The sequence below is a fragment of the Catenulispora yoronensis genome (assembly GCF_039531695.1).
GTDB lineage: Bacteria > Actinomycetota > Actinomycetes > Streptomycetales > Catenulisporaceae > Catenulispora > Catenulispora yoronensis.
The window spans coordinates 226,688-277,729 of record NZ_BAAAQN010000006.1 but is presented as its reverse complement, the minus strand read 5'-3'; the positions used below and the strand labels follow the sequence as shown (position 1 = coordinate 277,729).

Genomic DNA, 51,042 nt, shown 5'->3' with positions numbered 1-51,042 from the left:
CCGGCCGTCGCACCAGCCGCGTCCGCCGCAGGCTGCCGCGCCCCGCCCCGCGCCCGCGGCCGGTGCGAACGGTGCCGCCGGCCAGCCGCCGCGTCCCCGTCAGCAGCCGCCGCGCGACGACTTCGAACGGCGGATGGGGCTCAGCGAGCAGCAGGACCCGGGCCGCTCCAGCGACCGGAACCAGCTTCCGCCGCGCCGTCCGGCGCCGGCCCCGGCGCAGGCTCCGGCCACGCCGCAGCGCGGGACGATGGGGCGGCGCCCGGCGACCCGGCCGGGTCGGCCTTCGGAGCGCTGACCGAAGGGTGCGGAGCGCCCGGACCCAGGAGCATTCGCTCGGGCTCCGGGCCTCGGGCCCCGCGAACCTCTGCGGCACCTCAACGCCTCAACACCTCAACGCCTCAACACCGATCGTGCGCGAACTTCCGTGCGCCTTCGAGCCCCTCACTCCAAAGCGGCCACCGGCGCGTCCAGCACATTCAGGTCGATGTTGAGCCGCTTCCCGCCGTAGGTCTCGTTGTGCCCGCCGGTGTACTGCTTGATCCGGCGGTGCCCGGGCCAGTACCTGTCGCTCAGCGTCGGGTCGCCGAACAGCTGCGGCTTCTTGTCCCAGTGCGCGTACCAGGCCACGTCCGCGCGGTAGGCCGCGCCGCTGTCGTAGACCAGCGCCATGTCGGCGATCGCTCCGCCGGAGCTGCTGTAGATCCCGGAGACGAAGCCGCGGGCGTGCAGCTGGTCGGTCCACGCGCTCAGGAACGCCTGCACGTCCTGTACGCAGTTCTGGTCCGAGCGCGGGTAGTACTCCATGTCGAAGTAGATCGGGCTGCCCTGCGCGATGCCGAAGTAGTCGGCGCGGTTCGCCGCGTCGTTGGCCGCCTCGACGCCCTGGGTCCAGCGGCGGCTGCGCTGGATCAGCGCCGGGTGGCCGCCGCCGGGGTCCTTCCAGCACGGCGCCTGGCGGCCGACGTAGATCGGGAAGAACTTCCAGCCCTGGCCGTCCACCTTGCGGATCCAGTCCGGGGTCAGGTTGCCGTCCGGGCAGGCGCGGTCGATGCCGCCGATGTAGACGCCGGTGGCGTGGTACGGGGAGGATTTGGCCCAGGTCTGCATCACGTCCGCGGACGGCGCCGCGCAGGTGTCGAACCCGAGGCCGGAGTAGGTGGCGGCGGGCTCGACCTTCGGGCGGGCGGCGCGCGGCCGGGGGACCGGCTGCGGTACTTCGCCGTAGCGGGCGGCGTCGCGGTCGCGGTCGCCCCGGTCGCCGTCGCCGGGTCCGCCGTGCTGCGCGTCGCGGGTGCGGGTGACGGTGCCGTCCGAGGCGATCCGCACCGTCGCGGCGCGGCCCACCGCGACCGCCGGGCAGTCCTGGTCGGGGCCGGGATCGCCGAGGTACACGGCGTGCCGGTCATACCTCATACAGGTATGCGGTTCGGCTGCCAGATCGTGCACGGGCCAGTCGGCGGGGACGCGGACGGAGGCGCCGGCATAACGCACCGTCCGGAGCGCCGGCGGCGGCGCGACCGCGGCCGCGGTGACATCGGAGCAGCTCAGGGCCAGGACAGCCGCGCAGGCGGCGAGGGCAGTCAGGCTCATGACCTCCGGCCTACCCGCTGGTCGCGAGGGATCACGTAACGGAACCCCGGCGGCGCAATCGTCACATCAGTCGACGAGCGCCTGGCGGAATACCCCCAGGGGGTATAACGTTTGCGGTGGTGAGACACTGAGGAACGTCCCTGTACGGAGGCAGCGATGACGGACACCACCCTGGAGGCGCCGGTGCCGACCGGTCCCCTGACCGACGTCGAGTTGGCCATCGGCGGGATGACCTGCGCGTCCTGCGCCAACCGGATCGAGCGCAAGCTGAACAAGCTCGACGGCGTCACCGCGACCGTGAACTACGCGACCGAGAAGGCGAAGGTCTCCTTCCCCGCCGGCTACGCCCCGCAGGACCTGGTCGCCGTGGTCGAGCAGGCCGGCTACACCGCCGCGCTGCCCGAGCCGCCCGCGGCCGCCGCGGTCCCGGGCCCCGAGGGCGAGCCGGTCCGGACCGCCGCCGAGCTGACGGACGAGCTTCGCGCCACCGCCCTGCGGCAGCGCCTGACCGCCGCGGTCGTGCTGTCGGTCCCGGTGATCCTGATGGCGATGGTCCCGGCGCTCCAGTTCCGCAACTGGCAGTGGGCCTCGCTCACGCTGGCCGCGCCGGTGGTGACCTACGCGGCCTGGCCGTTCCACAAGGCGGCCTGGACGAACCTGAGGCACCGCGCCGCCACCATGGACACGCTGGTCTCGGTCGGTGTCTCGGCGGCCTTCCTGTGGTCGCTGTGGGCCCTGTTCTTCGGCGATGCCGGCATGACCGGGATGAAGCACGGCTTCGACTTCGCCATCGCGCGCACCGACGGCTCCGACTCCCTCTATCTGGAGGCCGCGTCCGGGGTGACGGCGTTCATCCTGGCCGGACGCTATTTCGAGCACAAGGCCAAGCGCCGCTCCGGCGCCGCGCTGCGGGCCCTGATGACGCTGGGCGCCAAGGACGTCGCCGTGCTGCGCGACGGCGCCGAGGTCCGGATCCCGATCGGCGGGCTGGCCGTCGGCGACCGGTTCGTGGTGCGCCCCGGCGAGAAGGTCGCCACCGACGGCGTGGTGGAGGAGGGCCGCTCGGCGGTCGACGCCTCGATGCTCACCGGCGAGTCGGTCCCGGTCGACGTCGCGCCCGGCGACCAGGTCACCGGCGCGACCGTGAACACCTCCGGCCGGCTGGTGGTCCGGGCCACCGGGGTCGGCGCCGACACCCAGCTGTCCCGGATGGCCCGGCTGGTGGAGGACGCGCAGAACGGCAAGGCCGCCGCGCAGCGGCTGGCCGACCGGATCTCCGCGGTCTTCGTGCCCACGGTGATCCTGCTGTCGCTGGCCACCCTGGCGTTCTGGCTGCTCAGCGGCGAGGGCGTGGCGACGGCGTTCGCGGCCGCGGTCAGTGTCCTGATCATCGCCTGCCCGTGCGCCCTGGGCCTGGCCACCCCGACCGCGCTGATGGTCGGCACCGGCCGCGGCGCGCAGCTCGGCGTGCTGATCAAGGGCCCGGAGGTGCTGGAGAACACCCGCAAGGTGGACACCGTCGTGCTGGACAAGACCGGCACCGTGACCACCGGAGCGATGGCGCTGGTCGGCGTCACCGTCGCCGAGGGCGAGTCCGAGGACGAGGCGCTGCGGCTGGCCGGCGCCCTGGAGCACGCCGGTGAGCACCCGATCGCCAAGGCGGTCGCGGCCGCCGCGCTGGCGCGGTTCGGCGCGCTGCCCGAGCCCGAGGGCTTCGAGAACGTCGAGGGCCTGGGCGTGCAGGGCGTGGTGGCCGGGCACGCGGTGGTGGTCGGCCGGGAGAAGCTGCTGGCCGAGTGGGCCCAGCACCTGTCCCCGGAGCTGGCGGCGGCCAAGGCCGGCGCCGAGGCGGCCGGCCGTACCGCGATCGCGGTCGGCTGGGACGGGCGGGCGCGGGCGGTGCTGGAGGTGGCCGACGCCGTGAAGCCGACCAGCGCCGAGGCGATCCGCGAGCTGCGGGCCCTGGGCCTGACCCCGGTCCTGCTCACCGGCGACAACGAGACCGTGGCCCGCGCCGTGGCCGCCGAGGTCGGCATCGACGAGGTGCTGGCCGAGGTGCTCCCGGTGGGCAAGGTCGAGGCGGTCCGACGGCTCCAGGAGCGGGGCCGGGTGGTGGCGATGGTCGGCGACGGCGTCAACGACGCGGCCGCGCTGGCCCAGGCGGACCTGGGCCTGGCCCTGGGCACCGGCACCGACGCCGCCATCGAGGCCGGCGACCTGACCCTGGTCGGCGGCGACCTGCGCACCGCGGCCACCGCGATCCGGCTGTCCCGTCGCACCCTGGGCACGATCAAGGGCAACCTGTTCTGGGCCTTCGGGTACAACGTGGCGGCCCTGCCGCTGGCCGCCGCCGGGCTGCTGAACCCGATGATCGCCGGGGCGGCGATGGCGTTCTCGTCGGTCTTCGTGGTGAGCAACAGCCTGCGGTTGCGGCGGTTCCGGTGAGGACGCGGCGCTGAGAACGCTGAAAACGGGAAGCCCCGCCGACCTTGAAGGAGTCGATCGGCGGGGCTTCCGGCTTGTGCGGTGATGCTGAGCTTTCGTGCTGGTCGTGCTGGTCGTGCTGGTCGTGCTGGCCGTGCTGGTCGTGCTGGCCGTGGCGGGCCGGAACGGGTCAGACCCGCGGGTTGGCCACCTGGTTCGCGCCGGCCGGGCCGGAGATGTCGCCGGCGATGTTCGTCGCGACGTTCGGCCCGAGCGCCGCGGTGCCGCCGAAGATGTACGCGTTGCCGATCGCCGACGACAGGCCCGACAGCCAGCCCTGGGCCTGGGTCGAGGGCAGCCCGGTGGTCGGGTTGACCAGCAGCAGCGGGCCGCTGATCCGGGACATGAAGGCGCCGCCGGACAGGGCGTCCGGGAAGGTGGCGCCGGTGGCCAGGCCGACGCTGTCGGGGGCGGTGAAGAAGGTCTTGGCCACCAGGTACGAGGTCTGGTAGCGGTCGCTGCCGGCCACCCCGGTGTGCGTGACGTGGGCCTGGGTGAGGGCGGTGTCGGCCTGCCCGCCCACTCCGAAGACCTTCGCGGCCGGCCGGCTCTTGACGTAGTCGGCGACCGGGGCCGGCAGCGTCTTGCCCTGGCTCAGCACCACGACGCCGAACCCGGGCGCGCCCCGGTCCTGGAACGAGTCGGCCGCGGCTCCGGCCGAGAGCGCGTCGGGGAAGTCCTCGCCGGTGGCGACCAGGACCTGCTGGATCGGCCCGTCGGCGCCGATCTCCTTGGCGATCGCGACCGACGTCGTGTAGCGGTCCGGCCCGGACAGGCGCTTCACCTGGTAGCCCATCGCCTTCACGGCGTTGAGCACGTTCGCCGAGACCGCCTGCTCGCCGCCGAGGATGTAGACGGTCGGCTTGTAGCCCGTGGTGGCGGCCGGCCCGAGGAGCCGGACGATCTCGGCCTTGACCTTGGGGTCCAGCGCGGCGCCGGAGGTGAGCAGCAGCGGCCCGCCCTTCTCCGCCGCCAGGGTGCTGCCGCCGAGCGCGTCGAACGGCAGGTCCTGGCGGGCCAGCACCACCGCGGCGGCCTGGCCGACCTTGCTGCCGGGGGCGGAGTGGTAGGGCGCGGTCGGCCACAGGGCCTGCGAGGCGGCCAGCGCGGTGCCGATCCGGTCGGCCCCGGACAGCCGGGTCACCGTGTCCTTGACCAGCGGCTGGTAGTTCGGGACGCCGGCGTGGTCGGCCTCCTGGCGCTGGTCGCCGCCGCCCTTGGCGATCGACTGCACCGAGGTGGCCGCGGCACCGTGGCCCGGACCCTGCTCGAAGGCGATCCGGGCGCCGTCGGCCGACCAGGTCGGATTGGTGTGGTCGGCGGCGTCGTGGGTGAGCTGGACCGGGGCGCCCAGGGCTCCGGGGGTCTGGTAGGTCCACGCCGCCGACCACAGCTGCTGGTCGCCGGCGGCGTCCGGGCGGACGAACACGATGGTCTTGCCGTCCGGCGAGAGGGTCGGGGTGAGACCGTTGTCGGTCACCAGGTGCGGTCCGTCGGTGCCGCCGCCGAAGCCGTCCTGGATCCAGACCTCGTCGTGGCCGTTGGCGGCGTTGTGGTGCTGCGTCACCAGCGACTTGCCGTTGGAGTCCGGAGCGGTCTCCGTGCCCAGCGGCCCGATGTTCGCGGACGTGATCGGGTTCGACTCCGCCACCTTGTCGCGGGGGTCGGTGTAGGCCGGGACGGAGACCAGCTTCGAGGCGCCGTTGGCGGTCTCGGAGAAGACGATGGCGGCCCCGCCGTCGAACCAGGTCGGGTGCGAGCGCGTGACACCGGGCTTGGCCGGGTCGACCACGATCGGCGCCCCGCCGCCGGCCAGCTGGGTGCGGACCGCGCCGTCGGCGTCGACGAAGGCGTACCGGCTGCCGTCCGGCGCCCAAGCACCCCGGTCCAGGGTCAGCGGCGAGTTCGCCGGTCCGGCCGGCGCGGCTTGCGCGCCGCCGGCCGAGCCCATCGCCGCGGCCACCGATCCGGCGAGGACGGCCGAGGCCGCGATGGACTTCTTGAGGTGCTTGTTCAGCATGACCTTGTTCTCCCGTACCCGGTGTCTCACTGCCCTGTCGCCCCTGGAGACGCCCGGCCCTCGGGCCCCGTTGCATCCGTTATCAAGCCGTTATCCGGAAGATTGAACATACTGTGGAATCCCCTGAATTCGGACATGCGGAGGCCCCGCTGACTCCCCCTCGGTGTCAGCGGGGCCTCCGAGCCCTGCTCAGGCTGCGTTCAGGCGCCGGTCAGGCCACTGATCAGGCTGTGGATCAGGCTGCGGATCAGGCCTTGGTGTTGCTCAGCGAGACCGCGCCGGCCGGGCCCGCGTACAGGCCGGGCAGGCCGACCGAGGCACTGGCCGGGACCGCCTTGAGGCCGCCGAAGATGTAGCCGGAGTTGATGCTCGGGGCCCAGCCCAGCAGCCAGTTCTGGGCGTCCTTCGAGGGCTGGCCGCTGCCGTCGACCAGCAGCAGCGGGCCGTCGTGCTGGCCCATGAAGGCGCCGCCGGACAGGGCGTCGGGCCAGGTCAGGCCGGTGGCGAAGCCGACGGTGCGGGGCGAGGTGCTGCCGTAGTCCCAGTCGCCGAAGAAGGTCTTCGCCACCAGGTAGGAGGTCTGGAACCGGTCGGCGCCGGCCAGCGGGGTGTGCTGGAAGCCGATGCTCTTGAGCGCGGTGTCCGCCTGGCCGCCGACGCCGTAGACCGGGATCGCACCCTGCGGGTTGTTGTGCGCCTTGACCTGCGCCAGGTAGGCCCCGGTGGACGCGGGCATGGTCTTGTCGTTGGTCAGGACCACGACGCCGACCACGGGGCCGCCGCCGTTGCCGCTCTCCGCGGCCGCGCCGGCCGACAGCGCGTCGGGGGCGTTGTTGCCGGTCGCGACCAGCACCCGGTCCGGCTGCACCCAGCCGGTGCCCGGTCCGCCGAACAGGCCGGTGACCTCCTTGGCGATGGCCACGGACGTCTCGTAGCGGTCGTTGCCGGAGATGCGCTTGACGGTGTAGCCCATGGCGTGGACCGCGTTGAACACCGCCGGGGACAGCGCCTTCTCGCCGCCGAGCACGTACACCGTCTTGGACAGGCTCGCCGCGCCGAGCACCCGGCTGATCTCCGCCTTGACGCCGGCGTCGAGGTGGTCGGTCGGGGTGAGCAGCAGCGGGCCCTCGGCCCGGACCGCCAGCGTGCTGCCGCCGAGGGCGTCGGCGAACTCGTCGGACCGGCTCAGCACGACGGCGGAGGCGGTGTTGGTGGTGCTGGAGTTCTTCCACTGCGCCTGGGAGGCGGCGATGGCGGTGGTGACCCGGTCGGCGCCGGACAGCCGGGTCACCGTGTCCTGGTTCTGCGGCTGGTACGCCGGGACGCCGGGCTGGGCCGACTCCTGGCGCTGGCCGGAGCCGTCCTTGGCGATCGACTGCACGTCGGTCGCGGCCCCGCCGTGCGGGCCGTTCTCGAAGGCGATCCGGCTGCCGTCGGGCGAGAAGGCCGGGTTCGTGTGGTCGTGCGCGTCGGTGGTGAGCTGCACCGGGGCGCCCGGGTGGTCGGGGTTCGCGCTGTCCCACGCGGCGGCCCACAGCTGCTGGTTCCCGCCGGCGTCGGCGCGGACGAACACGACGGTCTTGCCGTCGGGGGACAGCGTCGGCTCGGCGCCGTTGGCGGCGACCAGGTGCGGGCCGTCGCTGCCGCGGCCGAAGCCGTCCTGGATGTAGACGCTGGTGCCGTGCACGAACGTCAGCGAGCCCTTGTTGGCCTCGGGCGACTTCTCGCTGCCCTCGGTGAAGGGCTGGCCGGCCAGGAAGCTCAGCGGGTCGTGCTGGTCCACCGCGTCGTGCGGGTCGGTGTAGGCCGGGACCGAGTTCAGCGTGGTGCCGCTCGGGCCGGTCTCGGCGAAGACTATGCCGGTGCCGCCGGCCACCCAGGTCGGGTGCGAGCGCGTGACGCCGGCCTTGGCCGGGGCCACCACGGCGATGTTCCCGCCGCCGGCGTGCTCGGTGACCACCGCGCCGTCGGCGCGGACGTAGGCGATCCGGCTGCCGTCCGGCGCCCAGGAGCCCTGGTCGATCTTCCCGCCGTACTGGACGACGTGGCCGTTCTCCTGGACGCTCTGTGTGCCGTTCGTGATGGTCAGCGGCGAGTTCGCGGCGCCGGCCGGGGTGGCGTTCGCGCTCTGCACGAGGCCGGCGGCGGAGGCCACGGAGGTGGCGAGGATGGCAGAAGCCGCCAACGACTTCTTGAGGTGTGAACTGCGCATGTGCGACTCCTGGCACCTGGTGTTCAAAGCTCTGACACACGCAAGGACGCAGTCCGCCGGGCGCGGTTGATAGCCGTTATCGCTTTGTGACGTGAACAGTGGGATTCGTGGGTCCGGCGGGTCCGGAAAGCGGCTTTCGGCCCACCGCGGGTCCGGCGGCCGGCGTCGAAGTGGACGCTCCTGCCGGGGCCGGACGGCGACGCGGTACCGTCGCTGTGCGTCCTCACTGGTAATGCCGTGGCACGCAGCATGCTCGGGTAGCCTGGCCCCGCAGTCCCCGTCCACAACCGGAGAACCCATGCGCCTGTCCCTGGTCGTCCCGTGCTTCAACGAAGAAGCGGTGTTGCCGAGGCTCCACGAGGCTGTTCGGGCCGAGACCCGGGGGATAGCGGACGAGATCGAGCTGGTGTTCGTCGACGACGGCTCCACCGACGGCACCCTGGAGCTGCTGAAGAAGATCGCCGCCGAGGACCCCGAGGCCAAGTACGTCTCGTTCAGCCGCAACTTCGGCAAGGAGTCGGCGATGCTGGCCGGGATGAAGCGGGCCAGCGGCGACGCGGTGATCATCCTGGACTCCGACCTCCAGCACCCGCCGGAACTGCTGGGCCGGATGGTCGCGCTGCACAAGAACGGCTTCGACCAGGTCATCGCCCAGCGCGACCGCGAGGGCGACAAGAAGATCAAGACGCTGGTGGCGCGCACCTACTACAAGCTGGTCAACAAGCTGGTCGACGTCGAGCTGGTGGACGGCGTCGGGGACTTCCGGCTGCTGTCCCGGCGCGCGGTGGACGCGCTGCTGGCCATGCCGGAGTACAACCGCTTCTCCAAGGGCCTGTTCAGCTGGATCGGGTTCGACGCGGTCACCTTCACCTACCGCAACGCGGTCCGGGAGGCCGGCGAGACCAAGTGGTCGTTCCGGCGGCTGCTGAACTACGCGGTGGACTCGCTGCTGTCGTTCAACAACAAGCCCCTGCGGCTGGCCATCTATCTGGGCTTCCTTTTCTTCAGCATCTCGTTCGTCTACATGGCGGTGATCATCGTCGCCGCCATGGTGCACGGCAACCACACCCCCGGCTACGTCACCACCATCGCGGCCATCGTCGGCATCGGCGGCCTGCAGATCTTCACGGTCGGGGTGATCGGCGAGTACGTCGGGCGCATCTACTACGAGGCCAAGCAACGGCCGCACTACCTGGTCAAGGAGACCGAGGCCGGGCCGCTGCGGCACCAGAGCGACTTCCTGGCGGTCTCCGGGGACTACCAGCCGTTCCGGAACGAGGTCGTGCGGGACCAGAGCGCGGACCCGATCACCGGGACCGGCACCGACGGCGGGGTGCCCGGGGCGCGTGAGCTGAACGGAATCCAGTGACCAGAACCCTCCTCGTCGGGCTGCGCCGCAACCTCTACCTGGTGCTGGCCTTCCTCGTCCCGACGGCGACCTTCTCGGCGGTATTGGCGGGGCGCGGGATCTACCCGTTCGACCCGCACGGCGCGTACACGACGTTCATGAGCGACATGAACAACCAGTACGCGCAGTTCTACTCGTACTTCTCCCAGGCGCTCGACGGCCACGGCTCGCTGCTGTTCACCTGGCGCGCCGACGGCGGCATGAACTTCTGGCCGATCGTCTCCTATTACCTCACCAGCCCGTTCGGCCTGCTGACGGCCTTCGGCTCGGACCGCCGCCTGCCGATGATGATCGCCCTCATCACGGTGCTCAAGCTCGGTGCCGCCGGCCTGGGCATGGCGCTGTTCCTGCGCAAGTTCCGCGGGGACCGCGACGGCGCGGTGGACAAGGCGATGATCGTGGTGCTGTCCACCGCGTACGCCCTCGGCGCGTGGTCGGTGATCTACGCGTTCAACATCATGTGGCTGGACGCCCTCTACCTGCTGCCGTGGGTGCTGCTCGGGATCGAGCGCCTGCTGGCCACCGGGCGGATCGCCGCGCTGGGCCTGGCGATCGGCCTGAACCTGATCATCGACTTCTACACCGGCGCCATGATCCTGGTGTTCGCGTCCCTCTACGGTCTCGCGCGGTACTTCGGGGTCCGGGAGCTGTTCGAGCGCAAGGACTTCCTGCGCACCGTGGGCCGGTTCGCCCTGGCCGGGGTGCTCGGCGGGCTGCTGTCCGCGGTGTTCATCCTGCCCACCTACCTCGGCGGTCTGAAGCAGAAGACGCAGCTGCACTCCGAGTCGCTGGCCGGCCCGCCGACCCCGGTGCTGTCGATGCTGATCCGGTTCTTCGGCGGCACCTACGACGCAGCGTCCAAGTCGCCGAACGTCGGCGCCGCCACGCTGATCCTCGTGCTGGTGCCGTTGTTCTTCGTGGTCCCCGCCATCCGCCGCGCCGAGCGGATCGCGTTCGGCGCGGTGCTGGCGTTCCTCCTGATCGCGATGGAGGTCAAGCCGCTCTACGTGCTGATGCACGGCGGCCAGATGCCGAACGCCTTCCCCTACCGGTTCGCCTTCCTGATCGTCGCGCTGCTGACCGTCATGGCGTTCCGCGCGTGGGTCGCCGTCGACTCGGTGAAGCAGATCAAGTGGCTCGGCATCAGCGCCGCGTTCTGGTTCGTGGTGCTGTACTGGGGCCGGCAGTCCTATCCCCGGGTCGTCACCCCGGACGTCGTGCGCTTCGACACCGTGATCCTGGTGTTCGGTTCGCTGTTCCTGGCGTTCGCGCTGTACCTGCGGGTCCGCCCGGCCGGCGACCCGCTGCCCCAGCGGCTGGCCTGGATCCCGAAGCGGCTGGCCACGCCGCAGGTCGCCGCCGTGGCCGCGATCGCGGTGCTGGCCCTGGACGCCGTGGGCTCGGCCCAGCTGCTCGGGCAGCGGTACCTCGGCAAGCAGAAGGGCTCCGGCAACGGCACGGTGACCCGCACCAACTGGTACAGCGCGCCCTCCACGTCCTACGGCACCGCGCTGGCATCGCTCCAGCCCGCGTCGGACGAGTTCTACCGGGCCGAGGGCTTCGACCAGAACCTGCGGAGCACCAACGACAGCCTGCGCTACGGGAACTTCGCCTTCACCCACTTCTCCTCGCTGTCGTCCGGCAAGCTGCACCAGACCATGGAGGACCTGGGCTTCGCGCACCACGAGGCGAACGTCTGGTCCGCGCACACCGGCGCCACGCTGCTGACCGACGCGCTGCTGGGCTACCAGTACCTGGTCGGCACGACGCGCGAGTCCGCCGACGGGACCATCGACCGGCTCGGCACCACGCTGCAGAAGACGTACGACGACACCAAGCACGGCGCCAAGGACGCCGTGCCGGACGTGACGACCGTCTACAAGATCGACGACACCCTCCCGGTCGGGTTCCGCCTGACCGGTGACGACCTCGCCGACTTCGGCCGGCCGCTGCCGCAGAACGCGCCGTTCGCCGCGCAGGAGCAGCTGTTCGGGATGCCCGGTGCGTTCCAGTCGCTGTGCGGCGCGCCGACCGTCACCGGCGACGGCCTGACCGTCGCCACGGGTACCGACGGCACCGTGACGATCACGCTGCCGAAGACCGCGCGCGCGGGCAGCACCTCCGGCAAGATCGTGTGGAACTGCCAGTCCTCCGGGGCCCGCCAGGTCTACCTGTACGCGCCCGGGGCGTTCAACCTCGGCCAGACCTTCACGCGCCTGGACGGCCAGGACCGGCCCGCGCCGGTGCCCGGCGTCGATCCGGGCAAGGACAAGGCCAACATCCAGTACCCGCAGGGCTTCTCCACCGGGTTCCAGGACCTCGGCAGCGTGCAGGCGGGCGCGTTCACCGTCTCGATGTCCAGCTCGACGCTGACCCCCGGACACACCTACCGCGTGGGGCCCGACGTCGTGCGCGGACTGGACCCGGCCGCCGTCGGCAACCGGATCGCCCAGCTCCGGGCCGGCGGCGTCGGCGACGTCCACTGGACCGACACCGGGCTGGCCGCCACCACGACCGGCGACAGCGCGGCGACCGTCTTCTTCTCCGTGCCGAGCATTCCCGGCTGGACGGTGACCGTCGACGGCAAGACCGTGAAGACCACCGAGCTGCTCGGGGCGTTCACCGGGGTCCCGGTCCCGGCCGGGACCCACCGGATCTCGTTCTCGTTCGTCCCGCCCGGCCTGTACGCCGGCGTCGGCGGCAGCGGGATCGGGCTGCTCGCCCTCGGCGGGGTCTGGTGGTTCGAGCGGCGGCGGGCCGCCGCCGGCGGCAAGGGCGACGCCGAGTCCGGCACGGCCGGATCGGCGTCCGTGCCCGAGGACGTGCTGTCGTGATGCCTGTGAAGCAGTCGGTGACGACGCTGGTGAACCACACCTTCGTCCGCTACGCGTTCAGCGGCGCCACGGCGCTGGCCACCGAGGAAGTCGTGCTGTTTCTGACGCACGGTCTGGCGGGACTGCCGCTGTGGCTCGCCACGGCGCTGGCCTACCTCGCCGCGTTCGGGGTGAACTTCTCGATCAACCGCATGCTGACGTTCGCCGACCACGGCGCGCGCGAAGGCGCCGTGCACAAGCAGACGGTGCGGTTCGCGATCCTGGTGGCGGTGAACCTCGGCGTCACGCAGGTGCTGATGTACGCGCTGACCGGGGCCGGGGTCAACTACCTGCTGGCCAAGCCGTTGTCCACGGTGATCATCACGCTCTACAACTTCTGGCTCTACAAGAACTGGGTGTTCAAGCCGGAGGCCGCGGTGCCGACGGCGGAGGCCCGGCCCGCCCCGGAGGACGGGGACCGGCCCTCCGATCCGGTCGACGCCCCGGAGCGCGAGATCAAGGCTTGACGACCTGGTAGCCCAGGTGGACCACGCCGTTCCCGGGCCGGACCCAAGTCTGGCGCAGCTCGTACGGCGTGCCCTTGAGGTGGTCGAAGAACCGGATGCCCTCGCCGAGCATCGCGGCGACCAGATCGACGGTCAGCTCGTCGAGCAGGCCGGCGTTCAGGGCCTGCTGGGTCAGGTCGGCGCTGCCGACGGCGATGGTCTTGTCGCCGGCGAGTTCGCGGGCCTCGGCCAGCGCCCCCTCGATGCCGCCCTCGGTGACGAAGTGGACCGAGGAGCCCTCGCGCGGCCAGCCCTCGGGGATGCTGTGGGTCAGCACGACGACCGGCACGCCGAGCGGATGCGTGCCGTTCCAGCCGTCGGCGTCGTCGAAGGTGCGGCGGCCGTAGACGATGACGCCGAGCGAGGTCTTGGCGTCCTCCAGCGCCGCGGCCTCCTCGGCGCTGGTCTTCAGCTCCACGCGGTCCTCCACGGTCTCGACGGGGACCTCGCCGCGGGAGTACCAGCCGAACAGCGTGGCGACGCCGTCCGTGGGGTGGCTGACGAAGCCGTCGAGGGACATGGACATGTTGGCGGTGACGGTGGCCATGGGCGGAGTCCTTTGCTGATGGTGGGTGCGAGTGCCTCTCACAGATGCGTCGAGCAGGCCCCGTGGTTCTCGACGGGACCTGCTCGACATGTTTCAGGAGTTTCGCGCCGGCGGCTCAGCGGATGGTCGTCAGATCCCACTGTCCGGGGTAGCTGAACGCGTCGCCGAGGGCCGCGGCCGACGCCGCCGAGATCGCCGCCGTGCCGCCGACCAGCGTCGCCGTGGTGATCGGGTTGTTCTTGGTCCCGAGGTAGTAGCCGGTGGCCCCGGCCAGCACCTTCGGGTCGGTGAGCAGCAGCGGGACGCCGCGGTGGGCGGCCATCGCGCCGCCGGACAGGGCGTCGGGCCAGTTCATGCCCGAGGCCACGACCACCGAGGTCGGCAGGTAGGAGAAGCGCTGCGCCACCGCGACCGCCGTGGCGTACCGGTCGAAGCCGGACAGCGGCGTGAAGGCCGTCCCGTCCGGCCAGGCCGGGAACCCGGCGTGGACCGCGGCCACCGCCTTGCCGCCGACGCCGTAGGCCTTGGTCGCCGCCGGGTCCAGGCCGGAGAGGTAGGCGCGGCTGGCGGGCGGCAGCTTGGCGCCGTCGCTGAGGATGACCACGGCGCCGTTGTGGGAGACGTCGCCGGGCTGCGGGGCCGGGGCGCTGGGCGCCGCGGTCTGGGCGGCGATGCCGAGGGCGCCGGCGGCCGCGCCCGCCGCCAGGGCGTCGGGGAAGTCGGTGCCGGTGGCCACCAGGACGCTGGAGGGCGGTCCGTCCGGCGAGATGGCGCGGGCGATGTTCACCGCGGTCTCGAACCGGTCGGCGCCGGCCAGCCGCCGGGTGGTGAAGCCGGCCCGGGCCACCGCGGTCTCGACCGCCGGGGACAGGGCCTTGGTGCCGCCGAGCAGGTAGACCGTCGAGCCCGGGGGCAGGATGCGGCGCAGCTCGTTGAGGGACGACTGGTTCATCGCCGCGGGCGCGGTGAGCAGCAGCGGGCCGCCGGCCTGGGCGGCCAGCGCGGAGCCGCCGAGGGCGTCGGCGAAGGTGTCGTCGCGGCTGAGGACGGCGGCCTTGGCCTGGTCCCGGCCGGGGCTGGCGCAGCCGTGGCAGTCGAAGGTGCGGACGCTGGCCAGCACGGCGGTCAGGTCCCGGTCGTAGCCCGCCAAGCGCTCCACGGTGGCGCGGCTGGCCTGGCCGACGTCGAACCAGTCGGTGTCGATGTTCAGGGTGACGCCGCCGTAGCTCTCCTGGTGGCCGCCCTGGGTCTGGTGCACGCGCTGGTGGTTCGCCCACTGGGAGGGCTTCACGTTCTTGTCGTCGGTGGTGTTGACGTTGTTCCAGTTGGCGACGTCGATGACGTCCGGGGAGCCGGGGCCGTAGGCGGCCGACTGGTCCTTGATCCCGGAGTTGGAGCTGGAGTACCACCCGGAGCGGTAGCCGTCGCGGTGCAGTTCCTGGGTCCAGCCCTGGGAGTAGGACAGGACCAGCTGCGTGTACCGGGGGTCGTAGTTCTCCATGTCGTCGTAGATCACCGAGGCCGGCGGGAAGTTCAGGCCGCGGGCCAGGTTCGCGGCGTCGTCGGCCTCGGAGGCGCCGAGCTGGAAGGCGGTGTCCGGGGTCAGGGTGTCGAAGTCGCTTTGGTAGTTGCCCAGGCTGTCCTTGAACTGGGCCTGGCTGCCGACGTAGAGCGGGAGGAAGCGCCAGCCGTTGGCGGCCTGGCGGCCCACCCAGTCCCGGGTCAGGTTCGCGGTGTTCGAGGCCCGGCAGCCCGGCGCGTAGCGGTGGCCGCCGAGGTAGATGCCGACGCCGCGGTAGGGCGAGGAGAGCCAGGCGTCCATCGAGGCGTTGTCCGGCGCGGAGCAGGGGTCGAACCCGGGCCCGGTGTAGACCGTGCTGGGCACGGCCTGCGGCACCGGCGGGGAGGCCGTCGCGGACAGCAGCCAGGCGGCCAGGCCGGCCGTGGCCAGCGCGGTCGCCACGACCGCGGCCGCGACCCGCTTGGGCCATCGATGGAAGAGTGCTGACATGCCGGGCCCGCCCCTTGTCTCGTGCTGTGCGCCGGCGGCGCGGGCTCCGGTGCGGAGCCGGCGCCGCCGGTTGGTGCTGTTTTTAGAGATCTGTGCTGCTGTTTCAGGGATCTGTGCTGCTCGCGGCGATCCGCGAAGCGTCAGTCGACGTGCGGGTTCGACGCGTAGTCGACGCCGCCCGGGCCGGCCACCAAAGCGCCGGCCATCTTGTCCACCGCGGCGGGCACCGCCACCGTGCCGCCGAAGATCTCGACCCGGTTGTACTGGCCCGCGTCCTGGCCCAGCCACGCGGTCACGCCGGCCGGCAGGGTGGCGCCGGCCGGGTTCACCAGCAGCAGCGGTCCGTGCTCGGTGCCCATCTCGGCGCCGCCGGACAGCGCGTCGGCCCAGTTCAGGCCGGTGGCCAGGCCGGCGGCGTTGGCCGACCCGAAGAAGTAGCTCGCCACCTTGAACGACGTGTCGTACCGGTCCGCGCCGGACAGCGCGGCGAACGAGCCGGCCTGGTAGCCCGGCGGGATCCAGTGCGAGCTCAGGGCCAGTTCGGCCTGCTTGCCGACGCTGTCCAGCTCGATGAAGTTGCCCGGCTTGGAGCGGTCGGCGTTCAGGTTGGTGCGGGCGTTCAGCGGCGCCAGGTAGTCCGCGGTCGGCTGCGGCATCAGCTTGTCGTTGGTGAGCAGCACCACCGCGGTCTTGCCGCCGCGGGCGTTGATCGAGCCGGCCGCGGCGCCGGCCGACAGCGCGTCCGGGAAGTTCTGGCCGGTGGCCACCAGGATGTAGTCCGGCGCCTTGTCCGCGCCGCCGGTGACGGTCTGCGCGATCTTCACCGCCGTCGAGTACCGGTCCGCGCCCGCGACGCGCTGCACGACGTAGTGCAGCTTGGTCAGCGCGTCGGCGACCGCCGGGGACAGGGCCTTCTCACCGCCGAGCACGTACACGGTCTTGGTGCCGTCGCCGGGGCCCAGCACCCGCTGGATCTCGGCCTGGACCGTCGGGGCCAGGCCCGCGGTCGGGGTCAGCAGCAGCGGGCCGCCGACCTTGGCGGCCAGTGCCGAACCGCCGAGGGCGTCGGCGAACTGGTCGGAGCGGGAGAGCACGACGGCCTTGGCCGGGGCGCCGGCCGAACCGGCCTTGCCCGCGGTGGCCCAGTGCGACTGCGAGGTCTTGATCGCGGTGTCGCCGCGGTCGGCGCCGGCCAGCCGCACCACGTGCGAGCGGACCAGCGGCTGGAAGGCCGGCAGGCCCAGGACGCGGGTGCCGGGGACCACCTGGGTGTAGGCCGTCGAACCGGTGCCGGTGGCGCTGACCGACTGGGTGTCGTAGTCGTGGCCGCCGCCGTCCAGCCACTGGAAGACGATGCCCTTGCCGTCCGGGGTCCACACCGGGTGCTCGAAGGCGTTCGGCGCGGCCGAGGTCTGGCCGGTGATCTTCGTCGGGGTGGCCAGGGCGGCCCCGGGGTTCGCGGTGCCGACCGTGTAGATGTCGTTGACGTTGCCCGCGGAGTTGACGAACGCGACCTTCGAGCCGTCCGGCGAGATCGAGGGGTCCCAGCCGTTGGCCACCTTGTAGTGGGCCGAGCCGGCCTGGCCGAGGTTCCAGGCGTGCACCTCGGCGGGCTTGCCACTGGCGCTGATCTGGAACACCAGCAGGCCGCCGACCGCGTCCGGGTGCAGCACGTCGGCGCCGGCCAGCGACCAGAAGTCGTGGACGATCGGCGCGCTGTTGGCGTCCTTCTCCAGGCCGTTGCCGTAGGACCACTTCAGGACGGCGTTGCCGCCGGCGGCCTTCTCCGACCACACCACGCGGGCGCCGCCGTCGATCCAGGCCGGGTGGGTCCGCACGGTGCCGTTGGCCGCCGCCGGGGCGATCATCGTGGTCGCGCCGCCGGGTATCCCGGTGACCACGGCGCCGGAGGTGGCGTCGATCCACGCCGCGCGGGCGCCGGTCGGGGCCCACGCCAGGTCCCGGGCGCCGGCGGCGAAGCCGAGGTCGTACTTGGTGCCGGCAACGGTGCTCGTCGACGCCGGGGCCGAGGAGGAGCCGCCGGAGATGGTCAGGTGTGCGGTGCCGCCGGGGCTGGGCGCGGTGGCGTTCGCGGGGGAGATCATCCCGGCCGCGGCGGCCACCGAGGTGGCCAGCGTCGCGGTCAGCGCCAGCGGCCGGCGTGCGGAAGAGTCAGACATGAGTGTGTTCGCTCCTAGGCCTGTCGGTCGGCGCGGCGCCTGATCCGCACGGCGAAGCGACCCCCGTGCGGACATGCCGCGGCGCCAGACTAGGCCAACCGAACGAATGCGGGCTCTCATCTGGCGGGTATGCGTAGAGCGATTTCGTCATTACGCCCCGGACAGATTCTCCGATTTGCGGCCAATCACGGTTTCAGGTTTTGTGGGACGCATGACGCATCCTGGGACAGCCGTGGCGGAGCCGTTGACCGGACTGTCCGCGGACCAGGTCGCGCAGCGCGTCGCCGCCGGCGAGGTGAACGACGTCCCGACCCGGACCTCGCGGTCGATGGCCGAGATCGTCCGGTCCAACGTGCTCACCCCGTTCAACGCCATCATCGGCACGCTGTTCGTCATCATGCTGGTGGTCGGGCCGATCCAGGACTCGTTGTTCGGATTCGTCATCATCGCCAACTCGGCGATCGGCATTCTCCAGGAATGGCGCGCCAAGCAGACCCTGGACTCCCTGGCGGTGGTCGGCGAGGCCCGGCCGCGGGTGCTGCGCGACGGCGTCGAGCGGGAGGTCGCCTCGGCCGAGCTCGTGCTCGGCGACGTGATCCTGCTGGCCCCGGGCGAGCGGATCCTGGTGGACGGCCGGGTGGTGCGCGCCGAGGCCCTGGAGGTCGACGAGTCGCTGCTGACCGGCGAGTCCGACCCGGTGCTCAAGCACGGTCAGGACCCGGTGATGTCCGGTTCGTTCGTGGTGGCCGGCTCCGGGGCGTTCGAGGCCACCAAGGTCGGGCACCAGGCGTACGCGGCCAAGCTGGCCCAGGAGGCGCAGAAGTTCACGCTGGTGAACTCCGAGCTGCGCACCGGCATCAACAACATCCTGAAGTACATGATCTGGCTGATGATCCCGGCCGGGATCCTGCAGATCATCACCCAGCTGCACCGCTCCGGCGGGGTGCGGGCCGGGATCAGCCGGACCATCGCCGGCCTGGTGCCGATGGTCCCGGAGGGCCTGGTGCTGCTGACCTCGGTGGCCTTCGCGGTCGGCGTGATCCGGCTGGGGCAGCGCAACTGCCTGGTGCAGGAGCTGCCGGCGATCGAGGGCCTGGCGCGGGTGGACACCGTGTGCCTGGACAAGACCGGCACCCTGACCGAGGGCGGGATGGCCTTCGACGACGTCACCGACCTGCCCGGGGCGGACGGCGTCGACGTGCCGGCCGTGCTGGCCGCGCTCGGCGCCGCCGAGGACCGGCCGAACGCCACCATGCGGGCGGTGATCGAGCACTACCCGGACCCGGCCGCCGGCTGGCGCGCCGAGCAGGTCGCCGCGTTCTCCTCGGCCCGCAAGTGGTCCGGCGTCACGTTCGCCGACGGCAAGGGCACCTGGCTGTTCGGCGCGCCGGACGTCCTGGGCCGCGGCACCGAGGCGGCGGACCGGGCCGAGCAGCTGGGCTCGACCGGGCTGCGGGTGCTGATGCTGGCCCGGGCGCAGGGCCCGGTGGACGCCGTCGTCGAGGGCTCCGTCACCCCGGTCGCGCTGGTCACGCTGCGCCAGCGGGTGCGCTCCGACGCCCGCTCCACGCTGGACTACTTCGAGAAGCAGCGGGTCACCCTGAAGGTGATCTCCGGCGACAACGCGGTCTCGGTCGGCGCGGTCGCCGGCTCGCTGGACCTGCCCGGCGCCGCCGACCCGAAGGACGCCCGGACCCTGCCCGAGGGGGATCCGGAGACCTTCGCCGAGGACGTCGCCCGGCACTCGGTGTTCGGCCGGGTCACCCCGCAGCAGAAGCGCGAGATGGTCTCGGCGCTGCAATCGCGCGGCCACACCGTGGCGATGACCGGCGACGGCGTCAACGACGTGCTGGCGCTGAAGGACGCGGACATCGGCGTGGCCATGGGATCCGGCGCCGGGGCCACCAAGGCGGTGGCCCAGATCGTGCTCCTGGACGACCGCTTCGCCACCCTCCCGGAGGTGGTGGCCGAGGGCCGCCGGGTGATCGGCAACATCGAACGGGTCGCGAACCTCTTCCTGGTGAAGTCGGTGTACTCGTTCGTGCTGGTCATCCTGGTCGGCATCTTCCAGCTCGAATATCCCTTCCTGCCCCGCCACACGACGCTGATCGCGGCCCTGACCATCGGCATCCCGGCCTTCTTCCTGGCGCTGGCGCCGAACTACGAGCGGGCCAGGCCCGGCTTCGTGCGGCGGGTGCTGCGCTTCGCGATCCCGGCCGGCCTGGTGGCCGGCGTCGAGGTCTTCGTCGCCTACTGGGTGGCCCGCGCCGAGTCCGGCTCCCTGGAGCAGGCCCAGACGACGGCGATGGTCTCGCTGTTCGCGTGCAGCCTCTACATCGTGCAGCTGGTGGCCCGCCCGATCGTGTGGTGGAAGGTGGTCCTGATCGCCTCGATGGCGGGCTTGTTCGTGCTCTGCGTCGCCCTGCCGGCCGGCCGCAGCTTCTTCGACCTGCACTTCGGGTCCTGGTACCAGTGGGCGACCGGACTGGGCATCGCCGCCGCGTCCTGCGTCGTGCTGGAGCTGCTGTGGCGGTACCTGAGCGCGCACAGCGGCGCGCGGGCGACGCGGCCGGAGGACGCGGACGTGGACCCGGACGCGGACGACGACGGTCAGCCCCGGACGGCCGGCTCCGCCGGGCGCCAGCGGGTCCGGTAGGCGCTCGGCGTGACGCCGAGCCGCAGGACGAAGTGCCGGCGCAGCGAGTCCGAGCTGCCGAGCCCGCTGCGGTGCGCGATCCCGTCCATCGTCAGGTCGGTGGTCTCCAGCAGCTGCCGGGCCAGGTCGATGCGCTGGTCCAGCAGCCAGCGCAGCGGGCTGAGCCCGGTCTCGGCGTGGAAGCGCCGGGTCAGCGTGCGTTCGCTGACTTTGGCGTGCGCGGCCAGGTCCGCCAGGACGATCGGGGAGTCCAGGCGGGACCGCGCCCAGGCCCGCGTCGTGGCCAGCGTCCGGCGGGCCGGTCCGGGCGGCACCGTCGCGGTCGGCTGCGGCTGGTCGGCGGGCCGGGGCGGGGCGGCGAGGATGAGGTTGCCGGCGGCCGCGGCGGCCGCCGCGCCGAGATCGGTGCGGATCAGGTGCAGGCACAGCTCCAGGACCGCGGCGGCGCCGGCCGAGGTGAGGATCGGCTCGTCGACGACGTACAAGGCCTCGCGCTCGACCGTCACCCGCGGGTAGTCGCGGGCCAGCCGGTCGAGGTTGTGCCAGTGCGTGGTGGCGCGGCGGCCGTCGAGCAGCCCCGCCTGGGCCAGGACGAAGACCCCGGTGCAGGACCCGACGATGCGCCGGCCCGCCGCCAGCGCGGTGCGCAGGACGGAGGACAGCCGCTCGTCGGCTCTCGGCCGGGCGCCGCCGCCGACCACGAAGACGGTGTCGGCCTGTCCGACGAGGTCCAGGCCCTGGCGGATCACCAGCTCGGGGCCCATGACGGTCTCGACGAGCCCGGGGTCCGGGGTCGTCACGTCCAGGCGGTAGGAGCCGCGTCCGGCCGTGCCGGCCTCGGTGAGGACGGCTTGCGCCGTCGCCAGGTCGTGCGCCATGACCGGCGGCACCGCGACGAACACGATGTGGTGCGGGGACTCGGACATGGCTGGATCCTCCGGTTGGTTGGCCGCCGCGGGCCTGCCGGGGGTTCGGGCCCGGCGGCCACAGTGGAACCAGCGCTGCGCACGCGTTCCTGTGTTCCCGATCCCGGCTCCCGATCTCGGTTCCGGCCCCGATTCCCGGGCCGGCCCCATCGGGATCCCCTCGAATCCTGGAGGAGATCCATGTCCTTCCACGTCATTGTCGGCGCCGGTGCCACCGCGCTGGCCACTGCCCGGCTCCTCGCCGAGAGCGGCGAGCGCGTGCGCCTGATCAGCCGCCGCGGCACCGCCGCGGACCATGAGCTTGTCGAAGCGATCGCTCTGGACGCCACCGACACCGCCGCCCTGACCGAGGCCAGCCGGGGCGCGACGACCGTCTTCAACTGCGCGATGGCCGCCTATCACACCTGGCCGACCGACCTGCCGCCGCTGTTCCGCGCGATCCTGGCCGCTGCCGAGGACGGCGGTGTCGAGCGTTACGTGATGCTCGGCAACCTCTACGCCTACGGTCCGGTCGACGGCCCGGTGACCGAGGACCTGCCCCTGCTCGCGACCGGCCCGAAGGGCCGCACCAGGGCCCTGGTGTGGGAGGAGGCGCTGGCCGCCCACACGGCCGGCCGGATCCGGGCGGCGGAGGTGCGGTCCGGGCAGTTCCTGGGTGCGGGAGCGGTGTCCTCCTTCACCCTGACCGTCGCGCCCAACATCCTGGCCGGGCAGCTCGCCCTGACCCCCGCCGCGATCGACACGCCGACCGGCTACACGGCGATCGGCGACGCGGCCCGGGCCCTGATCGCCGTCGCCACGGCGTCGGACGACGACGCCTTCGGCCGCGCGTGGCACGCGCCGGCGACCAACGCCACGGTGCGCGAGGTGGCCGCGGTCCTGGCGAAGGTCGCGGACGTGCCGGACCCGAAGCTGGAGACGCTGACCGACCGCGACGTCGCGCTGCTGTCGCTGACCTCGCCGATCTGGGCCGAGTTCGAGGAGACCCACCACATGTCGCACCGGCCGTTCGCGGTGGATTCCAGCGCGATCCAGGCCCGGTTCGGGCTGGCGCCGACCGCGCTGGAGGAGGTGCTCAGGCCGTAGCTGGGCGCCGCGCGAGCGGCGAGCGGCGGCGCGGGCCGGCCGGGAGGTGTCCCGGCCGGCCCGGCGCCGACGGCCGGGCCCGCCGGGTCAGCTGCAACCGGCGGCCTTGAGCACGTTCGGGTCGCTGCCCGGGGTGAGCTGGGCCAGCTGGCACAGCGTGGAGTCGGCGACCTGCCAGTGCCCGGACGCCGAGTCGTAGACCGCGTCGCCGGTGGCGTGCGGCAGGGCCGGGGTGCCGTTGAGCAGGATGGCGAAGTCCACCTTGGCGTGCGTGGCGCTGTCGAACGTCACGGTGTTCACCTGGATCGACGACTTCTGCCCGCTGGCGGCCGCGGACAGCGCCGTCAGCAGGCCCTGGACCTTGGCGGCGTCCTGGACCATCGAGGCCTTGGTGGCGGGGTCGATGCTGTTGTCGAAGAACTTGTTGTAGGCGTCCTTCACGGCCTGGGTCGCCGCGGCGGTGTCGCTGGGCTGGCCGCCGGCCGGGGCCGAGCTGCTGGAGCTGGAGCTGGAAGCCGCGGTGTCGGAGGACGACGCCGAGGACGAGGACGACGAGGCGGCGCCGGTGCTGGAGCTGCCGGCGGCGCCGGTGGGGCTGCTGCCGCTCGCGGACGGCGTGGACTTGCTGGAGGAGCAGCCGGCGGCGAGCAACGCGGCGACCGCGAGGGTGGCGCCGGTTCGGACGAGAGATGTGCGTCGAGATATCACGGAGGGTCACGCTCCTGGAGAGTATTCCCGGCATCTTGGAATCTGACATACCATCATCTCCAGTAAGGGTCCACAGACACTGACGCCTCACTGATCGTGATCGGGAGGGGTTCCCCGCATGTCCCGGCGCGTTGACCTGGACCGGCGTACCCGTGCGAGCCTGGGCGCGGCCGTGATGACGGTCGGGGTGCTGTTGCTGGTTCTGGGCTGGTACCTGATCTCGGGCGAGGCGATCGCGGCGAAACAGCTCCCGTACTTGGCGTCCGCGTCGATTCCCGGCGGGGTGTTGGTGGTGTGCGGCTTCGTTCTCGCGTTGTCGGGGATCGGCACCGTCGATCCCGGGACGGCGCGACGGGTGGCGGAGCTGCACGCGCTGCTGACGGAGGCTGTGACAGAGCCGGTGACAGAACCGGTGGCAGAGTCCGTGGCAGAGCCGGTGACAGGGCCTGCGGACAAGGCCGAGGAGTAGGCCGCGCCATGTTCTACGCCGGTCTCGCGTTGAACGGGCTGGCGATCGGCTGTGTGGCGGCGTTGGCAGCCGTCGGGCTGCTGGCCACGTATCGCGTGACAGGGGTCTTCAACATCGCGTTCGGCGCCATCGCGGTGTTCTCCGCCTATGTGATGTGGCAGTGCGTGCGCGTGTGGCGGATGCCGGTCGGCGTGGCGGCGATCGTGGTGCTGGGCCTCGTCGCCCCGGGGATCGGCTTGCTGCTGGAGCGGTCGGTGTATCGGCCGTTGCGGCGCAGCGGTGCGTCGGGACTGCTGGTCGCGACGCTGGGCGTCCTGGTGCTCCAACTCGGGCTGGTGTTCCTGCTGTGGGGCGGACGGTCGTACGTAAACGCGCCATCGCTGCTGCCGGCCGGTGACGTGCTCCTGCCGGGCGGGTCGTTGCGGCTTCCGTACGCGACCATCGTCGAACTCGGTCTGGTGGCCGTGGTCGCCGCCGGCCTGACGGTGCTGTTGAAGGCGACGCGAATCGGACTGATGGTGCGGGCCGTGGTCGACGATCGGGATCTGGCCGCCGCCGCCTCGGTCCCGGCGGACGCGCTGGCGGCCGGGGGCTGGGCGTTCGGCGCGTTCCTGGCCGGACTGGCCGGGGTCCTCTGGGCGCCGATCTATCACCTGGACCCCTACAGCCTCACGCTCACGGTGCTGGAGACGATGGGCGTCGCGGTGCTGGCGCGGCTGACGTCGTTGCCGGTGGCGGTGGGGGCGGCGTTGGCGATCGGGATCGCGCAGACCGAACTGACGGCGGTCCATCCGGCGGTGCGGTGGCAGGGAGTGGTGGACGCGCTTCGGACCAACCTGTTCGTGGCGGTGCTGTTCGTGGCGCTGATGGTGGTGCCGCGGTTGGGGATTCGGGAGTCGGGCGCGGTGGGGGCCGGTCTTCATCGGGTGGGGGCGCGGCGGATATCGAGGTCTGACTGGGTGGCGCGGCTGCCGTTGGGCGCGGCGTCCTTGGTGCTGGGGCTGCCGTTCTTCTTCGATCCCGCCGATCTGCGGGCGGCACTGGCGGTGCCGGCCTTGGCCGTGGTGTTCGTGTCCCTGGTGGTCGCGACCGGATATGCCGGGCAGATCTCGCTGGGGCAGGCCGGATACGCCGGGCTCGGCGCCTTGTTCATGGCGAAGCTGGCCGGGGGCGGCGTTCCGTGGCTGGTCGCGGTGTTCCTCGGCCCGCTGCTCGTGGTGCCGGTGGGGTGGCTCACCGGCTATCCGGCGATTCACCGGCGCGGCTTGTACCTGGCGCTGACGACCTTCGCGACCGCCGCGGTGGTCGCGCGGTTCGTCTTCGCCCAGCCGGTGTTCGTCGGAGGCCTGGTGGTGGCCCGGCCGCCGGGATTCGTCGACGACCACTGGTTCTACGGGCTCGAAGTGGCGTGCTTGGTGCTGGCGCTGCTGGTGGTGCGCTCGCTGCACACCGGCCCGCTCGGGCGCGCCCTGGTGGCGTTGCGGGACTCGGAGGCGGCGGCCGTCTCGGCGGGCATCGACGTGCGGCGGATGAAGGTCTTCGTGTTCGCGTGCGCGGCCGGGCTCGCCGGGCTGGGCGGCGCGCTGACGGCATCGGCGGCGCAGGCCTTCAACCCGACGGACTTCGACCCGGTGCAGGGGCTGGTGTGGTTCGCCGCCGTGGCCGTCTGGGGAGTGGACTCGGCGGTCGGGGCCATGGTCGGCGCGGCGGCGCTGGTCGCGGTGGACGTGGGAACGGTGGTCGGGGTCTCGGGCCTGGCGATCGGGGTGGGCGCGGTGCTGCTCGGGCGGTTCCCGGGTGGGATCGCCGGTCTGGTGGGGCGGCTGGCGGACCGGGCCGGCGCGGCTTCGGTGCCTTCAGTGGCTTCGGGGTCTTCCCTGTCTCCGGTGTCTTCGAATCCTGATCCACCACGACGGCTGAGCCCGGCGGGCCGGGCGGTGGCGGCCCGTGTGCGGGAACGGCGGACGGGATGACCGAGCTGGAAATCAGGGGATTGCGACGTCGATTCGGCGGCGTCGCGGCGGTCGACGGCGTCGATCTGGACGTTCCCGCCGGCGCGGTGACCGCGTTGATCGGACCGAACGGGGCCGGAAAGACCACGCTGTTCCACTGCGTCACCGGGCTGGACGCCGCCGACGGCGGAACCGTGACGCTGGGCGGCCGGCGGCTGAGCGGCCTGCCGCCGCACGCCCGGGCCCGGGCCGGGATGGCCTGGACGTTTCAGCGGATCGAGCTGTTCGCCGGATTGACCGTCGCGGAGAACGTGCGAGTCGGCGCGGAGAACCGGCGGGGCCGGCCGCTGGCCGCCGGGCTGCTCGGCCTGCCCGACCGGCGGCGCGGGGAGGTGCGGGCCACGGTCTCGGCGGTACTGGACCGGCTCGGGCTGACGGCGCTCGCCGACGCTCCGGCCGGGACGCTCCCCACCGGGACGATGCGGCTGGTCGAGGTGGGGCGGGCGGTGGCGGCCGAGCCGAGTGCGCTGCTGCTGGACGAACCGGCGTCAGGGCTCGACGACGACCAGATCGCCCGGCTGGTGCGGGTGTTGCGCGGGTTGGCCGGCGACGGGATGGCGGTCCTGGTCGTGGAGCACGACCTGCGGTTCGTCGGCGCCGTCGCCGACTCGGTGCGAGTCATGGTCGGTGGCCGCATCGTGCTCTCGGGGCGGCCGGACGAAGTGTTGGCGGCGCCGCTTGTCCGCGAGATCTACGCCGGGGAGGAGTGACGCGGATGCTGACCGTCGAGGGCGTGCGTGTCCGCTATGGCCCGCTGGAGGCGTTGCACGGGGTGAGCCTCACCGTCGCGGCCGGTGACGTGGTCGCGGTGGTCGGGCGGAACGGGGCCGGGAAGTCGACGCTGGTGCGGGCTGTCGCCGGCTATCTGCGGCCGAGCGGTGGTCGGGTGTTGTGGGATGGCGTCGACGTCACGCGCGCGCCGATCGGACAGCGGGCCGCCGCCGGAGTGATGTTGATCCCTGATGAGGGCGGCGTGTTCCGGAGCCTGACGGTGCGGGAGAACCTGGAGGTCTTCGCCGGGGCCGGACGGAGCGATCTCGACGAGGCGCTGGACACCTTCCCGGATCTGCGTGCGTTGCTGAGACGGCGAGCGGTGCTGCTGTCCGGCGGGGAGCAGCAGATGCTGGCGTTGGCGCGGGCGCTGCTCGCCCCGTGGCGGCTGCTGATGGTCGACGAGCTGTCCCAGGGCCTGGCGCCGTATCTGGCTGCGCGGTTGTACGCGGTTCTGGCCGAACTGGCCGCCGCTCACCCCGATCGCGCCGTGGTGCTGGCGGAGCCGCACCCGCGTGCGGCGCTGCGGTTCGTGGGCCGCGTCCATGTCCTGCGACGCGGGGAACTGGCGGCGACGGCTTCCCCCTCCGACTTCGACGCGGCTACGTTATGACCATGGAGCTGTTCGATCCGTCCCGGGACCCCCGAGCGGACCTGGCCGCGGCGCGGGTCGCGGCCGTCACCGACGGCAAGGACATCCTGCTGGTGTTCGGGGCGCGGTGGTGCCCGGACTGCACGGCCTTCGAGGACTGGACGGCCGATCCGGCGGTGAGCGCGGTGCTGGCGGCGAAGTACCACTTGGTGACGGTCAGCGTCGGGACCGCGCGCGGGCAACGCGATCAGCACACCGATCTGGACGCGGAGTTCAACCATCCGATGGTCGGGGGGATCCCGGCGGTGTCGGTGCTGAACCCGCAGGGCAAGATCCGGTTCGACTCGGCCGACGGGGAGTTCTCGCGGGCCCGGAGGATGAAGCCGGAGGAGCTGCTGAGCTTCCTGGAAGCCGGTCGGTAAATCCGAGTATTGAGGGAATCGTCGCAGGCAGACGTTTTGGGAGCATCTTTTGGTTGCCGCAGAAATCGGAATTGACTCTTTCCGGTGAACTGCGGCATTTCCGCTTCGTGATCGCGGGCCGGTGCTGGTGCACTGGTCCGAAAGATCAAGGAAAGGCGGGAATCGGACATCATGGCGACGGCAACCCTCCGCATGAAGGCGGACCTCCCCGGGGACGAGCGCGACCTGGTCGCGAGCGGCGAGATCGGGTCCTGGCTCGGCTTCCGGCACAGCTCGCGCGTCGAGATCATCGGCGGTGACGTGTTCGTGTCGTGGGCCGCCGGGCTGACGGCCGGCCAGACCTTCTCCAAGATCCTCACGGCGCTGGTCAACAGCCGCGGCGACGGCTGTCCCCGGGACGTCCGCATGCTCGTCGACGGCGACGTGGACTTCGCGGTGGTGGAGGTCGAGCGCTGGGCCGAGTCGATGGCCCGGTTCACCTCCCCGTGGCTCGGCGAGCTGGTGGCGATCGAGGTCACCACGCCCGACGCCGGGACCGGGCGCGGCCCGGGGGCGCTGCGGCGCCGGGCCCACCCGACGCGGACCGAGCTGGCCCGGCTGGGGGTGCCCTGCTACGTCCTGGTGGACCGCGCGCCGGACGTGGCCGAGGCCTACGTGTTCGCGAAGCCGGACGTGGAGGCGGGCCGGTTCACGAGGTCCGACACCGTCGCGTTCGGAGAGGCGTTCCGGCTGCCGGAGCCGATCGGCGTGACGGTGTGCACGGCGGGCTGGCGCGCCTGGGACACGGCCGAGGAAGGCCTGGTCGAGGGCCTCATTCCCGGCCCTCGCCGCTAGGCGACCGATTTCCGGGGGGGTATCGGTGCGCCATCCCCCGTACGGCGCTATCCCCCGTACGGCGCTATCCCCCGTACAGCCGCTGCATCGCGTAGGCCGTCATCTGCTCGATGGCCTTCGCGTCGAACACGATGCGGTGCTCGCCCTCGATGTCCAGCACGATGCCGTAGCCGGTGGGGAGCAGGTCGAGGACCTCGCCGCCGGTCACGGTGAAGAACCGGGACTCCTCGCCGGAGTAGGCGCGCAGCTCCGCGAGCGAGCTGAACATGGGGATGACGGGTTCGGGGGTGTCGTGCAGGGCCAGGAAGCCCGGCTGTTCACCGCGGGGGCAGTAGATCTTGGCGCTGTTGAAGACGGTGTAGAAGTCTTCGGGGCCCATCACTCCGCCGGTGAACGCCCGGATCGCGTCGCTGAGCGGGGCGCTGGCCACCTGCGACGGCGGGGGGTCCTGGGGATAGCCGTACACGCGGAGAGAGCCTACCCGCCGGGCCCGGGGTGGTGCACGGGGCTCGCGTGATCCACCTCACCGACCTCATGGCGGAATCGAGCCGGACTCGGGCTTGCGGCTAGTTACCAGTGGGTAGCATCCTGGTGGGAGTCTTTATTACTGATGAGTACGACCGGAACGCAACCCTGAGCCGGTCCGGGACCACGGGAGCCACGGCGATGAGCCACTACAAGTCGAACCTCCGCGACATCGAGTTCAACCTCTTCGAGGTGCTGGGGCGGGGCGAGGTGTACGGGACCGGCGACTACGCCGACATGGACGTCGACACCGCCAAGTCCGTCCTGGCCGAGGTGGAGCGCCTCGCCGTGGACGAGCTGGCGCCGAGCCTGGTCGACTCCGACCGCAACCCGCCGATCTACCACCCCGAGACGTTCAGCGCGACGCTGCCCGAGAGCTTCAAGCGCTCGTACAAGCAGTTCATGGACGCCGAGTGGTGGCGGCTGGGCCTGCCGGTCGAGCTCGGGGGGACGCCGACGCCGCGCACGCTGCGCTGGGCGGTGGCCGAGCTGGTGCTCGGGGCCAACCCGGCGATCTGGATGTACACCTCCGGCGCCGACTTCGCGACGGTGATCTGGAACCTGGGCACCGAGGAGCAGCGCAAGGTCGCGGCCCGGATGGTCGAGGGCCAGTGGGGCTCCACCATGGTGCTCACCGAGCCGGACGCCGGCTCGGACGTCGGCGCCGGGCGGACCAAGGCGGTGCGGCAGGACGACGGCACCTGGCACATCGACGGCGTGAAGCGGTTCATCACCTCGGGCGAGCACGACCTGTCCGAGAACATCGTCCACCTGGTGCTGGCCCGGCCCGAGGGCGCCGGCCCCGGCACCAAGGGGCTGTCGCTGTTCATCGTGCCGAAGTTCGACTTCGACTGGGAGACCGGCGAGCTCGGCGAGCGCAACGGCGCCTTCGTCACCAACGTCGAGCACAAGATGGGCCTGAAGGCCTCCACCACGTGCGAGGTCACCTTCGGCCAGCACGGCGTGCCGGCCAAGGGCTGGCTCGTCGGCGAGGTGCACGACGGCATCGCGCAGATGTTCAACATCATCGAGTTCGCCCGGATGATGGTCGGCACCAAGGCCATCTCGACCCTGTCCACGGGCTACCTGAACGCGCTGGAGTACGCCAAGTCCCGGGTGCAGGGCGCGGACCTCACCACGCCGGGCAAGGACGCCCCGCGCGTCACCATCACCCACCACCCGGACGTGCGCCGCTCGCTGATGACGCAGAAGGCGTACGTCGAGGGCATGCGCGCCCTGGTGCTCTACACCGCGACGTTCCAGGACGACGTCGAGGTGGCCCGGGCCGCCGGCGAGGAGAACAAGCACGCCGAGCGGATGAACGACCTGCTGCTGCCGATCGTGAAGGGCTACGGCTCGGAGAAGTCGTACGAGCAGCTGGCGCAGGCGCTCCAGATCTTCGGCGGCTCCGGCTTCCTGCAGGAGTACCCGCTGGAGCAGTACATCCGGGACGCCAAGATCGACTCGCTGTACGAGGGCACGACGGCCATCCAGTCGCTGGACCTGTTCTTCCGCAAGATCGTGAAGGACGGCGGCGTGGCCATCAACGCGCTGAACGAGGAGATCGCCAAGTTCCTGGCCACCGGCCCCGGCGGCGAGCAGCTGGCCAACGAGCGCGCGCTGCTCACCGCGGCGCAGGGCGAGCTCGGCGCGATGCTGAAGGCGATGCTGGACAAGGCCGGCGAGTCGCTGTCCGACCCCCAGCAGCTGTACGTGGTGGCGCAGAACACCGTGCGCTTCCTGTTCGCGCTGGGCGACGTCATCGTGGCGTGGCTGCTGCTGCGCCAGGCGACCGTGGCGCAGGCCGCGCTGTCCGGCGGCGCCGCCGAGCGGGATGTGCCGTTCTACACCGGCAAGATCGCCGCCGCGCAGTTCTTCGCCCGCAACACGCTGCCGCTGCTGGCGGCGCAGCGGGCGATCGTCGAGGCGACCGACAACGCGCTGATGGACGTGCCGGAGGAGGCGTTCTAAGCCTCTTCGCAATTCACGCGACCGCCCCTACTCTTCGCCGACATGGCGAGAGTAGGGGCGGTTCTGCGAGTCGCGGTACGGACCGTCGGCGAACTGCTGGTCACGTTCTCGGTCGTGATGGCCTTGTTCATGGTGTATCAGCTCTATTACACGAACCTGGTCGGTCGGCAGCTGATGGACGACGAAGTCAGTGCGCTGCATAAACAGTGGAGTACGGGCGCGGCCGCGGCTCCGGCCGCCGTGCCCGTCGCGGTGGCGTCGTCGCCCGCGGATCCCGGGCCCGGGCCCGCGAGTGCGCCGTCCTCGGCGCCGGCCTCCGGGGCGACCGCTGCGGGGACCACTGTGGCGATCCTCCACATCCCGCGCCTGGGCACCGGCGCCGACACCTCGGGCACCCCGGTCCTGGAGGGGGTCGGCCTGGACGTGCTGAACAAGGCCGCGGGCCACTATCCCGGCACGGCGCTGCCCGGCCGACTCGGCAACTTCGCGGTCGCCGGCCATCGCAAGACCCACGGCGAGCCCTTCCGCCACCTCGACGAACTGCGGGCCGGGGACCTGGTCACCGTCGAGACCGCGACGGCCTGGTACACCTACCGGATCGACACCGGCCCGGTGATCGTGGCGCCGTCGGACGTCGATGTGGTGGACGCGGTGCCCGGCCGCCCCGGCGCCGCGCCGACCGGGAGTCTCATCACCCTGACGACGTGCGATCCGTGGTGGTCCTCCACCCGGCGGATGATCGTGACCGGGCATCTGCTCTCGTCACGGCCCCGCCCATGACTATTGACACTCCGTCAGATCCTGTCGTCAATGGCTAGGCCGTTCGAACGGCCAGTCGATGTCAGGAGGCATTCATGGATCACCCGGACCACTACTCGGACCCCCCGGACCACCCCTATCACCGAAGCAGACGTCTGCGACGGCGCGCGACCGCGCTCGGCGGCGTGGCCGCCGGCATCGCGGTGACGATCGCCGCGTCCGCCCCGGCGGCGAGCGCCGACCCGGTCGACGTCGGCTACGGCGGCTGCACGAGCAGCAACTCGGCACTGGCGACACCGCCGCCGGACTACACCACGCGAGTGACGCTGACCCCGCAGGGCAGCGGGTTCCAGGCCGGTAAGCCGATCACCATCACCTGGCACTACTCGGAGTCCACGGCGCCGCCGCCGCAGGGCATCCCGGCGAAGAACGTGGCCACGGCCAAGGGCACGATCCTGATCGGCGGCGCGGCCACGAGCACGGTCGTCACCGGGGCGTCGGCGGCGTTCCCGCCGGACGTCGTGCCGGTGGGCGGGAAGTTCCAGATCCCTGATATGACCGCCACCTTCACGCCGTCGACTGCCGGGACCTACATCCTCACGCCGGGGGACAACGAGCAAGACGCGAACCTCGGCTCGCTGACCCTGGTTATCAAGTGCAAGGCCAGCGGCGCCAAGACAGCCGCGACGATCACCGTGGCGGCGGGTGCGCCGGGAGCGGCGTCATCGAGTTCTGCGACGGCGGCCACGGCCGCCACGACCACCACGTCGACGCTGACGACGCTGCCGCACACCGGGTTCGACGGCCGGTGGATGGCGGGGGCGGCGGGGCTGGCGGCGGTGGTCGGGGCCGGGGGCCTGGCCGCCGCGCGGCGCCGGAGCGGGAGCCACGGCTGAGGCCGGACCCGGCTTTCGAACGTGCGTATTGACTTCCCAAGAACCCTGGCCATGAATAGCTGACACTCCATCAGATCAGGTGCACGACAACCCATCCCTGCGGGCCGCCGGCCCGTGGGTTTGTCACCCCCCGGCACGGAGAGGGCACCATTCCAGTGAGACACAGACCCACCTCGAGACACAGATCCACGTCCAGACGGGCCGCGGTGCTGTCCGGGACGCTCGCGGCGGCCGTCGCCACCGTGACCGCCCTGGCCCCCGCGGCCTCGGCCGGAACCACCACGGTGAACTACACCGGCTGCACCAGCAACAACCCGGCGCTGGCCGCGCCGCCGCCGGACTACAGCTCGCAGGTGACGCTGACCACCTCCGCGAGCACCGTGTCCGTCGGCTCGCCGGTCACCATCACCTGGCACTACTCGATCTCCACGGCGCCCGCGCCGACCGGGATCCCGATCGCCGACGCCGCCACCGCGAAGGCGAAGATCGTCGTCGGAGGGGCCGGCAGCGGCACCGTCGACACCGCCTCGTCGGCGGCGTTCCCGCCGGTCGCGGTGCCGGCCGGCGGCACCTTCCAGATCCCGGACTTCACCGCGACGTTCACGCCCACGAGCACCGGCACGTACACCTTCACGCCGGGCGACAACGAGCAGGACGTGGCGCAGTTCGGAGTCGTGATCCAGTGCACCGCGAGCGGGGCCGGGCCGGCGGCGAGCATCACCGCCACGAACGCCTCCGGCGCGGTGTCGGCCAAGCTGGTCCGCCCCGGGGCCACCGAGAACTTCACCGGGGCCGGCTGGATCGCCGGGGAGACCGTGACGCCGTCGTTCAAGGACAGCGCGGGCACCGTCACCACGGGCCCGGCCCTCACCGTCCCGGCAGACGGCGCCGTCTCCGGGTCGATCGGTATTCCGGCCGCCGCCGCCACCGGCGCCGGCCAGGTCGTCCTGACCGGGTCCACCAGCGGGGCGATCCCGGTCGCGGTCACCGTCCTCGGACAGCCCACCATCGCCGCCGCGCCGAACTCCGGCGGTCCCGGCACCCTGGTCGGCGTCTCCGGGCACGACTGGGACCCGAACGCCACCGTCGCGGTCAGCGGCGTGGACGCGGCCAACAACCCCGTCGGCGCTCCGGTGATGCTGAGCACCGACGCCAACGGCGTGCTGTCCGGCACGTACACCGTGCCGAGTGGCGCGATCGCGGCCATCGGTGGCGCGGAGATCGTGAACGGCGCGCCCAGCACCACGCTGCGCGCGGCCACCGCCTTCACGTTCGCCAACAACTCCTGCACCGCGGACGCGGCCGGCGCGGCGGTCTCGGCCAAGGGCACCTGCTCCATCCCGCAGGGGGCGAACATCGCCGTCACCGGCGGGCCGTTGCAGATGGCGGAGAACACCGGCGCGGTGACCTTCCCGGGCGTGACGCTCGACGGCACCGTGCACAACCAGCCCGGCGCGCTCCAGCAGATCGACGTCCAGGACTTCCGCGGCACCACCAACGGCTGGGTCCTGAACGCCACCATGTCGGACCTGGCACTGACCGGCGGGCCCTACGGGAACCAGGGTGCCGCGCCGATCCCGGCCGGGAACGTCAGCGCCGCCGGCCTGACCTGTGCCGGCAACCCGGCGGGGACGCAGCCGTACCCGTCGACGCCGACGGCCGGCTCCGGCGGGGCGCTGGACCCGAACACCGCGATCACGCTGTGCTCGCAGGCGGCCGGGGGCACCAACCCGCCGACCGTCACCGGCGGCGACTTCCTGGTCGGCGCCGCGCTCACCCTGAAGGTCCCGGCCTACGTGCTCCAGGGCACCTACACCGGCACCGTCACCATCTCCCTGCAATAGCCGGTCCGCCGCGCTGATTCGGGGAACCGCAGGCGGCTTCCGTGGGGCGAGGTCCATTCGCCCCACGGAAGCCACTGCCATCAGTACCACACCGACCACACCGCCGGAGCGTGGAGGAGATCATGGTGGGGAACAGCGTGGGCCGGCGCGGAACCCGTCGAGCCGCCGGTCTGCTCGCCGCGGCGCTGGCCGCCGGGGCGCTCGTCGCCGCCGGTGCCGGGCCGGGCTTCGCGCTCGGGCCGAGTCCTTCCCCCGCGCCGCCGGGCTCGTCGCCGAGTGCCGGCCAGAACGATCCCTCCCGGGCGGCGCACCCGAACGACTCGTGGTGGGTGCAGCCCGCGCCGAGCGCCGGCGCCGCCGGCGACTCCCGCCAGTACTTCATCCTGGAAGGCCGCCCCGGCACCACGCTCCAGGACGGCCTGGCCATCTCGAACTACACCGACCACCCGATCACGTACTACGTCTACGGCGCCGACGGCTACAACACCCCGAAGGACGGCCAGTTCGCCTTGCGGGACCACGGCTATCCGATGACCGGCGTCGGGACCTGGATCCGGCCGGCGTTCCCGACCGTGACCGTCCCGGCGCGCACGTCGACCGTGGTCCCGGTCACCGTCGTCATCCCCGCCGACGCGACCCCCGGCGACCACGTCGGCGGGGTCTCCGGCATGGACAGCGCCGTCGAGGCCGTGCAGCAACAAGGCAATGTGCGCGTGGGTATCAAGCGAGTGGTCGCGGCGCGGCTCTATTTGCATGTCGACGGCGCGACCATGGGCGGTCTGACCGTCACCGGACTCAAAGTCTCCGGATCGGCTTCGTTCCCCGCCTATGTGCGCGACAGTGACGGCATCGTTACTGCGACAGTCACCAATAGCGGCAATCTTCTCCAGACTCCGAAAGCGCATCTTCGCGCCACCGGAATGTTCGGCACTCTCATCGACAAGACTGTTCAACTGCCGCAGATACTCCCTGGACAGAGCATCGACTTCGCCCAAGTGTGGAAAAACCTGCCGCCATTCGAAATCGGCACGGTTCATCTGGACGTCACCGACGACACCGTGGCGCCGGCGGTCGCGTCCTCCGCGTCGGCGTCGCTGACGTTCGTCCCGTGGCTCACGATCCTGCTGGTGGCGCTGGTCGTGGCCCTCGCCGTCGCGGCATATGTGTTCTGGCGCCGCCGCGGCGACCCGCCGCCGGTCCGTCGCACCCGTCGCACCCGTCCCGGCCGTCCCTCGCCTGCCAACCGGAGCGGCTCCGGCGGACAGCGGCAGACCTCGAAGGCCGCGGCACCTTGATGCGAAGGCTGCTGGTGGCGGCCGCGACCGCGGCGGCGGTGCTGGGCTGCGCGGCGTTCACGGCGGGCCCGGCACCCGCGATGGCGGCGCTGACGCTCTCAAAGAGCACCGCGAAGGTGGGGGAGCGCCTGACCGTCACCGGCAGTGGTTTCCCTGCCGGGGCTCGCTTGCAGGTGGAAGTCTGCGGCATCGGCGGATCGTCGAACTCTTGCGCCATCGGCGCCGCGGTGCTCGCCACCACCGACGCCTTCGGCGGCTTCCACCAGAACCTGCTGGTGACCGAGCCGCCGACGCCGTGCCCCTGCACCGTGCACGCGGCGCCCTACGGCGGGGCGACCGCCGATCCCGTCGACACCGCGATCGCCATCCCTGGCCTGCGCTTCTTGCCCGAGGCCGCACAGCAGGCCGCAGGCAACCTGAAGCTGCTGGACGCCACCGCGGACGACGATTCGCCGTTCCTGACCCGGATCGGCGCCGACGGTTCGGCCCGCGTCACGCTGACCTTCGGCAACCTGGGCGGCGGCCCGGCCGGGGACCCCGGCGTCGCTCTCACCCTGGCCCGCGGCGGCGAGCAGGTCGGGCGTTATCCGGTCGCCTGGACCGGCGGCCCGCTGCCGGTCGGGCAGCGGCGCCGGCTGGTCTACGAGGTGCCCTTGCCGGGCGGCTGGTTCCGCGACTACGAGATCGGCGTGGAGCTGGGGACCGACGGCGGCGCCGTCAAATCGCTCACCGCCCGGACCCTGCCGGCCTCCGTGCGGCCGTGGGGCGAACTGGTCGCGCCGGCCGCCCTCGCGGTGGGGCTGTTGTGCCTGTTGGCGGGCCGGAGAAGGCACTACAGGGCCGTGGCGGCCCTTCCGGTACGGGAAGGCGCGGTGCCCGGCCGGCGCAGCGGTGCGGCCGTTCCAGGGCCGTTCTCGGCGGTGGAGGCGGCGACTCTCGGGATCGTGGTGGCGCCGGACCCCGGCGGTGCGACGGCTGAGGCCCCTGAGACGGGACCGGCGACGGCGCTTGCGACGCTTGAGACTTCTGAGACTGTTGGGAATGAGAGCCCTTAACGCAGCCGCTCCGCCAGGTCCCGCGCCACCGACGCGGCCCGCACGCCGTAGTCCGAGCCGTACAGCGCCGCGTGCACCAACAGCGGGTGCAGCTGGTGCAGCGGAACCCGCTCCTGCCAGCCGTCGGCCAGCGGGTGGACCTCGTCGTAGGCCGCGATGATCCGGTCCAGATACGGCGGCGGGAACAGCGCCAGCATCGCCAGATCGGTCTCCCGGTGCCCGCCGTGCGCCGCCGGGTCGATGAACCAGCCCTCGCCGCGCCCGTCCCACAGGATGTTGCCGCTCCAGGCGTCCCCGTGGATGCGCGAGGGGCGTTCCTCCTCGCCGGCCAGGAAATCGATACGGGTGCACACCTCTTCGATCACCTGTGCGCCGTCGGAATCCAGGTGGCCGCGATCGCGCGCCAGCTTCACATAGGGCATCACCCGGCGCTCGGCGTAGAACGTCGCCCAGTCCTCGGTGGCCTTGTTGTCCAGCGGGAGCACCGCGATGTAGCCGGGCCACTCGGCGCCGAAACTGTGCGCGCCCCGGGCGTGCAGGGACGCCAGCCGCCGGCCGAACTCCTCCGCGCCGTCGGGCGTCGGGCGCCCCGGCGCCACCCAGGACGTCACCAGGATGTCCTCGGCCACGCCGAGCACCTCGGGCACGCGCACCCCGCCGGACAGGCCGTCGGCGCCGACCGCCTCGCGCAGCCAGCGCAGACCCCTGGCCTCGGCGTCGAAATACCCCGGGCCGGCCACCTGCGCGGCGTCGTCCAATGTCTTGACGAACGCGGCCCCGCCGCTGAAGAACTGTATGCGGTACGTCTTGCCGAAGGAGCCGCCGCCGATGGCGGCCACGCCGAGCACGGCCCTGTTCAACAGGGCGGCCACGCGGTCCGCGACAGTACTCGCCATATGGCGATCGTAGCCGCAGGTGGTGGCCCCGGCGGTGCCCCGCCACCACTGTTTCCTGCGGTTCAGCGCTTGACGTCGTCCGGAAGCATCGCGTTCAGCGCGATCGACACCACGCTGATCACCAGCGCGCCCAGCAGTGCCGACCCGAACCCGTCGACGTGGAACCGCACCTGGAAGTGCTCGCAGATCTTGGACGTCAGCCCCAGCATGAGCGCGTTCACCACGAAGGTGATCAGTCCCAGGGTGAGGATGAAAAGCCCGAACGTGGCTATCTGCACGAGAGGCTTGACCAGCGTGTTCACCGCGGCGAAGATGACCGCGACGACAAGCACCGTGAGCACCTTCTGCTTGGTCGCGTCCGGGGCGCCGGGATCCGTCTGGATCGCGACGCCGGACACCACCAGCGTGGTGACCCACAGGGCCACGCCGTTGATCCCGATCTTCAGCAGGAGTTTCTTCACGCGCGCATGCTCGCACGCCCCCACCGGGGCCGTCGAGGGGTTCGCCGAAGACGCTTTAGGAATCAACGACGGAACATCAGCAGGACACCGGAGCGCCCGGACGGACACCCTCCGCAGTTCCGGATGCGCCCACAGTGGCGTAAGAGGACTTCGAGAGGACTCGCGGGTCACGGTACGGATAGAGGTTTCTAAGAAATCGACCACCGATGGCGCACACAATGCCCTGTACCCGTACTCTGGCAAGCAGACGGTGACTGGATTCCGTCATCGTCCACTGATGTCGCCTGATCGGCGGATGCAGAGGGCTGGTTTCACGCCTGGCTATCAGGGTCGGTATCCCACGAACGGCCCTGAATTGGTTCATGAAGGGTTTTGCCGGATATGCTCACACCATGACTGCGGTGGAACAGCGGCTCGGCCACAAGGTCAAGAGCCTCGAACAGGAACTCAGCGGGGCCAAGGACGCCGTGCTTCGGCCGATGGGCGTGACGGTCCCCCAGTACACAGCCCTGCTCGTCATCAATGACGAGCCCGGTATCAGCGGCGCCGAGCTCGCTCGGCGTTGCCTGGTCACGCCCCAGACGATGACCACGGTCCTCGGCAACCTGACCCTCAAGGGCTATATCGAGCGCCGCTCGGTGCCCGGCCAGGGTCGTGCCATGGAAACCACGATCACCGCCGCCGGCAAGCGGATCCTGGCCAAGGCCGACAAGGAGGTGCTGGCCGTCGAGAAGACGCTGGCCGGCACCATGGCGGTCAAGGACCAGGCGACCTTCGCCAAGCTCCTGGACCAGGCGCGCGCCCCCTTCACCAAGGAGGAGGCCGCCCCCAAGCCGGTCCAGCGGGCTACCCGCACCACGGCGAAGAAGACCGCCAAGAAGGCCCCGGCCAAGAAGGTCGCGGCGGCCAAGGCCGCCCCGGCGAAGAAGGCCGCCGCCAAGAAGACCGTCAAGAAGGCGGCCGTCAAGAAGACGACCGCCAAGAAGACGGCCAAGAAGACCGCACGCTGATCCCCCCACGGCTCAACGTACGGCGACAAACCTGAAGATCCCTGCTATTTGGGCCCGGCGCGCGAAGCGTCGGGCCCGAGGATTGCGGGGGTCTTTTTTTGCTTCCGCACATCAGTGCATTGTTCGCACATCAGCACATTGAAGAACACCCGCCCCACGCATCTCAGTAGTCACACATACCCCGTGTGCCTCACAGAACCCACCAGTCCCACCCAAGCGGCCCGCGACCCGTTGCGCTTGCCAACGCGACATATCGCGTGGTTACCTGGGAACTGAAGCCCCGTCCACGGCGTTGAGTGGGATAGGAGCAAGGGGTCTCGTTGGCGACAAGGACAAGGTGGGGTCGCATATGTCGTTCTGGATCAAGTGGGTCGCCCTCCCGGTGGCGGGAGTCCTCGTCGCGTTCTGGGTGATCTCGGCGATCGTGCACGCCATCGTGGGTTCGCTGCTCACGCTCGCCGTGGTGGCCGCCGCAGCCGGCGCTCTGTACTGGGGCTACAACAAGGTCATGATGGAGATCCCGGCCTACCGCCGGAAGAAGCTGCGCGACAAGCAGCGCAAGGGCCTCTACTAGACCCTGGCCGAGCGACGAGAAGGCTCCGCGCCGAAGACGCGCCAAGGATTGGTGAGACCCGCCTCCGGCGGGTCTCACTTTCGTCGTTCCCCACCCGCGGCCGGCTTACTCCCGGCCGACGAAGACCATCGGCGGCGCGGCTCCCCGCACCACGAAACGCTCGGCGGAACATCCGCCGAGCGTCTCCCTGTGCACTGTGCGTTGCGTTTTGCGCCGCCCCGTGCCGGCGCTAATCGCTGTTGACCACTATTCGCTGATCACCACCGCGTCCTTCTGCGGCCCCGCGGTCGCGGCCACGCCGTTGACGTTCTGCGCGCCCGGGTCCGGCAGAGTCCTGCGCAGCGCCTGGTCGCCCATCGCGGCCAGCATCTGGCGGGCCAGACCCAGCCCGGTCCCGCCCATGGTCAGGGCTTTGCCAAAGACATCGGTCACGCCGTCGGCGCCGTTGAGCAGCACCATGTGCTCGACGTTCTCGAACGACTTCGCCCCGGCGGCGACCACCATCGGCAGCTGCGCGACCAGCTGCTGGGTGATGACAGCCTCCTGATGCTCGGCCAGCGCCTCGCCCCGCGCCTTGATGGCCTCGGCCTCGGCCAGCCCCTGGGCCTGGGCCGCGGCGGCCGTCGCGAGTCCCTTGGCGCGGATGGCCTCGGCCTCGGCCAGGCCCTCGGCCTTGCGGGACTCGGCGTCGGCCAGTCCGCGCGCCCGCCGGGCCTCGGCGTCGGCGAGCGCCTGCGCCTGCGCGGCGTCGGCCGAGGCCTGTCCCAGCGAGCGCTTCGCCTGGGCCTGGGCCTCCGCCTCGGCCCGCACCCGGGTGGCCTCGGCGCCGGCGCGCAGCTCGGTCTCCCGGGCGTGCGCCTCGGCCTCGTGGACCTTCGCCTCCCGTTCGGCCTGGGCCTGCGTCACGGTCTCGTAGGCCCGCGCGTCCGCCGGCTTGCGGACCTCGACCTGGAGCTGCTGCTCCTTGCGGTGGGCTTCGAGCTCGGCGACCTTCGTCTCCTGGACGACGACCTCCTGGCGGGACTGCGCGTCCGCCAGCGGTCCGGCCTGCCGGGCCCGGGCCTGGGCCTGCTCGACCTCGGCCTGGTACCCGGCCTGCTGGATGCTCGTGTTCCGCATCGCCTCGGCCTTGCGGGCGTTGGCCACCGCCTCGGCCTCGGTCGCGCTCTGGTCCGCGGCGGCCTGCGCGATGCGGGCGTCCCGGGTCACCGCGGCGGCGTGCGGCGCCGACAGGGCCTTGATGTACCCGGTCGGGTCCCCGATCTCCTCGATCTGCAAGGAGTCGATGATCAGCCCCAGCTTCTCCATCTCGGTCCCGCTGGTGGCCCGGGTCTGCTCGGTCAACCGCTCCCGGTCGCCGATCATCTCCTCGACGGTCAGGCCGCCCACGATGGAGCGCAGGTGTCCGGCGAAGATGTTGTGGACGCGGGTCCCCATCTGGCTCTGCTGGTCCAGGAACCGCCGCGCGGCGTTGGCGATGGACGCGTGGTCGTCGCCGACCTTGAAGATCACGACGCCCTTGACGTGCAGGGGGATCCCCTGCCGGGTCACGCATTCGACGTCCAGCTCCGAGGCGTTCAGGTCCAGCGAGAGCCGCCGTACCACCTGCACCCCGGGGATGACGAAGTTGCCGCCGCCGGTGACGATGCGGAATCCCAGCCCGTCCGACCCGGCCCCCCGGTGCCGGCGGCCGGAGACGATCAGCGCCTGGTTCGGCTCGGCGACCCGCCACATGGACTTGAACAGGACGACGACCACTACTACGACGAGGAGTACGGCTCCCCCGATGACGTACGGAACGGTAGACACCGTTCACATCCTTCCCGTGCGGCCTCCGTACCTTGCGGAGTGCCAAGGCATGTTCTACTCCCGGCGCCGAACACTGAGAACGGGTTGGACGTTTGCATCGCGCTTGCGTTTCTCACGCCTCACTCACGGCGGGAACATGCATGTCTCACGCATGTTCCCGGCCCGGATCCGCGTTACATCAACGGCTCCACGTAGACGGTGCGCGGCGCGTGGTATTCGACCACGATCACCAGCGCGCCCTTCGGAATCTCCTCGTCGGGTGTCAGCGAGTAGGCATGAAAAGCCTCGGTCCCACCGCGCACCTGCACCATCACTTCGCCGACCAGCCCCGGCGCGATCCGCCCCGTGACCCGCCCCTGCTTGCCGATCATCGTGCTCCAGGCTCTTACGGATCCGTTGGTTCCCTCGGGCGATTGACGACGATCACGGTACGCGCGCTACGGTGTCGGTGAAACCACATACACGCGGGAGCTCGGGCGAACCGGGCTGAGAGGACGGCTGGCGCCGTCGACCGCCGAACCTGTTCGGGTAATGCCGACGTAGGGAGCGCCGTGATGACGGCTGTCAATGATGTGCCCGTGTCCTCGGAAACCGCCGGAACCGCCGGAATCGCCGAAACCGCGGGTGCGTCCGCTTCGCGCAAGACCTACCTTTCCTCTCCCGTCCGCTCCGACCTCCGGGTCCCGATGCGCGAGGTGCTCCTGACCAACGGCGGCTCGGTGGTGCTCTACGACACCTCCGGGCCTTACACGGACCCTGATACACGCACCGACGTCCGCTTCGGCCTGCCCGCGCTCCGCGCCGCCTGGATCGCCGAACGCGCCGACACCGAAACGTACGAAGGCCGCGTCTGGCACCCGGCCGACGACGGCCTGAAGGACACCGACCTCCGCAACCTCGACGCGGTCTTCTCCGGAGGCCGCAAACCGTTGCGGGGCACCGGTCCGGTCACCCAGCTCGCCTATGCCCGGCGCGGCGTCGTCACCGCCGAGATGGAGTACATCGCGGTCCGGGAGGGGCTGTCCCCGGAGTTCGTCCGGACCGAGGTCGCCGCCGGGCGCGCGGTGGTCCCGGCCAACGTGAACCACCCCGAGGCCGAGCCGATGATCATCGGCCGGCACTTCCTGACCAAGGTCAACGCCAACATCGGCAACTCGGCGGTCACCTCCTCGATCGAGGAGGAGGTCGACAAGATGGTGTGGGCCACCCGCTGGGGCGCCGACACGGTGATGGACCTGTCGACCGGCCGGAACATCCACACCACCCGCGAGTGGATCATCCGCAACAGTCCGGTCCCGATCGGCACCGTCCCCATCTACCAGGCGCTGGAGAAGGTGAACGGCAAGGCCGAGGACCTCACGTGGGAGGTCTTCCGCGACACCGTGATCGAGCAGTGCGAGCAGGGCGTCGACTACATGACGATCCATGCCGGCGTGCTGCTCCGCTACGTGCCGCTGACCGCCAAGCGCAAGACCGGGATCGTCTCGCGCGGCGGCTCGATCATGGCGGCCTGGTGCCTGGCGCACCACGAGGAGAACTTCCTGTACACGCATTTCAGGGAGCTGACAGAGATCCTGGCGCGCTACGACGTCACCTACTCGCTCGGCGACGGCCTGCGGCCCGGCTCCATCCACGACGCCAACGACGAGGCCCAGTTCGCCGAGCTCACGACGCTCGGCGAGCTGTCGAGGATCGCGCGCGAGCTGGACGTTCAGGTGATGATCGAGGGCCCCGGCCACGTCCCGATGCACAAGATCAAGGAGAACGTCGAGCTCCAGATGGAGCTCTGCGACGAGGCGCCGTTCTACACCCTCGGTCCGCTGACGACCGACATCGCCCCCGGCTACGACCACATCACCTCGGCGATCGGCGCGGCGATGATCGGGTGGTTCGGCACCGCGATGCTCTGCTACGTCACGCCGAAGGAGCACCTCGGCCTGCCGAACCGGGACGACGTCAAGCAGGGCCTGATCGCCTACAAGATCGCCGCGCACGCCGCCGACCTGGCCAAGGGCCACCAGGGCGCGCAGGACTGGGACGACGCGCTGTCCGACGCCCGGTTCGAGTTCCGCTGGGAGGACCAGTTCAACCTGGCACTGGACCCGGACACCGCACGGGCCTACCACGACGAGACGCTGCCGGCCGCGCCGGCGAAGACCGCGCACTTCTGCTCGATGTGCGGCCCGCACTTCTGCTCGATGCGGATCACCCAGGACGTGCGCCGCTATGCCGAGGAGCAGGGCATCGGCGCCGACGAGGCGCTGGCCGCCGGGATGGCGGCGAAGTCGGCGGAGTTCGCCGCCTCGGCGCACGAGGGGGTGTATCTGCCGGTCGTCGACTGAGCCGGTCCGCACGGCTTGGAACGGGGCGGCTTGGAACAGGGCGGCGTCGAACAAGGCGGCGTAGAACAGGGCGGCGTAGAACAGGGCCCGCGTTCACGGGAGGTGAAGCCGGTGAATGCGGGCCCTGTCATGTGCCGACGGCGACCCACCCTACACGCTCGGAGGTTGATGTCATGGTGTTGGCGGGCGAACGGACTATTTCGGCTGGTTGAAAACCGTTGCCCGCCCCGGTGTCCCGGGTGAGGCTGGGCCCATGACAACCGATTCCGCGTGGACGGCGCCGACGATCGTGCGGCGTGAGAACGTGCCGGCCGACACCGAGCGCGAGACCCTGGACCGCTACCTGGACTGGCACCGCGAGACCCTGCTGTGGAAATGCGGCGGCCTCACCGGCGCCGCGCTCGCCTCCCGGCCGCTGACCACCACCGGGCTGTCGCTGCTCGGACTGCTGCGGCACATGGCGCTGGTCGAGCGCTGGTGGTTCCGGGTCCGCTTCGGCGGCGACGAGACGCTGGACCAGATCTACTGCACCGACGACAACCCCGACGGCGACTTCGACGACGGCACCGCGGAGTCGGCCGAGGCGGACTACGGGATTTACCTCGCGGAGGTCGCCCTGGCCCGGCAGGAGGTCCAGGGACGCGGGCTCGACGAACTGTTCCAGGGCCGCAAGCACGAGCTCACGGTGCGCTGGCTCTACCTGCACATGATCGAGGAGTACGCACGCCATCTGGGGCACGCCGACCTGCTGCGCGAAGCCATCGACGGCTCGACGGGGGACTAGGGCCGCCCTTCGTGCGCCGGCCCACCCGCATCGGCGAAGCACTAGGAGAAGCCCGGATCCGCGACCTCCCCGGCCCAGCAAGACTTGTCATCAAGCGGTCGGGATCCACGGGATTCCAGTTCTGGGGGAGGAGCGTTCTGATGAAGAACATGCGGATGGCGTGGACCGCCGCTGTCGCGGCCGGCGTCGTGGTCCTGGGGGGCTGCGGAGGCAGTGGGACCGTGGGGACGGCCCGGTCGGGTGGGGGGACGGGGCCGGTCGGTGGTGCTGGCCCGGGGGGTGCGGGCACCACCGACCGGTCCGGGGGGACGGCTGACGCCGCCGAGGCCTCGGGGGCTTCGACGGCTGCGGGCTCGCCGTCCGGGGGGAGCCCGGCCGGGTCGGCGAGCGGCGGGGCGTCGCCGTCGTCGGCCGCGGCCGGGTCGGGGGATCCGTGCGGGCTGGTCAGCGCGGCCGACGTGGCGCGGCTGGCCAAGATTCCGAAGGGCGCCGGGGGAGCGCCGTCGACCAAGCCGTCGCAGGACTCCGGGGGGAACCGGTACTGCTTGGTCAACGACGGCGAGGCGGATTCGGCCCAGGTGGGGATCGGGCCGATCACCAAGGAGGAGTTCGACCTGCAGAAGATGGATCCGGACAGCAAGGCGGTCGGCGGGCTCGGGGAAGAAGCCCTCTACTCGCCGTCCGACGGGATGCTGAAAGTCCTGAAGAACGGCAAGCTGCTGAGCGTCTGGGTCATCCACGGGGGCTTCGGCGGGGACGACCCGGCCACTTTGACCGAGGAGAAGGCGATCGCCCAGATCGCGGTCGGCCGGATGTGAGGCAGAGGCGGGTCTGCGATCCACCGGCGGTGCCGGCATCGGAAACGATGCCCGGTGCCGCCGGTGGGTTTTCCGGCGTCGGGCGGCGTTTCCCGAACCTCTCGGCGTCCCGGGCCGGGATCGGCCGCCCGGACGGCGCGGCTACTGTATCCCCATGCCAGTCCCCAGGCCCGAACCCCACGTCCCCGCGGCTCCCCGGCGTTCCCGGCGCGCGGGCCGTCCCCTCGCCGCGACGACGGCGTGCGCGGTCGCGGCCTTCGCCCTGGCGGCCTGCTCCAGCAGCACCTCCACTCCCCCGGCGGCGCCGCCGACCACGTCCGCCGCGACGCCCGCCACGCCGGCCACCGCCGGCGGCGGACCGCAGGGCTTGGCCGTCCCCGGCATCCCGGACCCCTGCGCCCTGCTTTCGGCCGACCAGGTCATCCAGGTCGCGCACATACCGGCCGGCGCCAAGTCCGGCGCGGTGGCCTCCAGCAGCGGCGGCCGCAGCTGCGCCTACAACTCCGGGCACCCGAGCGCAGCCACCATCTCCCTGACCGCCGTCACGAAGGCCGGCTTCGACGCCTTCCGGCAGACCATCCCGGCCGGCACCATCACCGACCTGCCCGGCCTGGGCCAGGAGGCGTACCGCAGCAGCCAGACGCCCGGGGTCGTCGACGTCTTCAAGAACGGGTTCGACCTGAACATCTCGGTCATCCACGCCGACAGCGACGCCAGCGCGTCGGCCGACGCCAAGGCGCTGGCGGTGCTGGTCGTGGCGAAGCTCTGAGGATTCGCTGAGGAACCGGCCGCGGAACCGGCCGGTTCCGGGTCCTGAGCCGAGCCCGGACCCCGAGCCGGGCCCGGATCTCGGGGCGGACCCGGTCCCCGGAAAAGCCGAAGCCGGCGGCGATCACCCTCGCCACCGGCCTCACTCCCGGCCCGAACCCGGCAAGGACCCGGCCCGGACCCGGCCCTACTTCTTCGAAGCCGACGCCGAGGGCGGCGCGGGCACCGCCGTCACCGGCGTCTGCGGCACCGGCGGCAGCCCCACGAGCGTGTTCCGGTACGCCACCACCTGGCCCCAGGCCCGCGCCTGCGCGTTAGCCGACGCCAGGTTCGGCGGCAGCCACAGGTCCTTGACGCTCTGGTCCGGGTAGCCCAGCGCCTTCAGATCGGCCTGGTCCGGCATCCACATCCGGGCCCCCGGCGCCGCGCTGCCCCCGGGGATGTCCCGGAGCTGGGTGTCCAGCGCGGTGTGGAACTTGGCGCCGTCGAGCCCGGAGTCGGTGTACAGCTTCGCCTCGGCGGTCTGCTGCTCGGGGGTGGCCGTGCCGCTCTGGCTCAGGTCCGGCACGTAGCCCAGCCAGGTGCCCGACCCGGTGGTGCGGCGGCTCGCCGCCGCCGGGAACCAGTAGTCGGCGCACGGGCCGGCGCAGGCGCCGGAGATGACCAGCGTCAGCTTGCGGTCGTGGATGGTGCGGGCGATGGCCAGGCCGTCGGCCAGATCGCCGCCGGTCACGGTGGCGCGCACGGACTTGGTGCCCGAGCCCAGCGCCGCGGCGAACTCCGCCGCGCTGCCCGGGGCCACGGTGCCGACCAGGGCGAGGGTGTCGCCGTCCTTGGTCCAGTGCCCGGGGGCGTGACCCTTGGTCACGACGTCGGCGGTGGGCAGGGCGCCGATCTTGTAGGGGTCCGGGCGGGGGGAGCTGGAGCAGCCGGCCAGGGTCGCGGCGGCGGTGGCCGCGGTCAGGGCCAGGGCGGCGCGCGCCGGGAACCCGCGGGAGGTCAGGAATCTGCGCATACCGCCCATACTGGCGCCGGGGGCGCCTCGGGGCGGGGAGACTCGCCGCCGGGTTTCAGCCCCGGGGGCGCGGCGGTATCGACGGCAGGGGACTGATCAGGCAGGGTCCGCCCAGGAACGTTCCGGTGTCCATGTTCACCGCGCGGCCCTCGGCGTAGATCATCGGGCCGGTGATGTCCTCGGCCGGGATGTCGAACACCAGCGGGATCGGGGAGTGGCCGTGCACGATCTGCGAACCGCCGAACTCGGCGAGGAACTCCAGCGCGTTGGTGCCGTCGTCGGCGAAGGCGAAGCGGGTGGTGACCAGGTGGGTAAGCCGGTCCCAGGCCTCCAGGTCGGTGTACTCGCGCAGGATCGACTGCACCGTGGCGTTCACCGTCGCGATGTCGCCGCCGAGCTCGCGGTACCCGACGGTGTCGGAGTGCACCAGCAGGTGGTCGTCGACCAGCGCCATGGCCGGCAGCGACTCCAGCCAGCGGGCGTGGTCCTCGGTCAGGGCCCGCAGGTCGCGGGGCTGGCCGCCGTTGCCCAGCCAGCGCTCCTGGAACTTGTCGGCGCCCGGGCCCGCGAGGCGGTACGACGCCAGCAGCATCACCTCGTGGTTGCCCAGCAGGCAGTCGACGCGGCCGCCGTGCTCCGGCGCCTGCCGCTGCAGGCGCATCACGGTGTCGATGACGCCGATGCCGTCCGGTCCGCGGTCGAACAGGTCGCCGAGGAACCACAGCCAGGCCGAGCCGGCGGCCCAGTCGCCGTCGATGTCGGTGATGCCGCTGCGGAACAGCGAGGCCTGCAACTGCTCGGCGCAGCCGTGCACGTCGCCGGTCACGTACACCGGACCGGCCGGGATCGGCCCCACGATGCCGACCGTGGTGTCCAGGTTCAGATCCATGGTGTCGTCGATCTCCAGGGTGATGGCCATGGGATCGGCTTCGGCGTTCGGCGGCGTCATGCAGGCCAGGCTAACGACAATGTGGCTTCTAGGTACACATCGGCGGTGGCGCGGGTTCGCCAATGCATGGTGGTAAGTGAATAGCTCTGCGTCGGGCAAGCACAACGGAGTACGGTCGGTAACGAGGAGTGTGGTCTTCAGTGGCGTGGAAAGGCACGGAGCCGAAGGGGGCCGCTGCCGGGAGCAGCCTGCGGGCGGTCGACACGAGCCTCCAGTCCGCGTGGGTGGCTCAGCGCAGGAAACACATCAAGGAATCCCTGTGGTGGGCCCTGCCGGCGGCGGCGGTGCTGGGAGTCCTCACCGCGGTGATGACCCGCCGGGGCTATTTCGGAGTGGGCTTCGCGGCGCTGGTGCTGCTGGCCCTGGCCGACCTCGCCTACACCAAGCCCGACCACGTCAGCCTGGCCGGGCGGCGCGCCTCCGGGGAGGCGGCCACCGCCAAGGCGATCAAGCCGTTGAGGTTCCAGGGCTTCACCGCCCTGCACGACCGGCGGCTGGCCCCGGGCACCGTGCCGGGCATCCCGCCGGTGGACATCGAGCACCTGCTGATCGGGCCGGCCGGGGTGTTCCTGCTGGACTCCAAGAACTGGACCGGCGGCCCGAAGGCGCAGATGATCGGCACCGACATCTGGGTCGGGATGGACAAGCGCGACGCGATGCTGAAGCGGCTCGGCGTCGAGGCCGAGAACCTGACCACGGCCCTGAAGCCGAGCCTGCCGCGCGGGGTGAAGGTGGAACCGGTGCTGGTGGTGCACGCCAAGGACTTCCGCCCCACGCCCCGGTTCCTGGACGGCGTCACGATCCTGCTCCCCGAGCAGGTCGCCCCGCTGTTCGCGCAGATGCGCCAGGTCATGACCGCGACCCAGGCCGCGACGCTGGCCGCCCGGCTGGACCGGGTGCTGCCGGCCCGGACCGGGGACCGGCCGGTCAACCGCTGATGGGGGCGGGCGCTGAGGTAAGTCGGGCGCTGAGGTGAGTCAGGCGCTGATCCCGCGCCCGGCCGTGCCCCGCACCACCTTGGCGTGCGCCTTCATCACGGCCGGCAGCACCAGGTACACCACCAGCGGCGCCACCAGGACCGTCAGCAGCAGGGTCCGCACCGGGAGCGGGTATCCGGCCACGTGCGTGCCCAGCAGGGACTGGATCAGGGTGATGGTCGGGTAGACGGCGATCCAGGTGAGGATCGCACGGCGGTGGACAGAAGGTGCGGCCGGCTTGGCGGGGGCTGCGGCCGGTGTGTTCAGTGCGCTAAGCGCGGTCAAGGCGGTCAGCGCGTGCGGCGCGGCCAAGGCGTTCGGCGCGTGCGCTGCGGTCAAGGTGTTCTGCGCGGCCGGCGCGGTCAAGGTGTTCCGCCCGGCCGTCGCGATCGGCGTGGCCAGGTCGTTCGGTTCGTTCGGTTCGGTTGTCGCCGTCACTTCGGACATCGTCATCCACTCCCCTTGGACTTTCCAACTGCTTGGTTGGAATCATGGCACGGTTCCGCGCCGGTGTCCAACTGAATGGTTGGAGACCGGCGATAGACTGGGCTTATGGCCTGGGATACCGAGAAGACAAAGCGTCTCCTGCTCGACGCGGCGGTCGAGGAGTTCGCCGAGCACGGCTTCCAAGGCGCCCGCGTCGACCGCGTCGCGAAGTCGGCCGGCGTCAACAAGGAGCGCATCTACCAGTACTTCGGCAACAAGGAGCAGCTGTTCGCCACCGTGCTGGACTCCGAGCTGAAGAAGCTGGCGGGCGCGGTGCCGCTCACTCCCGAGGCCGCCGCCGATCTGCCCGAGCACGTCGGGCAGATCTACGACTACCACCTCGCGCACCCGCACTTCTCGCGCCTGGTGCACTGGGAGGGCCTTGAGCTCGGCGGCGACCGCACGGTCCCGGCCGAGCACGAGCGCACGGTGCACTACCTGGCCAAGGTCGAGTCGATCGCGGCCGCTCAGCGGGCCGGCGCGATCGACGCCGCGCTGGATCCCAAGGTGCTGATGCTCGTGGTCGTGCACCTCGCGCAGATGTGGAGCTCGCTGCCGCAGGTCGCCAAGATGCTCCTGGGCGGCAGCGCCGAGGACACGCCGGAGGCCCGCCGGGCCGCGGTGGTGGCGCTGACGGCGAAGATCGTCGCGCCGTAAAACGGCGCGCCGTAGGGTCGCGCTGTAAAGGCAGGAGCCCTTAACCCGCGGCGCCGCCCTCGGCCTCTGCCCCGCCTTCTGCCCCGCCCTCTGCCTCGGCCGCGTCGGCGAACGGCTGGAGCAGCTCCAAGCTCCACGTCAGGTCGCCGCTCTCCAACTCCGCGACCACGCCTTCCACCCAGCGCAGCTCCGCCTCGGTGACGGCGACCAGATACTCGTCGTCCAGCAGGGTCACCTTCGGCAGGCCCCACTGACGCGCGTCGGCGACGTCCTGCTTCGCCTTCGCCAGCGCCTTCTCCACCGTTTCGCGCCGCTCGCGCAACGCGGCCAGCACGGCTTCCGGCCCCAGCAGCATCGAGAACGACAGCGCCGCCGGGAACTCCGGATACTCCGGCTTCGGCGCTCGCACGATGTCGTCGATCCAGGACCGCACCGCTTGCTGGCCGGCGTCGGTGATCTCGTAGACGGTCCGCTCCGGGTACTGCTGGTCGCGCTCGGTCTCGCGGACCGCGATCAGCCCGGCGGCGGCCAGGCGCTCCATCGTTTTGTACAAGCTCGCGCGCTGTCCGATGTTCACGACCTTCTCCTTGCCCCACTCCTTCAGGAGCCGCTGCACGCCGTAGGGATGCAGCGGCTTGTAGGCGAGAAGGGCGAGCACCGCCAGGGCGAGAGGGGAGCGGCGCGTCGTGGCGGCGGCGGAGTTCTGGGCTGCGGGGTTCTGAGCGGCGGAGTTCTGAGCTGGAGCCATGCCCGTCATCATAGCCGCCGCATAACTAGTTCCGACAGACCTAGTTGACAAGTAACTAGTGTCAGTGTGACTATGGAGATGTCAGCACGAACCCCG

General features: G+C 71.5%; 43 protein-coding genes and 1 pseudogene. 27 read left to right on the top strand and 17 right to left on the bottom strand.

Translation table 11 applies throughout. The features are described from left to right. Window positions 1-295 (top strand): annotated as a pseudogene (locus ABD481_RS07890) (dienelactone hydrolase); the annotation flags it as partial. A gap of 146 nt (window positions 296-441) precedes the next feature. Here ABD481_RS07890 and ABD481_RS07885 read toward each other — a convergent pair. Beyond that, the gene (locus ABD481_RS07885) at window positions 442-1,590 is read right to left on the bottom strand and encodes a DUF1906 domain-containing protein (RefSeq protein WP_344664881.1); all 1,149 of its coding nucleotides are present in this window, start codon (window positions 1,588-1,590) and stop codon (window positions 442-444) included. 156 nt (window positions 1,591-1,746) lie between these two features. Here ABD481_RS07885 and ABD481_RS07880 point away from each other — a divergent pair, with 156 nt between their 5' ends. Continuing rightward, window positions 1,747-4,035, top strand: a complete 2,289-nt coding sequence (locus ABD481_RS07880; protein WP_344664880.1) for a heavy metal translocating P-type ATPase — start codon at window positions 1,747-1,749, stop codon at window positions 4,033-4,035. A gap of 169 nt (window positions 4,036-4,204) precedes the next feature. Here ABD481_RS07880 and ABD481_RS07875 read toward each other — a convergent pair whose 3' ends face one another. Next, a complete protein-coding gene (locus tag ABD481_RS07875) occupies window positions 4,205-6,094 on the bottom strand; it encodes a cell wall-binding repeat-containing protein (RefSeq protein WP_344664879.1) in 1,890 nt (629 codons plus the stop codon). A gap of 247 nt (window positions 6,095-6,341) precedes the next feature. Next, window positions 6,342-8,306 (bottom strand): cell wall-binding repeat-containing protein, encoded by a 1,965-nt coding sequence (locus tag ABD481_RS07870; protein WP_344664878.1) that lies wholly within the window; start codon window positions 8,304-8,306, stop codon window positions 6,342-6,344. A gap of 298 nt (window positions 8,307-8,604) precedes the next feature. On the opposite strand from ABD481_RS07870, the gene ABD481_RS07865 reads away from it, so the two are divergent. The 3 genes from ABD481_RS07865 to ABD481_RS07855 are packed head-to-tail and all read left to right on the top strand — an operon-like array spanning window position 8,605 to window position 13,054. Then, window positions 8,605-9,675, top strand: a complete 1,071-nt coding sequence (locus ABD481_RS07865; protein WP_344664877.1) for a glycosyltransferase family 2 protein — start codon at window positions 8,605-8,607, stop codon at window positions 9,673-9,675. Next, entirely contained in the window at window positions 9,672-12,548 is a 2,877-nt protein-coding gene (locus ABD481_RS07860) for a YfhO family protein (RefSeq protein ID WP_344664876.1), read from the top strand. Before ABD481_RS07865 ends, ABD481_RS07860 begins: the two co-directional genes overlap by 4 nt. Further along, on the top strand, window positions 12,548-13,054 hold the full coding sequence (locus ABD481_RS07855) for a GtrA family protein (RefSeq protein ID WP_344664875.1): 507 nt from the start codon (window positions 12,548-12,550) through the stop codon (window positions 13,052-13,054). The genes ABD481_RS07860 and ABD481_RS07855 overlap by 1 nt, the downstream gene beginning before the upstream one ends. On the opposite strand, the gene ABD481_RS07850 is transcribed toward ABD481_RS07855, so the two are convergent. From ABD481_RS07850 to ABD481_RS07840, 3 genes are all read right to left on the bottom strand, one after another. After that, complete coding sequence (locus ABD481_RS07850) at window positions 13,044-13,640, bottom strand: dihydrofolate reductase family protein (RefSeq protein WP_344664874.1); 597 nt, start codon at window positions 13,638-13,640, stop codon at window positions 13,044-13,046. The two genes, ABD481_RS07855 and ABD481_RS07850, sit on opposite strands and share 11 nt — an antisense overlap. A 115-nt stretch (window positions 13,641-13,755) precedes the next feature. After that, window positions 13,756-15,651: a glycoside hydrolase domain-containing protein gene (locus ABD481_RS07845; RefSeq protein WP_344664873.1), complete on the bottom strand. Its 1,896-nt coding sequence runs from the start codon at window positions 15,649-15,651 to the stop codon at window positions 13,756-13,758. A gap of 140 nt (window positions 15,652-15,791) precedes the next feature. Then, entirely contained in the window at window positions 15,792-17,831 is a 2,040-nt protein-coding gene (locus ABD481_RS07840) for a cell wall-binding repeat-containing protein (RefSeq protein ID WP_344664872.1), read from the bottom strand. Between the two features lie 211 nt (window positions 17,832-18,042). Between ABD481_RS07840 and ABD481_RS07835 the strand changes: the two genes are divergently transcribed. Beyond that, a complete protein-coding gene (locus ABD481_RS07835; RefSeq protein WP_344664871.1) occupies window positions 18,043-20,487 on the top strand; it encodes an HAD-IC family P-type ATPase in 2,445 nt (814 codons plus the stop codon). Here ABD481_RS07835 and ABD481_RS07830 read toward each other — a convergent pair. Continuing rightward, on the bottom strand, window positions 20,442-21,413 hold the full coding sequence (locus ABD481_RS07830; RefSeq protein ID WP_344664870.1) for a GlxA family transcriptional regulator: 972 nt from the start codon (window positions 21,411-21,413) through the stop codon (window positions 20,442-20,444). The two genes, ABD481_RS07835 and ABD481_RS07830, sit on opposite strands and share 46 nt — an antisense overlap. A 180-nt stretch (window positions 21,414-21,593) precedes the next feature. On the opposite strand from ABD481_RS07830, the gene ABD481_RS07825 reads away from it, so the two are divergent. Beyond that, window positions 21,594-22,499: an NAD-dependent epimerase/dehydratase family protein gene (locus ABD481_RS07825; RefSeq protein ID WP_344664869.1), complete on the top strand. Its 906-nt coding sequence runs from the start codon at window positions 21,594-21,596 to the stop codon at window positions 22,497-22,499. 87 nt (window positions 22,500-22,586) lie between these two features. Here the strand turns inward: ABD481_RS07825 and ABD481_RS07820 are convergent, their stop codons facing one another. After that, window positions 22,587-23,207 carry an MTB12 C-terminal domain-containing protein gene (locus tag ABD481_RS07820; protein ID WP_344664868.1) on the bottom strand — a complete coding sequence of 207 codons (621 nt, stop codon included), beginning with the start codon at window positions 23,205-23,207 and terminating at the stop codon, window positions 22,587-22,589. 118 nt (window positions 23,208-23,325) lie between these two features. Here ABD481_RS07820 and ABD481_RS07815 point away from each other — a divergent pair, with 118 nt between their 5' ends. The 6 genes from ABD481_RS07815 (at window position 23,326) to ABD481_RS07790 (ending at window position 28,307) form a co-directional block, all read left to right on the top strand. After that, complete coding sequence (locus tag ABD481_RS07815) at window positions 23,326-23,676, top strand: hypothetical protein (RefSeq protein WP_344664867.1); 351 nt, start codon at window positions 23,326-23,328, stop codon at window positions 23,674-23,676. A gap of 8 nt (window positions 23,677-23,684) precedes the next feature. Continuing rightward, entirely contained in the window at window positions 23,685-25,649 is a 1,965-nt protein-coding gene (locus ABD481_RS07810) for an ABC transporter permease (RefSeq protein ID WP_344664866.1), read from the top strand. Then, entirely contained in the window at window positions 25,646-26,398 is a 753-nt protein-coding gene (locus ABD481_RS07805; RefSeq protein ID WP_344664865.1) for an ABC transporter ATP-binding protein, read from the top strand. The genes ABD481_RS07810 and ABD481_RS07805 overlap by 4 nt, the downstream gene beginning before the upstream one ends. A gap of 5 nt (window positions 26,399-26,403) precedes the next feature. Continuing rightward, window positions 26,404-27,072 carry an ATP-binding cassette domain-containing protein gene (locus ABD481_RS07800; RefSeq protein ID WP_344664864.1) on the top strand — a complete coding sequence of 223 codons (669 nt, stop codon included), beginning with the start codon at window positions 26,404-26,406 and terminating at the stop codon, window positions 27,070-27,072. A 2-nt stretch (window positions 27,073-27,074) separates the two neighbouring features. Further along, window positions 27,075-27,473, top strand: a complete 399-nt coding sequence (locus tag ABD481_RS07795; RefSeq protein ID WP_344664863.1) for a thioredoxin family protein — start codon at window positions 27,075-27,077, stop codon at window positions 27,471-27,473. Window positions 27,474-27,644: 171 nt separating this feature from the next. Beyond that, window positions 27,645-28,307, top strand: a complete 663-nt coding sequence (locus ABD481_RS07790) for a hypothetical protein (RefSeq protein ID WP_344664862.1) — start codon at window positions 27,645-27,647, stop codon at window positions 28,305-28,307. Window positions 28,308-28,371: 64 nt separating this feature from the next. Here ABD481_RS07790 and ABD481_RS07785 read toward each other — a convergent pair whose 3' ends face one another. Then, window positions 28,372-28,773 carry an SseB family protein gene (locus tag ABD481_RS07785; RefSeq protein WP_344664861.1) on the bottom strand — a complete coding sequence of 134 codons (402 nt, stop codon included), beginning with the start codon at window positions 28,771-28,773 and terminating at the stop codon, window positions 28,372-28,374. 200 nt (window positions 28,774-28,973) lie between these two features. Between ABD481_RS07785 and ABD481_RS07780 the strand changes: the two genes are divergently transcribed. The 6 genes from ABD481_RS07780 (at window position 28,974) to ABD481_RS07755 (ending at window position 36,652) form a co-directional block, all read left to right on the top strand. Beyond that, window positions 28,974-30,803, top strand: a complete 1,830-nt coding sequence (locus tag ABD481_RS07780; protein WP_344664860.1) for an acyl-CoA dehydrogenase — start codon at window positions 28,974-28,976, stop codon at window positions 30,801-30,803. A 42-nt stretch (window positions 30,804-30,845) separates the two neighbouring features. Further along, a complete protein-coding gene (locus ABD481_RS07775) occupies window positions 30,846-31,583 on the top strand; it encodes a class E sortase (protein WP_344664859.1) in 738 nt (245 codons plus the stop codon). Between the two features lie 74 nt (window positions 31,584-31,657). Next, window positions 31,658-32,458, top strand: a complete 801-nt coding sequence (locus tag ABD481_RS07770) for a hypothetical protein (RefSeq protein WP_344664858.1) — start codon at window positions 31,658-31,660, stop codon at window positions 32,456-32,458. Between the two features lie 206 nt (window positions 32,459-32,664). Further along, on the top strand, window positions 32,665-34,302 hold the full coding sequence (locus ABD481_RS07765) for a hypothetical protein (protein ID WP_344664857.1): 1,638 nt from the start codon (window positions 32,665-32,667) through the stop codon (window positions 34,300-34,302). A gap of 122 nt (window positions 34,303-34,424) precedes the next feature. Beyond that, window positions 34,425-35,597 carry a WxL protein peptidoglycan domain-containing protein gene (locus tag ABD481_RS07760; RefSeq protein WP_344664856.1) on the top strand — a complete coding sequence of 391 codons (1,173 nt, stop codon included), beginning with the start codon at window positions 34,425-34,427 and terminating at the stop codon, window positions 35,595-35,597. Beyond that, complete coding sequence (locus ABD481_RS07755; protein WP_344664855.1) at window positions 35,597-36,652, top strand: hypothetical protein; 1,056 nt, start codon at window positions 35,597-35,599, stop codon at window positions 36,650-36,652. Before ABD481_RS07760 ends, ABD481_RS07755 begins: the two co-directional genes overlap by 1 nt. Here the strand turns inward: ABD481_RS07755 and ABD481_RS07750 are convergent. Further along, window positions 36,649-37,548 (bottom strand): fructosamine kinase family protein, encoded by a 900-nt coding sequence (locus ABD481_RS07750; protein WP_344664854.1) that lies wholly within the window; start codon window positions 37,546-37,548, stop codon window positions 36,649-36,651. The genes ABD481_RS07755 and ABD481_RS07750 overlap by 4 nt on opposite strands. A 62-nt stretch (window positions 37,549-37,610) precedes the next feature. Further along, complete coding sequence (locus ABD481_RS07745; protein WP_344664853.1) at window positions 37,611-38,009, bottom strand: phage holin family protein; 399 nt, start codon at window positions 38,007-38,009, stop codon at window positions 37,611-37,613. Between the two features lie 392 nt (window positions 38,010-38,401). Between ABD481_RS07745 and ABD481_RS07740 the strand changes: the two genes are divergently transcribed. Next, on the top strand, window positions 38,402-39,019 hold the full coding sequence (locus ABD481_RS07740) for a MarR family winged helix-turn-helix transcriptional regulator (RefSeq protein ID WP_344664852.1): 618 nt from the start codon (window positions 38,402-38,404) through the stop codon (window positions 39,017-39,019). A gap of 349 nt (window positions 39,020-39,368) precedes the next feature. Further along, entirely contained in the window at window positions 39,369-39,593 is a 225-nt protein-coding gene (locus ABD481_RS07735; RefSeq protein ID WP_344664851.1) for a hypothetical protein, read from the top strand. Between the two features lie 246 nt (window positions 39,594-39,839). On the opposite strand, the gene ABD481_RS07730 is transcribed toward ABD481_RS07735, so the two are convergent. Further along, on the bottom strand, window positions 39,840-41,327 hold the full coding sequence (locus ABD481_RS07730) for an SPFH domain-containing protein (protein WP_344664887.1): 1,488 nt from the start codon (window positions 41,325-41,327) through the stop codon (window positions 39,840-39,842). A 248-nt stretch (window positions 41,328-41,575) separates the two neighbouring features. Further along, complete coding sequence (locus ABD481_RS07725; protein WP_344664850.1) at window positions 41,576-41,773, bottom strand: hypothetical protein; 198 nt, start codon at window positions 41,771-41,773, stop codon at window positions 41,576-41,578. 183 nt (window positions 41,774-41,956) lie between these two features. On the opposite strand from ABD481_RS07725, the gene thiC reads away from it, so the two are divergent. The 4 genes from thiC (at window position 41,957) to ABD481_RS07705 (ending at window position 46,115) form a co-directional block, all read left to right on the top strand. Continuing rightward, complete coding sequence (gene thiC / locus ABD481_RS07720) at window positions 41,957-43,744, top strand: phosphomethylpyrimidine synthase ThiC (protein WP_344664849.1); 1,788 nt, start codon at window positions 41,957-41,959, stop codon at window positions 43,742-43,744. 253 nt (window positions 43,745-43,997) lie between these two features. Continuing rightward, on the top strand, window positions 43,998-44,528 hold the full coding sequence (locus tag ABD481_RS07715) for a mycothiol transferase (protein ID WP_344664848.1): 531 nt from the start codon (window positions 43,998-44,000) through the stop codon (window positions 44,526-44,528). A 140-nt stretch (window positions 44,529-44,668) separates the two neighbouring features. Further along, window positions 44,669-45,346 carry a hypothetical protein gene (locus tag ABD481_RS07710; protein WP_344664847.1) on the top strand — a complete coding sequence of 226 codons (678 nt, stop codon included), beginning with the start codon at window positions 44,669-44,671 and terminating at the stop codon, window positions 45,344-45,346. Between the two features lie 154 nt (window positions 45,347-45,500). Next, the gene (locus tag ABD481_RS07705) at window positions 45,501-46,115 is read left to right on the top strand and encodes a DUF3558 family protein (protein ID WP_344664846.1); all 615 of its coding nucleotides are present in this window, start codon (window positions 45,501-45,503) and stop codon (window positions 46,113-46,115) included. A gap of 186 nt (window positions 46,116-46,301) precedes the next feature. Here ABD481_RS07705 and ABD481_RS07700 read toward each other — a convergent pair whose 3' ends face one another. Both ABD481_RS07700 and ABD481_RS07695 read right to left on the bottom strand, forming a co-directional pair. Then, window positions 46,302-47,129 carry a hypothetical protein gene (locus tag ABD481_RS07700; protein WP_344664845.1) on the bottom strand — a complete coding sequence of 276 codons (828 nt, stop codon included), beginning with the start codon at window positions 47,127-47,129 and terminating at the stop codon, window positions 46,302-46,304. A 55-nt stretch (window positions 47,130-47,184) separates the two neighbouring features. Further along, window positions 47,185-48,078, bottom strand: a complete 894-nt coding sequence (locus tag ABD481_RS07695; RefSeq protein WP_344664844.1) for a metallophosphoesterase — start codon at window positions 48,076-48,078, stop codon at window positions 47,185-47,187. 140 nt (window positions 48,079-48,218) lie between these two features. Here ABD481_RS07695 and ABD481_RS07690 point away from each other — a divergent pair, with 140 nt between their 5' ends. After that, entirely contained in the window at window positions 48,219-49,016 is a 798-nt protein-coding gene (locus ABD481_RS07690) for a nuclease-related domain-containing protein (RefSeq protein ID WP_344664843.1), read from the top strand. Window positions 49,017-49,055: 39 nt separating this feature from the next. Here the strand turns inward: ABD481_RS07690 and ABD481_RS07685 are convergent, their stop codons facing one another. Further along, window positions 49,056-49,508, bottom strand: a complete 453-nt coding sequence (locus ABD481_RS07685) for a putative antibiotic biosynthesis monooxygenase (RefSeq protein WP_344664842.1) — start codon at window positions 49,506-49,508, stop codon at window positions 49,056-49,058. A 99-nt stretch (window positions 49,509-49,607) separates the two neighbouring features. On the opposite strand from ABD481_RS07685, the gene ABD481_RS07680 reads away from it, so the two are divergent. Next, window positions 49,608-50,198: a TetR/AcrR family transcriptional regulator gene (locus tag ABD481_RS07680; protein WP_344664841.1), complete on the top strand. Its 591-nt coding sequence runs from the start codon at window positions 49,608-49,610 to the stop codon at window positions 50,196-50,198. A gap of 40 nt (window positions 50,199-50,238) precedes the next feature. Here ABD481_RS07680 and ABD481_RS07675 read toward each other — a convergent pair whose 3' ends face one another. Further along, entirely contained in the window at window positions 50,239-50,946 is a 708-nt protein-coding gene (locus ABD481_RS07675) for a PadR family transcriptional regulator (protein WP_344664840.1), read from the bottom strand. Window positions 50,947-51,042: the final 96 nt, after the last annotated feature.

Bases quoted from the DNA above. Each gene is read 5' to 3' on its own strand.
- ABD481_RS07880 (WP_344664880.1), top strand. From the start codon at position 1,747: ATGACGGACACCACCCTGGAGGCGCCGGTGCCGACCGGTCCCCTGACC.
- ABD481_RS07845 (WP_344664873.1), bottom strand. From the start codon at position 15,651: ATGTCAGCACTCTTCCATCGATGGCCCAAGCGGGTCGCGGCCGCGGTC.
- ABD481_RS07735 (WP_344664851.1), top strand. From the start codon at position 39,369: ATGTCGTTCTGGATCAAGTGGGTCGCCCTCCCGGTGGCGGGAGTCCTC.
- ABD481_RS07705 (WP_344664846.1), top strand. From the start codon at position 45,501: ATGCCAGTCCCCAGGCCCGAACCCCACGTCCCCGCGGCTCCCCGGCGT.
- thiC (WP_344664849.1), top strand. From the start codon at position 41,957: ATGACGGCTGTCAATGATGTGCCCGTGTCCTCGGAAACCGCCGGAACC.
- ABD481_RS07715 (WP_344664848.1), top strand. From the start codon at position 43,998: ATGACAACCGATTCCGCGTGGACGGCGCCGACGATCGTGCGGCGTGAG.
- ABD481_RS07840 (WP_344664872.1), bottom strand. From the start codon at position 17,831: ATGTCTGACTCTTCCGCACGCCGGCCGCTGGCGCTGACCGCGACGCTG.
- ABD481_RS07795 (WP_344664863.1), top strand. From the start codon at position 27,075: ATGGAGCTGTTCGATCCGTCCCGGGACCCCCGAGCGGACCTGGCCGCG.
- ABD481_RS07855 (WP_344664875.1), top strand. From the start codon at position 12,548: ATGCCTGTGAAGCAGTCGGTGACGACGCTGGTGAACCACACCTTCGTC.
- ABD481_RS07825 (WP_344664869.1), top strand. From the start codon at position 21,594: ATGTCCTTCCACGTCATTGTCGGCGCCGGTGCCACCGCGCTGGCCACT.
- ABD481_RS07790 (WP_344664862.1), top strand. From the start codon at position 27,645: ATGGCGACGGCAACCCTCCGCATGAAGGCGGACCTCCCCGGGGACGAG.
- ABD481_RS07815 (WP_344664867.1), top strand. From the start codon at position 23,326: ATGTCCCGGCGCGTTGACCTGGACCGGCGTACCCGTGCGAGCCTGGGC.
- ABD481_RS07775 (WP_344664859.1), top strand. From the start codon at position 30,846: ATGGCGAGAGTAGGGGCGGTTCTGCGAGTCGCGGTACGGACCGTCGGC.
- ABD481_RS07740 (WP_344664852.1), top strand. From the start codon at position 38,402: ATGACTGCGGTGGAACAGCGGCTCGGCCACAAGGTCAAGAGCCTCGAA.
- ABD481_RS07725 (WP_344664850.1), bottom strand. From the start codon at position 41,773: ATGATCGGCAAGCAGGGGCGGGTCACGGGGCGGATCGCGCCGGGGCTG.
- ABD481_RS07835 (WP_344664871.1), top strand. From the start codon at position 18,043: ATGACGCATCCTGGGACAGCCGTGGCGGAGCCGTTGACCGGACTGTCC.
- ABD481_RS07865 (WP_344664877.1), top strand. From the start codon at position 8,605: ATGCGCCTGTCCCTGGTCGTCCCGTGCTTCAACGAAGAAGCGGTGTTG.
- ABD481_RS07875 (WP_344664879.1), bottom strand. From the start codon at position 6,094: ATGCTGAACAAGCACCTCAAGAAGTCCATCGCGGCCTCGGCCGTCCTC.
- ABD481_RS07885 (WP_344664881.1), bottom strand. From the start codon at position 1,590: ATGAGCCTGACTGCCCTCGCCGCCTGCGCGGCTGTCCTGGCCCTGAGC.
- ABD481_RS07770 (WP_344664858.1), top strand. From the start codon at position 31,658: ATGGATCACCCGGACCACTACTCGGACCCCCCGGACCACCCCTATCAC.
- ABD481_RS07780 (WP_344664860.1), top strand. From the start codon at position 28,974: ATGAGCCACTACAAGTCGAACCTCCGCGACATCGAGTTCAACCTCTTC.
- ABD481_RS07680 (WP_344664841.1), top strand. From the start codon at position 49,608: ATGGCCTGGGATACCGAGAAGACAAAGCGTCTCCTGCTCGACGCGGCG.
- ABD481_RS07800 (WP_344664864.1), top strand. From the start codon at position 26,404: ATGCTGACCGTCGAGGGCGTGCGTGTCCGCTATGGCCCGCTGGAGGCG.
- ABD481_RS07810 (WP_344664866.1), top strand. From the start codon at position 23,685: ATGTTCTACGCCGGTCTCGCGTTGAACGGGCTGGCGATCGGCTGTGTG.
- ABD481_RS07850 (WP_344664874.1), bottom strand. From the start codon at position 13,640: ATGGCCACCGTCACCGCCAACATGTCCATGTCCCTCGACGGCTTCGTC.
- ABD481_RS07730 (WP_344664887.1), bottom strand. From the start codon at position 41,327: ATGTGGCGGGTCGCCGAGCCGAACCAGGCGCTGATCGTCTCCGGCCGC.
- ABD481_RS07805 (WP_344664865.1), top strand. From the start codon at position 25,646: ATGACCGAGCTGGAAATCAGGGGATTGCGACGTCGATTCGGCGGCGTC.
- ABD481_RS07710 (WP_344664847.1), top strand. From the start codon at position 44,669: ATGAAGAACATGCGGATGGCGTGGACCGCCGCTGTCGCGGCCGGCGTC.
- ABD481_RS07750 (WP_344664854.1), bottom strand. From the start codon at position 37,548: ATGGCGAGTACTGTCGCGGACCGCGTGGCCGCCCTGTTGAACAGGGCC.
- ABD481_RS07675 (WP_344664840.1), bottom strand. From the start codon at position 50,946: ATGGCTCCAGCTCAGAACTCCGCCGCTCAGAACCCCGCAGCCCAGAAC.
- ABD481_RS07700 (WP_344664845.1), bottom strand. From the start codon at position 47,129: ATGCGCAGATTCCTGACCTCCCGCGGGTTCCCGGCGCGCGCCGCCCTG.
- ABD481_RS07830 (WP_344664870.1), bottom strand. From the start codon at position 21,413: ATGTCCGAGTCCCCGCACCACATCGTGTTCGTCGCGGTGCCGCCGGTC.
- ABD481_RS07695 (WP_344664844.1), bottom strand. From the start codon at position 48,078: ATGACGCCGCCGAACGCCGAAGCCGATCCCATGGCCATCACCCTGGAG.
- ABD481_RS07755 (WP_344664855.1), top strand. From the start codon at position 35,597: ATGCGAAGGCTGCTGGTGGCGGCCGCGACCGCGGCGGCGGTGCTGGGC.
- ABD481_RS07760 (WP_344664856.1), top strand. From the start codon at position 34,425: ATGGTGGGGAACAGCGTGGGCCGGCGCGGAACCCGTCGAGCCGCCGGT.
- ABD481_RS07870 (WP_344664878.1), bottom strand. From the start codon at position 8,306: ATGCGCAGTTCACACCTCAAGAAGTCGTTGGCGGCTTCTGCCATCCTC.
- ABD481_RS07685 (WP_344664842.1), bottom strand. From the start codon at position 49,508: ATGACGATGTCCGAAGTGACGGCGACAACCGAACCGAACGAACCGAAC.